The sequence below is a fragment of the Methanosarcina sp. 1.H.T.1A.1 genome, assembly GCF_000979295.1.
In the GTDB taxonomy this organism is placed as follows: domain Archaea; phylum Halobacteriota; class Methanosarcinia; order Methanosarcinales; family Methanosarcinaceae; genus Methanosarcina.
In genome coordinates this window covers 1-42,004 of record NZ_JJQY01000094.1, presented here as the reverse complement: position 1 = coordinate 42,004, position 42,004 = coordinate 1, and the positions used below count along the sequence as shown (strand labels likewise).

Below are 42,004 nucleotides of genomic sequence, written 5' to 3'. Positions count from 1 at the left end.
AGAAGCTGGAACTTTGGAGACGGAGCTACTTCAACCGATACGAATCCAACGCATTCTTATTCCCTGGCAGGAAACTATACCGTTAACCTTACAGTAAGCAACCTGAAAGGTACAAATTCAAAAACTGCTGTTATAACTGTGCTGGAAAACGAAATTGATGTACCTCCTGTCGCAGACTTTATCGCCAATCCTACCAGCGGCTCTGCTCCCCTTTCAGTCTCCTTTACTGACCGTTCACAGAACGCAACATCTAGAAGCTGGAACTTTGGAGACGGAGCTACTTCAACCGATACGAATCCAACGCATTCTTATTCCCTGGCAGGAAACTATACCGTTAACCTTACAGTAAGTAACCTGAAAGGTACAAATTCAAAAACTGCTGTTATAACTGTGTCGGAAGAAGAGGAAGAACAAAATGATGGACTTCCTGTCGCAAACTTCGAAACCAATGTCACCAGTGGCTATGCTCCCCTTTCAGTCCTCTTTACTGACCGTTCGCAAGACGCAACATCGAGGAGCTGGGACTTTGGAGACGGAGTTACTTCAACTGAGCTAAATCCAACGCATACTTATTCCCTGGTAGGGACTTACCCCGCCAAACTGACAGTAAGCAATGCAAACGGCACGACTTCAAAAACTATTCTGATAGCTGTAGAGAGAAAGAGCAGCGGAGGAAGCAGCAGTGGTGGCGGTGGCGGCGGCTCTCCTGAATTTTCCAGAAACATTGAAGCAAAGGAACTTTCTCAGGTCTTCATTACAAACGGAAAAGCTGTAAAGTTTGATTTCACGAAGGCAGCAACCTGTGTTGTTTATGTGAGCTTTGATTCAAAGAAGACCGCAGGTAAAATCACAACCATTGCCGAGATGCTGAAAGGAAAGTCCTCACTGGTTTCCGAACTGCCTTCGGGTGAGGTCTATAAGTCCTTTAACTTATGGGTCGGAAACGGTGGGTTTGCAACCTCAAATAACATCGAAAACCCTGTCGTCTGCTTCAAGGTTGAAAAGGCCTGGTTACAGGATAAAAAGATAGACCGGTCTTCCATTGTCCTGAACAGGTACAGCGATAAAAAATGGGTACAGCTGCCAGTCAGCTTGTTAAAAGAAGATGACAAATACCTGTACTTCACAGCCGAAACCCCGGGCTTCTCTTCCTTTGCAATAACAGGGAAGGCAAATACATCTCCGGAAGAAACTGTAACTGAAATACAGCCTGGAGATGAGTCTGACAACTCTGAAGAGAACACGGAGGATACAGGATCGGAAGCTGATCAGGCACCCGAACAAAAAGAACCTGGCATGCCAGGATTTGAGATGGTTTACGGTGTGGCAGGTCTGCTTGCAGTATTCCTGTATAAAAGGAAATAAAACAGCTAATGAAAGTAAATAAATAGTAAATTTAAGTGCAGAAATAAGAACAGGTGGAGGTTTGATACCTTCATCCTGCTTTTCTTTTTTCTTTTTTGTTCTTTTCTCCTACTTTTTTTACACGCTTTTTTACACACTTATTTACACACTTTTTTACACACTTTTTTCTACACGTTTTCTTATTAAGTAAAACACCTGCCTGTAATAAACAGCAAATAAGGTTAATTTTAAAGGTTAAACTGTTAGCTTGTTATTATAAAAGCTAATCTGAAACCTCGCAAAAGAGAAAAATATTGAGTTTATTTCAACAGACTGTATTGATCTGCTATTCTTCGTTTATTTCCATGGTTATCTTCGTGTACTTCCATGGTTATTATTCTGATATTATTTTCTAATACATTTATATTATTTCATGTATATTTTAAATAGAGATTATAAATAGGGAATATAAAAAAATATGTGATGTGGGGGATTTAAATACACAGATTTATCGCTCTATTTTTAGCCTTACTTGTCTTTACGTTAGGCTCTGGTATCGGAACCGCAACTGAGATTATTGTCCAGCCAGGAGAATCAATACAGAATGCGGTTAATAATACTGTTTCAGGTGATGAGATCGTCGTAAGTCCCGGAAACTATACTGAAAATCTTCGAATAACGACGAGTGACCTGGTAATAAGGTCAGCTTCAGGGAATCCCGGAGATACGATAGTTACGGCGAAAAATCAAGCTGAGGATGTATTTTATGTCGAAGCAAATAACATCACAATTACAGGGTTAAGCATTAATGGTGCCGGAACTGACCGTGCGGGGGTTTACCTGATAAGGTCCGGTAACTGTACCATCGAAAATAACGAGTTTTTAAATGACGCTCTCGGAATATACCTTAAGAATTCAAATTACAACCTTATCCTCAACAACACAGCAGTAGAAGGCAAGAGAGCAATTAATATCGAGAGATCAAACTATAACAGGGCTTCAGACAACACAGTTTCTAATCAGAGGTTCGGAATATATCTGCTTGTCTCCGAAGGGAACATGCTCTCGGATAATAAGGTAAGTATGAGCGCTGACCACGGGATTGTCCTGGAAAGCTGCAGTGACACCAGCCTTGAAAACAACACCGCAAGCTCAAATGAAGATTATGGAATCCACCTTGTAGGTTCAAGCAACAACAACCTGACAGGCAATACGGTAGATTCAAACATGGTCTCTGGCATATATCTGAAGGATTCCAGTGGTAACAGCCTGACAAAAAATATAGCATTGAACAGCAGCAGCGGCATTTTCCTGTTAAGTTCAGACGAAAGCATGCTCTCGGGTAATGTGGTTTCAAATAACGGAAGAGGTATCCAGATCACATCCGCAGGAAACAATAATGTCTCTGAAAATTCAATTTCGGATAACATTATCTCTGGAATCTCTTTATTATCCTCTACTAACTGTAATCTAAGTGAAAACATACTATCGAACAACGCAATTGGTATAAACCTTGCGTTTTCCGGCAACAGTACTGTCCTTAATAACAGTATGCAAAACGGTGGAAGAGGACTTAGCCTGCAGGATTCCAATTATAATATGCTCTTAAACAATACAGCTTTGTACAACAGGTACGGAGCTTACCTGCTGCGCTCAGGATGGAACGTACTCTCTAACAACAATGCAAGCGAAGGCAATGACCATGGTATTGTCCTGGAAAACTCAAGCAACTATAATGACCTTATCAGCAACACAGCAAGGTCTAACCGTGCTTATGGGATATACCTCAAAGGTTCAAGTAACAATAACTTAAACGGCAACGAAGCTTCCGGCAATAATAGGGGAGTTTTCCTTACAACATCGAATGGGAACACTCTTTCGAAAAATACTGTTCTGGATAACGGCGATTACGCAATCCTGCTGTCGTATTCCTCAGAAAACAATATCTCAGAAAACGAAGCTTCCAAAAGTAACCGGGGCATCCATCTGAGCACTTCCGGCGATAATAAAATTTCAGGTAATACTATTGTTTCAAACGATGTTTCAGGCATCTATATGGCCTCCACAAGCAACAACAATACCGTATTCAATAACTACCTGAACAACAACTTTAACGCAGATATTAAACCGAGAAGCGTTGGGAACGTCTGGAACACAACAAAAACCGCAGGCATAAATATTGCAGGCGGACCCTACATCGGAGGAAACCTCTGGGCAAAACCCGATGGGACAGGCTTTTCCCAGACTGCAACTGATGCGGATGGCGATGGCATTGCTGATGGAGTGTACAAGATCTCAACCAGCGGCTATACGGATTACCTCCCGCTTGTAGCTGTCTCTGAACCGGACCAGCCCATAACTCCAGTAAATTTAACAGATGATCAAACGGATACATCCATAGATGAAAATGATACATCCGTAGATGACTCTGAAACATCCATAGATGAAAATGATACATCCGTGGATGGCTCTGAAACATCCATAGATGAAAATGATATATCCGTAGATGAAAATGATTCATCCGTGGATGACTCTGAAACATCCATAGATGATAATGATTCATCCGTGGATGACTCTGAAACATCCATAGATGATAATGATTCATCCGTGGATGACTCTGAAACATCTGTAGATGACTCTGAAACATCCGTGGATGACTCTGAAACATCCATAGATGAATATGAGGCATCTATAGATGAATCGGAGACGTCTACAAACTAAACAAAAGCAATTACTTCCAAAAATGAAACTAATTATGAAAATGAAACCACAATCAACAAAACGGAGTTGATAATGCCTGGTTTCATAGGGACCATAACGAAATAGCTAAATCAACACTAAAAAAGGCTGGGTGGAGGTATGACTCCTTCATCCCGATTTTTTCATTTTCATTTTCATTTTCTTTTTCTTTTATACTTTTTCCCTTACTTTTTCCCTTACTTTTTCATAAGATCTTAATTTTCTGAGTTTTAAAGTCCTTTCTTCAAGTAAGGGAATCGTTAGTTCATCCGGCAGATACCAGAAGTCGTATATTTTTTATTAATATAAAAAAATTTAATTATATATTCGTATTATTCAAGTTTACTTATTAATAATATTACTATAAATCTTCGCCACTAAAATTAATTAGTAAACAGTAGATAACACCTCTTTTGAGGACTGAATAATCATCTTACAGGTTGAATACAGTTGATTTTTTAGTAGCTGGAAAACGTGCAACTTTTAAGGAGTGGAAGTAGATTTAATTTTATCGATATTTGTTTACACGTGCCATAACTCTGAAGATAAGAGGCTGGCTATTTGTATCTATCACATAATAAATTTGAATAAATAAGACTATTAATTTTAATGTCCCCCGATTTTTAAAGTACTATTATAACTTTTTACTAATATTAGTTCAATTCAATATCTTTATATGGTTAAACGTTTAATTCCGGATTTATTATATGAAGTATCAATATAATATTTAATTATATGTGGGGGAAATAAAATGCACAGGTTAGCCACCTTACTGGTGGGTATGCTGATATTCGTGTCAGTCTCGGGTATCGTGACAGCGGTTGAGATTATTGTCGAGCCCAAGGGCTCGATACAGGCTGCAGTAAGCAGCGCAAGCTCGGGCGATGAAATAATTGTAAAACCCGGAACCTATACTGAGAATATCAGAATCACTACACAAAATCTGGTAATCAGGTCAGAATCAGGTAACCCTGAAGATACCGTGGTTACGGCTAAGGATCTTAGAACAAACGTATTCAGCCTGGACCAGGCAAATAACACGCAAATTAGCGGATTTAAGATAAAAGGGACTGGAGATAAATATGCAGGGGTTTCTCTGGTCAGATGCAGCAAATGTACAATCACTAATAATGAGATTACGGAAAATTATGATGGGATATATTTGAGGTCCTCGGATAACAATAAATTATCTGGCAACAAGGTAAACTCGAACCGCGGATATGGAATGAGTCTCAGCCGCTCCCAGAAGAATGATCTTTCAAACAACGCAGCAAATTTGAACAATTTTGGTATTGTTCTGCAGGAATCGAGCAATTACAACAACCTGCTCAACAACAGGCTGGATTCGAACAGGAACTACGGCATATATCTGGCGAATTCCAACAATTGCGAGCTCGCCGACAACACAGCAATCAACAACGATAGAGGCATTTACTTTAGAAATTCAAACACGAACAAAATTTTGGATAATAAGGTCTCGGAAAATAATGTCTACGGGATTTTGATCTCATTCTCGAACTATAATACTATCTCCGGAAACACGGCTAATAAAACCTCCAGAGGCATTCATCTTGACTCCTCTGACGGAAACACTGTCTCAGGTAATACTGTTGCCTCAAATAGCTATTCCGGCTTATTCATGTGTGCTGGAAGCAACGATAACCGTGTTTTCAACAACTATCTCAATAATACCTATAATGCAGACATCTATAATAGAAGAAATACCTGGAACACAACAAGAACCACAGGTACAAACATTGCAGGGGGATCCTATATTGGAGGTAATTTCTGGGCAACTCCTGCAGGAAAGGGTTTTTCCCAGACAGCGCAGGATGTGAACGGAGACGGCATTGCAGATACTGAATATGCCGGAAGGAACTTTACCGACTATCTGCCCCTTGTATCCACATCCACACCGCAGCAGTCTATACTCCCTGTTGCAGATTTTAGCAGCAATGTAACCTCAGGGAATGCCCCGTTAAATGTCTTATTTACTGACAAAAGCACAGGAACTCCCACTGCATGGAACTGGAATTTCGGAGACGGAACGAATTCAGCAGTCCCGAGTCCTGTGCATACATACTCCTCAGCAGGAACTTACACTGTAAAGCTTACAGTAAGTAATCCAAACGGGACGGCTTCAAAAACCGGCGCAATAAATGTTCTTCAAAACTCTGAGCCTGTACCTGAACCTTCTGAGCCAGTGCTTCCTGTTGCAGATTTCAGTACAAGCACTATTCCGGGCCCTGCCCCTCTCGCAGTCCAGTTTACAGACCTTTCACAAAACGCAGATTCGTGGAGCTGGGACTTTGACAATAATGGACAACCTGACTCTGCCATTCAAAGTCCGGTTTATGTGTATGAAGTTCCAGGAGACTATACCGTTAACCTGAGTGTAAGCAATCAGAATGGAACAAGTTCAAAAACTGCTACAATAACCGTACTGGAAGCAGAGAACCTCAATAACGGACTTCCTGTTGCAGACTTCAGCATGAACGTTTCTGAAGGCTATGCTCCACTTTCCGTCCTGTATACCGATGTTTCACAAAAAGCGACCGGAATAGGCTGGGATTTTGACAATGATGGCCTGGCTGACGTGAGCTCCGGAACCGTAGTCTATGTGTACCCAGCTCCGGGAGTTTATACAGTTACCCTTACTGCAGCTAACGAAAACGGTACAGCCTCAAAAACTGCTACAATAACTGTACTAAAAGAGAGTAGTTCCGGAGGAAGCAGCCACAGCAGCGGTGGAAGTGTTGGTGGATCCCCTGAACCTGCAAAAAACGTTGAAACCAAAGAGCTCTCACAGGTCTTCATCATAAACGGCAAGGCTGTAAAGTTTGATCTCACAAAGAACACAACCTGCGTTGCATATGTGAGCTTTGACGCAAAGAAGACCCTGGGCAAAACCACGACCATTGTTGAGGAATTAAAAAATAAGTCTGCACTTGTTTCCGAACTGCCTTCGGATGAAGTATATAAATCCTTTAACGTATGGGTCGGAAACGGTGGAATTGCAACTTCAAAGAACATCGAAAGCCCTGAAGTCTGCTTCAAGGTTGAAAAGGCCTGGATACAGGATAAAAAGATAGACCGGCCTTCCATTGCTCTGAACAGATACAGTAACAAAACATGGGAACAGCTGCCAGTCAACCTGTTAGGGGAAGATGAAAAATGCCTGTATTTCACAGCTGATGTTCCGGGCTTCTCTTCCTTTGCAATAACAGGAAAGATAGAACCCATGCCAGGAGAAGGTGCAACCGAAATAGAACCTGGGCAAGAAACCGGTTCCATTGAAGAGGAAGGTATGGAAAGTACAGGATCTGAAGTTAAAAAAGGGCCTGAACAGGAAGAAAATGTGAAGGCTCCGGGATTTGAAATGGCTATCGGAATAGCTTGCCTGCTTTCAGTATTCCTGTATAAAAGGACGTAAACAGCTAAACGAGAGCAAAAGTAAAACTGAAAAACTTATATCTTGAAAAACAACCGGTGAAGGAATGAACCTTCACCTTATTTTTTTATCTCTGATCAATCGGATATTCGCCCGGAACTATGAGCTTATAACTGTAGGGATATCAGACTTACTGAATATATTTTTTATACTTGGTTAAATATTTATAACCGATTATATTTATATTGCTTGTGCGAATTTCCGCCTAACTGTAAAAGTATCATCCATAAATATCTCTGGATGGAGGAGTTAGAATAAACAGACTAATCGTTTTGCTTGCAGCTTTTCTTTTATTTGCATCAATCACGGGTATCGGAACTGCGGCTGAGACCTTCGTCCAGTCAGAAGATTCGATACAGGAAGCAGTGAACAGTGCACGTCCCGGTGATGTAATTATTGTAAAACCTGGAACCTATGCCGAAAATATTGTTGTAACAAAGAATAATCTGGTAATCAGGTCAGAATCCGGGAATCCCGAGGATACGGTAATTGAGCCTTACGACCCGGATACGGATGTGCTCATAATAGAGGCAGATAACATAACAGTTAATGGGTTCATGATTACCGGAGCAGGAGACAACTGTTCAGGCATCTACCTGAATGATTCCAATAATTGCCTTCTCGAGAACAACAAACTTTTCAATAACTCCGAGGGAATACACCTTGAATCCTCTGCGAAGAACAGGGTTTTTAATAACGTAATCCTCAAAGTCAGCAGAGGAATTATCATTGAGCAGTCCGAATATAATTCAGTCGAAAGTAATAAAGCTTCTAAATGCAGATACGGAATTTATCTCCTGAACTCTAAAGGAAACCATATCTCTAAAAATACGATCCTGGAAAACAGAGAATACGGCATCGTGCTTTCGGCTTCGAACGACAACACCCTTTCCGGAAATACTGTTTCTAATAATGGCAGGGGCGTTCATATTGGAACCTCCGACGGCAACATGCTCTCAGATAATTCTATTTCTTCAAGTGAATTCTACGGGCTTTTTGTCTGCCCGAGAAGCGATAAAAACCTTGTTTTCAACAATTATTTCAATAATACTCTCAACGCAGAGGCTAACAACGGAACAGCAAATGCTTACAATAAGCCAAAGACCGCAGGCACAAATATTGCAGGCGGACCCTACATAGGAGGAAACTTCTGGGCAATGCCTAACGGGACAGGTTTTTCAGAAACAGCATCTGACCTCGACGGAAACGGTATTGCTGATGAGAGGTACAGGCTTGAAAACAGCCATTACGTTGATTACCTGCCTCTTGTGGCTTTCAAACCACCAGAACCGGTTTTTCCCGTAGCAAACCTCAGCACCAATATCTCGGAGGGACATGCTCCGCTTTCAGTCCAGTTTACCGACAGTTCACAAAACGCAACCTCAAGGACCTGGGACTTTGACAATGACGGAATCATTGACTCTTCAGATGAGACCCCGATTCATACATACTCAGTCCCCGGTACCTGTACAGTTAATTTGACTGTATCCAATGAGAACGGTAAGGATTCAAAACTTATTACAATAACTGTAAAGGGCGAGAATGTAAAAGATATACAGCCGGAATCCGAAACTGGCACGCCCGGAGAAGACTATGTGGATACTAGAGGGTCACAGGCTGAGCAGAGTTCCGGGCAGGAAGGAATCCGTAGCATACCTGGCTTTGAAATAATTTATGGAGTCTTCGGTCTGCTTGTCATATTCCTGTATAGAGGGACTGGAAAGTGACCCATCAGCCAGAGAGAATAAATTTAATACGGAGGAACCTTCACACGAAGGAATATTAACAAATAGAAGTATTTTTCATACGGAGGGACCTTTATAAAGCCCTGGGAAGCCTTTGAAATATATGCAGAAGAATACGATGCCTGGTACGAGAATCATAAACCTGCATATGAATCCGAGCTTCTTGCCCTCAAATCCTTCCTCCCCGAAAACCTGGAAAACCTGGAGGTTCTGGAAATCGGGGTAGGTACGGGCAGGTTTGCCTGGCCTATGGGGATCGGATACGGGCTCGATTCTTCCAGGCCAATGGCAGCTTTTGCAAAAAAAAGAGGCATTGAAGTGGTCCAGGGGGTCGCCGAGTCCCTGCCCTTCAAAGGACAGGCTTTTGATCTTGTGCTGATTGTTACAGCACTTGCTTTTTTCAAAGATCCGGTACAGGGGCTCAGGGAAGCTGCACGGGTCCTGAAGCCCGGTGGGCAGCTTGTAACAGGAATCCTTGATAGGGACAGTTTGCTGGGCCAGTATTATAACTTGAAAAAAAAGGAAAGCAAATTTTCTTCCGAAGCCCGGTTTCTTTCGGCGGCGGAGGTGAAGGAGTGGCTGAAGGATCTGGGGTATGAAAACATAGAAACCTGCCAAGCGCTCTTTAATAACCCAGAGGAGATTAAGGAGATCGAAGCGGTAAAGCAGGGGACTGGAGAAGGGCTTTTAGCTGTGATTTCAGCCTGGAAACCGTTTCATCATAAATTTGGGTTAAGGTCCGGATACAGGTGAATTACCCCTTTATGCCCCGGTTTTTCTGGATTATCTCAGGTTTTATATCTTGCCAGCCCAATATTAATAAGGGATTTCGGGCAGATAATAGAGGATGGGAGGCCTGCCAGGGAAGAGGTTGTGTTCTTTTTCCAGTGTAGATACATGCTTTATGAAACCGGTCCGGGGGAAAAGATATTAGATCAGGCACAAGAGCAGGCAGGAAAAAGAAGTTTTCAGGTGAAGGGACGGAAGCTCTTTACAGGGAGCACGCAGGAAAACCTGTGATTGAACTCGAACTCAAAAGCTTTCTTCAGCTCTTTGATTCTTTTGACCCTGCCCCGTTTCACGAAAAAGAGCTTAATCTGGATGCAGAAGAATACCTCTATAATGCTGTAGACGAATTTCCCCTGAGAAAGCCCCTTGAAATCATGATATACCTTCCTTCTTCCGAGGTCGGTGCAGAAATAGAAACCGACCTTAAAGAAGCTATAAAAAATCATTTTTCTTACAAAAAACTCCTTACCGAAATCGAACTGAAAAGGTTGCTTTATCAGGGGCGAAGAAACCTTGTAATAGCCCTTACATTCCTTTTTCTCTGCCTGCTCGTGATCCGGCTGCTTTCGGCTTTTGAAGAAAACCTGATGAACACTCTTTTCTCTGAGGGGCTCCTTATCATCGGTTGGGTTGCAATGTGGGAGCCGGTACATACTTTCCTCTACGGCTGGTGGCCGATTGTCCACAGGCGTAACATTTACGAAAAAATTGTACACATGGATGTCTACATTGGGAAAAGGTCTCCAGCAGGGGAGAGATCTCAAGGGTATCGTTTTACGCCAAAAAAAGCTCCCTGAATGACTTAATATCTGAAATTCGGAAAGTAAAGCCTTATATATTACATAATGATAATTTAAATGATGTTTCAGTGAATTTAAAAATGTTTTATAGGTAGATCAAAAAGTTATATCAAAAAAGCAGATCAAAAAAACAGATCAAATAAGGTAGATCAAAAATGGTCAGAAGGGTGGATTTTTCCCCTTATGGGACGGAAGCCCTTTACAGAGAGCGCGAAGGAAAGCTCTTAATTGAACTTGAACTGAGCAGCATGCTGCAACTCTTTAATTCATTTGATCCTGCTCCGTTTCATGAAAAAGAGCTTGACGAAGAAGCAGAAGTGTATATTTATAATATAGTTGGGGAATTTCCTTTAAAAAAGCCTCTTGAAATTTTGATCTATGTTCCCCCTTCCGAATTTACTCGCGAAACGGAGCGTACTCTTAAAGAAGCGATCAGGAACCATTTCCTTTATAAGAAAGTTCTGACGGAAATAGACCTGAGAAGACTTCTTCAGCGGGGGAGAAGAAACATGGCAATTGCCCTTACCTTCCTTTTTCTCTGCCTGCTTATGATCAGGTTTCTTTCAACCTTTGAAGGTGGGCTGCTAAAGACCATGCTTTCTGAAGGCCTGACTATCATTGGCTGGGTTGCTATGTGGGAGCCTATTTATGTTTTTCTTTATGGGTGGTGGCCCATAGTGCAAAAAAGAAACATTTACAGGAAGATCCTTGACATGGATGTAAGTGTCGTATCAGGCTCTCCACATAAGGTAGGGTGAGAAGTTGTCTTTTTACTAAACAGAGTTAAAGGAGGGCTTCATTCGAATATCCGGGCGTCCACGACCACATGCAGGACTCCGGGCGAATACTTTTTGATTCTACGGCTTCCCAGAATCTCGACTTTTTTTCCGAGCTTTTCGGCAGCTTTTCTGATCCTTTCCTCGGGTCTCGTTTCTGCGAGTTTTTCCGGCACGGTTTCGTGGTAGTGCAAAATCCCCCCGCTTTTTTTGAGCGACCGGATAGCCGGTTCCAGATAGTGGTGTGTTGTCCCCACATAACCCATTAGCACCCTGTCAGCTATCCCTTCAGGAGTGGCCTGTGAACAGTCTCCCAGGACCGGGGTAATAATATCCTCCACATGGTTCAGCCTGATATTTTCCTTAAGGTAGGTAAAGGATTCAGGGTTTATTTCTATCTAGATGATTTTTTTCGGCCTGGCGTGGACAGCCATGGGAATCGAAAAATATCCTATTCCTGCGAACATATCCACGACAACTTCCCCGCTTCCTATTTTTCTCATCCTTTTTCTCTCTTCCAGGTTCCCTTTGGAATACATCACTTTAGTTACATCCTGCTTGAAAAGGCAGCCGTGTTCTTTGTTGACTGTTTCTGTGGAGGTCCCGAGTAGGAGTTCCCTTTTTGGCTGGCGGAATTGCCCTCCGATCCCGAAGTCTCTGACAACGCTTCTGCACTTAGGATACATGGAAAGCAGGGCTTCTGCAACCTTCATTTTTTTACTTTCAAGAGTTTTGGGGATGCAGACGATGATGATGTCTCCCAGGATATGCCAGCTCGAAGGGACCTGTTCCAGCTCTGATTCTGATAGGGAACCTTTCAGGTATTCTTTAAGTGATTTCGGTTTTTCCATGAATTCGGGGTTTTCCTGCTCGATTACCGGAAAATCTCCCACTTTCTCGCCTGCAGTTTCGGTGAGCGGGATCTCAAGAAAAATGCCTTCCTCGGTTTGGATTTTTCGAATTTTTCGGGTGCTGTCCAGGAAATTTTCTGCTTTTGCCCTTTCCTTCATTTCTTCCCCTTTTTCAGGAGGAACCCGGATTGTTCTGTACATTGGAATTGAAGGATATCCGGCATGGGATTAATGTTTTTTGTTCGTGAAACAGTCTTGAGCCTATTTTTTCATAAGAATTCATATATAATTGTAAGACTATATATTTGGGTGGCATCCAAATACTTCTGTCGGGGATATGTTAAGGAGTGTGTAAGGGGCGATGACAACTTCCGTGATCAGTGTATACTATTGATCTCAGGCTGAAATTCAAGATTTTTCTTTCTTTTTCTCATTCAATTCATTTGAGGGGATGGTCAAGTAATCATATGTGAATATGGTGAACTGATAGAAGGAGACACATTTAAAGATTATATGTGCACTTCTGCAAATCCTTCAACAAGAACCATCAGACACAGGAATTTGCGGATAAGAATTTGCCTCCTGAAAATGCAGCAAAGTTTTTGCCTGGGGTGGATCGGCTCAAGTCGCAGGATGACGGAGCTTCAAAATCATAATGGAAGGGGGCCTGCTATAGGGATATCAAATCCCTGAAATTCAATCAGCACAGGCCGGCCGATAGTTGCCTGTCAATAGATGTGATTTTACTGCTCATTGGATTTTCAATGAAAAAACGTCAGAACCAATTGAAGAAATTATTAATGATAGAGGGGGAATAAATACGCCAGAAGCAAACTCGCTAAGAGACCTGATGCGCATACGGGCACACAACAGGGAATTCCTTGATTCCATTAACGACAATCTTGGAACAGCACTTGGATTCAAGAGGAGAAAAGGCCAGTTACTGAGCAGACAGCCTGCAATTCTAGTGTTTGTTCCGTTGAAAGTCAACCCGAAATGGATTCCGGAGTCCCAGTTGATACCGGAGAAACTTGAAGGGCCGGATGGGTTGTGGTGTATGCTTGACGTGGTGCAGGGAGGAAAAGCCGAATACGGAAAAGAAGTGCCTGAAGCTGCAGATGAACTCGTAGAAAAGCTTCGGGGATGGGACGACCAGGTCTGGTGCGGCTCTCAGGTATCTCACTGGGTAAATGAGGCAATAGGAAAATACAGTCTGGGAACTCTCGGAGCTTTTGCACGAAAAAGGTCGGACGGGACTCTCGGATTCCTGACCAATCAGCACGTGGGCATCGAACCGGGCAAGAAGCTCTTCCATCCGGTACCCTGGGGGACGCATTTAGGCACTACTGAAAAAGTTATCGAATACGTTGAAGACCAGGAATGGTACGGGCCTTGGGTTGACGAACCGAATGCCTTTGTACGGGCAGACTGTGCCTTTGTCCGGCTGGCTTCTAATTTTAACCAGGCAGACATTAATCCTCAGATGATGGGGGTGGGTCAGCTAGGTCCGGTGAAAAATATTTCTCTTGATGATATGTCGATTATTGGCCAGAGGGTTTTACGTGTGGGCCGTACTACAGGTTTGCGCCGTGGAACGATTGTGGCCTTTGGATATGAGTTTTATGACGAAAGGGATGCGTGTGTTTATACGGATTTGCTGATTGTTGGAGATGACGGAGTACCCTTTTCCACACACGGGGATAGCGGAAGCCTGATTGTAATGGATACGCCTCAATTGAACCCTGTGGGACTTTTATGGGGAGGATGGCAGGAGAAACTGCGTACCGGGTATGCCCAGGAAAATTGGACCTATGGGATTGCCTTATCAAGAGTGATGGATGCCCTGGAAATCGATCTGGTCTCAACTCTTTAAAACAAATGATAGAATTATTAAAAAGTCTCGATCTGGAATGTGAATTTTTCTGGGACCTCCATATGAAAATTCCACATATCTTGAGTCCCAGGTTCCAGTTCATATTCAGGAGGCAACACATTGAAACTACGCATAGCAACCTTCAACCTCGAAAACCTTGACGATAAGCCCGGCCAGAAACCGACACTGGAAGAACGCATCGCCGTGATTCGTCCGCAACTGTTCCGGCTTAATGCCGACATCCTCTGCCTGCAGGAGGTCAACGGACAAGAAGAGACAGGACACCCTCGCCGGCTGCTGGCTCTGGATGTCCTCCTCCGCGAGACCCCTTATGCGGGTTTTCACAGGGTTTCCACCATGACCGGGGACGGGTCACAGGTCTGCAATGAGCGCAATCTTGTAATCCTGAGCCGCTACGAGATTCAGGAGCACCACCAGTACAGGCACTATTATGCTCCTGCCCCGCATTACAGGATAGTAACAGCGGAGAGGGCCGAAGGAGAAGAGCAAAAAACCATCACGGTTACCTGGGAGAGGCCGATCCTTCATTCCCGGATCAGTATTGAGGACAGGGTACTGGACGTTATCAACCTCCATTTGAAATCCCGGCTGCCCTCGGACATTGAAGGCCAGAAATTGGACCAGTATACCTGGAAGACCGCCTCCGGCTGGGCAGAGGGTTTTTTCATCTCTTCCATGAAAAGAGTCGGGCAGGCCCTTGAAACCCGGATGCTGATTGATAAGCTGTTCGATGCAGATGAAAATGCCTGGATCGTGGTCTGCGGGGACTTCAATGCGGACTTTGATGAGGTGCCTGTGGAAGCAATCCGGGGGGAGGTTGAAAATACGGGCAACGGCGGGCTGGCAAGGCGCGTAATGCTTCCCTGTGAAATGAGCATACCCGAATCCGCCCGTTTTTCGCTTTACCACCGGGGTAGAGGGAGGATGCTTGACCATCTGCTGGTGTCCAGAAGTATGCTGGCACACTATAAGGGTTCTGAAGTGCATAACGAGCTGCTGCATGACGAATCGGTAGCCTTTGCGACAGAAGCGAAGTTTCCGGAATCTGATCATGCGCCGGTGGTTGCTGAATTCGAACTGCCAGATAACGGTTAATTAATCTCTAGAAAACTGCGAAATACTTTCTCTGTTTTTCAGGCTCCTCTCTTCTTTATTGGGGTGACCTTTGTTGAGAATCCTGAATGCCTGAATCATTACGTAGATTTTTTTCTTCTGGATTGTTTTTTCGGCTTCCAGAAGTTTTTCGTGGTATTTAGGAGATAAACTACTCTTTCAAGTTTTACACCTTTCTTCACAATCGTCTAATATAATATCAATCATATATAATACTCAATTATAAATTTGATACTATGTAATAAGATAAATGGGGGACAATCAATGGAAGAGATTACATTAAAAAGAGGTGGAAAGGACGTAAAGTTTAAAAAGTTGCCAGAAAAATTTGCAGTACGCTTGAGAGAAGGAGAAGCTTCGGATGAAGCCGCACTTGAAGCTTGTTGCGGCCGCCCGAAGTCTGAAGTGAAGCATCTAAAGTCTCTTGTCGTGGAAAAAATGGATGTTTTTACCGTAAAAGAACCCGGCAAACTGGAAGAGACAATGGATGAACTTCGAAAGGCTCCGAAATGCGATGTTATAACCCACATGTATTCCATAGACGAGACTCCAGAAGGATATGTGATACCGACAGGGATGCTTACAATCCAGTTTAAGCCCGGGGTCAGTACAGAAAAAAGAGAAGAGATACTGAATGAGTTTGGCCTGAAAGTTCTGGAAGAACTCGGGTACATGGAAAGCGGTTATAGTGTCCGTCTTACGGAAGCTTCGAAGGAAAATCCCCTGAAAATTGCGGCCGAGTTGCAGCAAAGAGATGAAATAGAAATTGCCGAACCTGATCTGGCTTTTAAGCTTTCTTTAAAATATGTCCCAGGTGATCCTCTTTATCCAAAACAGTGGCATCTGAAAAATAGGGGCGATGAACCCCGGCTGGTCGCCGACGCTGACGTGAAAGCTGAAGAAGCCTGGGACTATACCCGCGGATCCAGGGAAATAAGGATCTGCATAATGGACGACGGTTTTGAACTGGACCACCCAGATTTCAAGGGTGAGGGAAAAGTAGTTGACCCCTGGGATTTCGGGCAGGGAGATGCCGATCCCAGGCCTGTTTTTGAAGAGGATAACCATGGCACTGCATGTGCAGGGGTGGCAATTGCAGAAGAAAATGGAATAGGTGTTGTGGGTCTGGCTCCAGGTTGTGCTTTTATGCCGATCAGGACGTCAATGTGGCTTAATGACCAGTCGCTGGTGGATCTTTTCCAGTATGCGATCGACCACAATGCAGATGTGATCAGCTGCAGCTGGGCAGCTCAATCTTGGTATTTCCCACTCTCATCCAAGGTACATGCAATCATCCATGAAGCTGCAACTAATGGCCGGAGAAACGGAAAAGGTTGTGTCATCCTCTTTGCAGCCGGAAATGAGGAGCGTCCGCTTGATGGGGTTAAAGACGGGAAAATTTCCTACCAGGGCTTTGCCCTGCACCCGGATGTAATTGCAGTGGCAGCTTCTAACAGCCGGGATCAGCGTTCCCTTTACAGCAACTATGGCCCGGAAATATCCATCTGTGCTCCTTCAAATGACTCTACTTTTAGCCGTGGGAAGGGCATTTTGACCACAGACCGGTTTGGAAGTAAAGGCTACTCTCCGTTTGAGGAGTATACCTATTCCTTTGGAGGAACTTCCAGTGCCACTCCGCTGGCAGCCGGGCTTGCCGCTCTCATGCTTTCTCTTAATCATGAACTCACATCGGCTGAAGTGAAGCAAATCATGATGGATACTGCGGATAGAATTGATGCTGAAAACGGTGGATATGTTAACGATCACTCTCCCCTGTACGGACACGGTCGCATCAATGCTCACAGGGCGCTTGCGCATATAAAAGAAAGTGTCGTGCCTCTTGCAGGTGCTCTACATGGAACACCGCATTCAAAAGCCAATACCTGACTTGGGGGAAGTGGAAATAAATCGTGTTTCCAGTTTCCGCTCCTATCAAGGATATTGAAGTAAACCTTGACATTAAATATAACTGGAGAGGAGATCTGAAAGTTATACTCGAAAGTCCTCGAGGAGATAAAATAATTCTGGCAGGCAAGATCCGAGGGGGCAAGAAGGATATCATAGAGAGTTTCAGTTTCCATGAAAACCCGGAGCTTTTCAGCTCCTCGTCGGAAGGTCCTGTGAAGGAGAATGGAGCTTAAAGGTAAGCGATACGGCTAAAAGGGACAACGGCACTATCAAAAAAAGGGGGCTTGCAATCAGTTACAGGTAAAAGCAATGTCCTTGAAAAAACTCGTACAAAAATTCGCACGTTTGTTGCAAGTTACTTTTTAGTTGCTTTATTTCAGTCGAATACCCCGCTAGCTTGCAGGCTGTCCGACAATTACTGTTAGTAATGAAATAATATCGTCTGCTGGTAAATTGGAACTTTTTTATGAGAGATTTGTTTTCTATTCCTGATTACTCAAGTCTAAAAGTGAAAAGTTCCATTAATTCCATTTCTGTTTCTAATGATCTCATTTTTATTTGAGTAAATCCATATTTTCTTTAAGTTAACTGCTGTACATACCAAATTAAATTCATTTCTGACTGATTTAATTCCCCTATTGTTCAAGACCTATTACTCCTAAATCTTTGGCTGCCTTAACTGTGTTTTTGAACATTGCAGTAATCAATTTTTCATTTTCTTTTCTGAAATCACTGATTGTTCTAAAATCAGGTTGTAGGTTTTCAGCTAAATACATGTAAACTATATTTTCTCGAACATTGCGAGCTACCGCTCGCGATGATCGAACTCTATCAAGCATAGATTGAATCAAAATCTTATACATTATGCAAGGATGATAAGCAGGGTGTCCAGAACCGTCATACCTGGTTTCAAATTCACTAAAATCCATTTCATCCACAAAAGACTCAACCAAATAGCAGATATGATCTGAAGGAATAAGATCTCGGATATCTGGAGGTAAAGTCCAAACTTGATTCTTTAAAGATTTAATAAAAACCATAAATCAAAAAATTAGTAGAATATTATATAATAATTGATATATTCAAAGCAGAAACCTCAATTACCTAAGGTAATTGTCGGACAGCCTGCTTGCAGCGGGGTGCGCCAGCGCAACTTTGATTTTTACACTCGTCTTAATTTTTCTACCAGCTCATGTAAAATACCTGGAAGACTGGATCGTGGTCTGTGGGGATTTAAATGCTGACTTCGATGAAGTGCCTGTGGAAGCCATCCGGAGAAGGTCGAAAATAAGGGTAACGAGGGCTGGCAAAGCATGTCATGCTGTCCTGTAAACTGACTATCACATCTGCTCGTTTTTCGATTCACCAGAGGGCAAAAAGAGGATGCTTGATCACCTGCTTGTTTCTAGAAGTATGCCGGCGCACTATAAGAGTTCCGAGGTGCATAACGAGCTGCTGCATGACGAATCTGTCGCCTTTGCAACAGAGACCAAGTATCCGGAATCCGACAATGCGCCGGTGATTGCGGAATTTAAACTGCCTGATGTCGGTTAATTAATCTCCTTGGAAGATTCTGCGTATCTTGTGGAAATTCTTTGCCTGAGAGTTTGGAACCAGATTGAGAGGCCTAAGTTTATCCACGATTTTTTAAGCCGGATTAAATTCTTCTAAGTCTAAGCGTCTGTTTTTGAAAAACCCTGTATCCTGATTAATCTGGTTCACTCCTTTTTCACTTCAATTTTTTCTTTAATTTTCTTTCTTTTCTCGAAGCTTTTTGTTTGTCAGGTTATTGTGTTGTTTTTTGTTGCCTGTAGTGGAACTTTTAAATGCTGTTTCCAACCTAGCAGGAAACGAAATATACGATAAACCCCTAGAATTCTAGGGGGAGTATATGAGGCGCAGGCGGAGGATGAAATCCTTAAAGAAGACTCTAAAAAGTTGGCAGTTTCTGGTTTTTGCATCCGTATCTCTTGTTCCGCACCTCCTTTACACGGCAGGTGCTGATTTTGCAGGCATGTATTCCGTTTACCCATCTTTTCCTGCGGGGATGGGCTTTTTTGCGCTTGCGCAGCTTTATCTTGTTTTTTCCTTCTTCGGGTGGACTTCTCCTCTTGCCTACCTCTCAGCTATCTTCTTTTCCCTGCTCTGGACCAGAGTTTTGCAGTGGGTTGAGAGTATTGACAAATTTGCAGTGGTAATTTTCTATATCTTAGTCTTTTTATCGGTGTGCTGGGGGCTTCTTATGGAGTTCATGCCTCCTGAATGAAATTGTTTTCAGCTGGGACTATCGCTTGTCCGGAAGTGGGCACTCATTAATTTAATTCATAAACTCCTTATACAAACAGTCTTAAATAATTTAAGAAAATATATTTTACTAATGAACAAAAATGACATTCTTAAAAAAGCATGTTTTGAGGAGATAAACAGAGTCAAGGTCCTGCATCTAAAAGGCAAGCCATATGAAATGGGCTATCAGCATGGTTATTTGCTTGCAGATAAAATAGACTTGATGGTCAACAGGACCCTTTTAGCCACGGCCGCTTATGTTGCTGCACAGACCGGGTCGGACCTGGAGAAAGCCGAGGAAATCTTATGGTTGGGGCAAAAGGCGGCTGAACCTTTTTTACCGCCGGAATTCAAAGAAGAAATGAAAGGAATTGCTGATGGGGCTAAAGATGCCGGAGTAAATGTAACCCTTGATCAGATCCTGCTCTGGAATACCAATTATGACCAGTGGTGTATTTACTGCCATCCTGATTACTGGCAGGGTGAAAATCAGGGGGATAACCAGCTTGCTAATAAAATTGAGGATAAGAGAAGTTCCCCGCAAAACGCAATAAAACCGGCTGGCGGGGGCTGCAGCAGTTTCTGTGCCTGGGGGGAATGGGCTGGAGGCGATGGAAAACTGATCTTCGGAAAAAATGAAGACAATTTCAATATGCCGGAACAATTGCCAAACCGGATACTGGTCGTAGCCAGTCCGGATGACGGGATTGGACACGCTTTTTTAACCTATCCGGGTATGATTGGATTGGACGGGGGTATAAATGCGGACGGCCTCGCAATGATGACCCAGTTAAACTCCATGCAGTATGAGAGCATGAAAGGCTGCGGGATCGCCATATTTACTCGTTTGCTGCTGACTCATGCGCGGACGGTGGAAGACGCAATCAGGATTTTCCAGGAGCATCCTCGCTGTGCCGGGATTGCCTACCATGTAGCTGATGCAAAGGCTAAAAAGGCAGTCGTGGTAGAAACCTCTTCCCGGAATGTATGCTGCCGTTATCCGATTCAGGATGTTAAAGCCCTGTGGCAGACGAACCATTCCAACTGCTATCCGGGCTGGATGGGCTATTCCGGTTATAACATGGTAGCCGATCAGGTCCTGGTAAACCAGCTTAAGGACATCTCAACTATCGAAAACTGGCAGAACAGTCTGAAAGAGCCTTATAACTTCTATGTCCAGGCGCCCAGCCGTTTTGAACGCTATCAGCAGTTGATTCACAAATATTATGGCAGTATTACGGTTGAAAATGCAATTAAAATCTTAAGCGACTGCTATGATCCTTATACCCGCCTGACCCGTGACAAATTCTTCCCGTCCTGGACAAATAATATCCTCTGTACTATTTGTGCATTGTATCCTGATTTTTCATATAAAGCAAAAGAACCGGTGGGGCCATTTAAAGCACATATAGCTAATATGTGGAGCCTGGTTGCATATCCGGAAACCGGAGACTTCTGGCTTGCAATAAATGACTTCCCTGCACAGTACGGGGGTTATGAACACTTTAATTTGAAGGAATTATTAATGCGTACTTCTGTCCAAACTTCTGTCTAAACAGAAGTTTAAGACTGAAGCATACTTCATTTACTTCCTTTTATAGAATTATTGTTTCAGAAATATTCAAAGATTCACTTTTTCTATTTTTTTCTTCTTTTTTTCGTGGGAAGGGCTTCTCTCCCGTGTAGAGCGTAACAAGACAGGTTGTTCGCTAAGCTCAGGATAAGTTGTTCACTAATTACTTCAGGATGAAAAGAAAATATACTGAGAAGGAAAATAAGATATGTGGCAAATATTGTGGGACTCAATGAGAAGCAAACCAAAGCTGTCGAGAGATTAAAGGAAATAGACCCTGAATCGGAAATTTTCTGGGATTCCGGGATGAAAATTCCGAAATTCATCAAGGGCACTCTTTCAAGACCCTCAGTTAAAAGCCTCGAAGAAATAGCAAGAAAATTTCTGGAAGACTACAGGCAGCTTCTGGACATGCAGCCCGAGCTTGACGAGAGCCTAAAACTTTTCACTGCCGAGACCGATTTTTCCGGATTTCACCATGTTATTTTCCTCCAGCACATAAAAGGCATCCCGGTTTTCGAAGGGTCTGTCCAGGTCCACATAAACCCCGCAGGGGAGGTCATCGCATACAAGGACTTTCGCGTGACAGAGGCACCTGTTGCCCTTGAGCCAAAAATCAAAAGAGAAGAAGCTATTGCAATTGTTCTCCGGGATATTGGCTCAGAACAAGCTGTAGTGGTTCCCCGTTCAAAGCTGATGCTTTTTCGGAACGGTGAAATTCAGCTTCCCATGAAAAAACTCCACCTGAAAAAGCTTCATCTGGTGTGGCAGATTGAGTCCATATTTGCCGAAGGGTTCGCAGGGAAGTTCCATTTCATTGATGCCCATACCGGCGAGCAGCTTTACAAATTTTCCCAGATACGGTCCGCCATTTTTCGAAAGACCTACACTGCGAAAAACGAGGCATTCCTGCCCGGAGAACTGCTGCCCGAAGATCAGATGGCTGTGGATGAAGTAGCCCGGGCAGCTCATGAAAATATGGGCATAGTGTACGATTACTACAAAAACAATTTCGGAAGGGACAGCTACGATAACAGGGGTTCTCCTCTCGTTTCTACGGTTCACTTTCAGCGGAACTACAACAATTCTTTCTGGAGCGACTACCACAAACAGCTTGTTTTCGGGGACGGGGATGGTTTTCGCTGGAGACCCATGGCGTTTGCACTCGACATCGTAGCTCATGAACTTACCCATGCCGTTGCTGCCCAGACAGCCCGATTCGTGTACAGTGAAGAAGCCGGAGCTCTTGATGAGTCCTTTGCAGATGTTTTTGCAGTTTTTATCTCAAACGGAGAAAAGATAACGAACTGGGAAATCGGGGAAGGAGTTTACACCCCTTTCCATGCAGGAGATGCCTTGAGGGACCTTTCCGATCCTCCAAGGTTCGGGCAGCCTGACCACATTGACAATTACATGCGGCTTGCTCCCGGAGAGATCCCTGACCTTCACAGGAATCAGGCCGGGTATATTCATTACAACAGTGGAATCCCTAACAAGGCTGCTTACCTGACCATTGAGGGTGGGACCCACTATGGGATAAAAGTCAAAGGAATTTCCAGGGCTAAAGCCGAAAAGATCTATTACCTCGCCCTTACCGCATACCTGTGCAGTGCGACCCTTAGCAGGTGGACGTTCCGGGAAGCCAGGTATGCCCTCTTGAACGCCTGCCGCCAGCTGTATGGCGAAAAAGGATCCGAGTACGCTGCAATCAAAAATGCCTGGGCTGCAGTTGGTCTTGGAAAGCCTGCAGAAGACATGATGGACCGTTTTCTTGTTGAAAAGGAAGTTTTTTCCGGGGTCCCTATCCCGGATTTGAGCCCTGAAGGAGTCCTGAGTTCCATTTATGTTCCGGAAGACGGGCTTATAAAAGACATCCGTGTCAGTGTAAATATCGAACACTCCTATCTCAGGGATCTCAGGATTACACTGTTTACACCTGTGGGAAAACACATTGTCTTGCATGATCGGCTTGCCAGGAAGGACAGGAGCCTTCTCAGAACATATAACTCGGGCTCAGTTCCTGGCCTCAGGGATTGCATAGGAGAACGTGTCTGGGGGAAATGGACTCTTATGGTTGCAGATCTTTCAAAGGAAAATAGAGGTTTTTTCCACAGCTGGGGAATTAAATTTCTGGTGCAGAAGGTAGAAAAGGAAGAACTTAAAAGGGAGATTTTTCCCTTCCTCAAAGTTCCAGATAATGACCCGGAAGGTATCGAAAGTCTCATTGAGATAGAAAGAAGGGGAAAAATAGTAAACCTCGGTGTGTCTCTGGAAATTACCCATCCTTCGATAGTAGAGCTGAAAGCCGTACTTGTCATGCCTTCCGGGGAGGAACTGGTACTGCATAACAGAGCCGGAAACGGCAGAAAATATCTCAAAAAAACGTTCAGTACCGAATCTGACGAGTTCCTGCTGCCTGCTGTGAATAAAGAGATGAAAGGAGTCTGGACCCTGAAGGTCGCAGACCTAAAAGAAGGAAATGAAGGCAGCCTCGACGGCTGGGGGCTGTGCATTATATACGAGAGTGACCCGGAGTTCCTTTAAAGGTTATCCCGATGGATATCGGGATTTACTCTTATTCAAGAACTTTACTCTTATTCAAAAACTTTACTCTTATTCAAAAACTTTAGTGTTTTTCTCTGACCATCCGGGTTGGTTTATGGCAAGCAATTTGAGGGTAGTGTTTCCGGTGTTGTATGTAGTTTGAATCGCGCCTGCCGGGATGTATATGAGCTGGTCCTTACACAATTCAACCGGGATTCCGTCAATATAGAGGATACCTTCCCCTTCAAGGATATAGTGAACTTCCGGATTTTTCATCAGGTGGGGAGCTATATGTTCTCCCGGCTCGATAACCGAATGAGCTATGCTGTAGTTCAGGTCAAGGTTTCTATTAATATTTCCGGGGTTCAGCAGTTCCACGACACGGATATTTCCAGGCTCTTCTAGATACGTGCATTCGCTAAGGTTCCTGCAAAGGATATAGTCATCCGCATAGAAGCTTGAACCAACTATGTAAGATCTTCCTTCAAAGGTAGCCTTTTTAACGAAGGTGAACCTGCGGGAAGGCTCGGAACTTCCTGGCTTCTGCCAGCTGTGATCTATCCAGCCTTCACCATTTTCGCTCAGGGCTGTCTCTATGAAGAGCTCACCTATGGGCTTGCCGTCTGCGTCCAGAAGCCTTCCCATGTCCTCTCCTTCACTCCCCCTGTCCGGAGGACAGACTAACTGAGTCCCATTTATTGTCCATACAAAAATATAGAAGTCATGATTGTACCAGGGTGAATCTTCTTCTCTGAATGCAGGAAAGAGCTTTTCTCCCTGTCCCTCAATAAGTCTGACTGTAGCCCTTACTTTATTTTCGATGTTTCTCCTTTCAGCTGCCATTTTACTCTCCCCTTTTGCAAGAATAAGAGAGTCTGGCGGCGCAGGTCCCAGGACAGCCTGTTCTCCTGTTGTGTTTTCTCTTGTAGCCAGAGCTTTTCCGTTTACTCCTGAGGGAGAGTCGCCTACGGCTTTATCTTCGAGTTCTTCCGCAATTACTGCCGGTTCGTCCTGAGTCCCACAGGTAAGGATGCCCAAAAAAAGTGCAACTGCAAGCATTCCACATATAATCCGTATTAAATCCATACGACTTCCTTATTTATTTCACTTATTATTCAACGCTCTTGAAACTGCCTTCAGGATATGCTTAAATATATACTTATAATAATTATCAGAAGTATTATTTTATTTTTTTCACTCAGTTTATGCAGGAAGCTGTTTAAAGAAGCTTTTATTTACTGAAACTCCGGATAATTTCATAGTAAATCAGATGATTCCATGGCTTTATGACTTCTGAATCAATTACTTCTTTATGGCTTTATGACTTCTGAATCAATTACTTCTTTACGGCTCTATGACTTCTGAATCAATTACTTCTTTATGGCTTTATGACTTCTGAATCAATGACTTCTTTACGGCTTTATGACTTCTGAATCAATGACTTCTTTACGGCTCTATGACTTCTGAATCAATGACTTCTTTACGGCTCTATGACCTTATGTTCAATCCTGAATAACTTTATATCGATATGATCTGAAAAATCCAGCTGAAAAGGTAAAAAAGAGTAGAGATGGAATAAAATAGGTAAAAATAAAGAGGTAAAAATGCCGGAACATTATAACCTTATTTCCTGGAACGTGAACGGTCTCCGGGCTGCAATGAAAAAGGGCTTTCTGGATTTGCTGATGGATCAGAAATTCGACGTAATCTGCATCCAGGAAACAAAAGCCTCCCTGGAAAAGCTCCCCCGAGAAGTAAAAAACATTCCCGGTTACTATAATTATTTTGTTTCCGCGGAACGAAGCGGTTACAGTGGGGTCGGGACGTTTTCAAAGGAAAAACCCCTGAACATCGAAACCGGAATGGGAATTGAGGAGTTTGATAGGGAAGGCCGTTTTCTCAGAGTTGATTATGATAATTTCACCCTGATGAACATCTATTTCCCAAATGGCAAAGCCTCCCAGGAACGCCTGGAATACAAAATGGCCTTTTACGACGCCTTTTTTGATTACGCAAATGCCCTTAAAGCCGAAGGCAAAAAGCTTGTCATCTGCGGGGACGTCAATACAGCCCACAGAGAAATCGACCTTGCCCGCCCCAGAGAAAACGAGACTATTTCTGGCTTCCTCCCCGAAGAAAGAGCCTGGATGGATAAATTCCTTGAAGCCGGATATCTTGATACCTTCCGCATGTTCAACAGCGAAGGTAGAAACTATTCCTGGTGGTCAATGAGGACCCGGGCCCGTGAAAGAAACGTTGGCTGGCGCCTGGATTATTTTTTCGTCAGCGAAAACCTCAGGGAAAATGTAAAGGCTGCCCCGATTTACCCTGAAATCACAGGTTCGGATCACTGTCCTGTGGGGCTTGAACTCGAATTCCAGGTTTGAATTCTTTCAGTCGAACACTTTATTCACTCTTCTATTTTCAAATCTTTTTTCTATTTTCAAATCTTTTTTTAATTCTTTTTAGTGTGGCAAAGCAGGCTGAAACTGTGCGGCCAGGTTACTTGCCCAGGCACGGATCACCGTCCAATCCCGGATGTCTATTGCTGGCATATTGTGTAAGGGGCTTGCCGGCAGCCTGACAATTATGTTGTCAGGGAAGCGTAGCTTCTTCTCATCAAACTTGCCGCCAAATATTTCTATAGCGATAGGTCTAAGCCATGGGAACTTCGCAAGCTCTTCATCGAGCTGGGCACGTACTTCCTTCCACTCCTCTTCTTCATCATGAAATGGGCCTAATGCAAAAATGGCCACTGGTAGCTTCGTGAGGGTTTCACGATGCCGCGAAAGAAAACTTTTTGCTTCCTTGTGCCAGTGGAGCATGTAGATTGGCGCGCCCAGCACAACCGCAGTGTATTCATTAAGGGTCTTTACTTCTTTCATGGGCTCAAGATCTACCGCAAGACCACTTTCGCGTAATGTAGCCGCAATTGCCTCGGCCACTTCCTGCGTTGAACCATACTTAGAAGCATAAGCCACAAGAACTTTGGTTTGCATCTGGATCAATCCCCCCATTACTTTGTATTGTTGCTCCTATTACTTGTTATCTTCGGAAACAGTTGTGGATAACATCATCATGCCGATTATCATACCCTTATCCCTGGCGGGGCCTGGAGGACAGCAACGCTTGAAATCGGGCCAATAGTACTTAGCTGGGGAGCTTATCTGGGGGAATTAATAACCTTCATTATTATCGCATTTGTGGTCTTTATCATAGCAAAAAAGTTGTTTAAATCGGAAAAAGTGACCAAAAAGTATCTGGAAAACAGTCATTTTTCTCTTTTACGGGTAATAAGGCAGAAAGCTCTGTTCTTCAAGGCTGACCCCGACTATGGAACCCGGGTGGCTAAGGGCCTCGGACTTGACATAAAAGAAGTTGAACGCCTTGCTAATATGACCAAAGAAGAGCGTGCAAAGGCGACTGAAAAATAAAATCGGTTTTACGATGAGCTCACCCGGAAAACACGGAAAACAAGGAAAGACTGTAATTTTGTAGCTCCTTTTTCCTTTTTTTCCTTTTTTCCTTTTTTCCTTTTTCCCGTTTTTCCGGGCTTTTAAATCACAGTACCGCTAAAAAACAAGTTTCCGATCGTTGTTTTTTTATACCTTTAACTACATAATTATTATTGGTCCATAGGGTCAGTCCCTGATGTATGAAGAAGACGTACAAAGAAGACACGTAACTTAAATAAGTAGTAACTTGACTAAGGTAACTTAAGTGAGTAATGACTTAAATAAGTAATAAATTAACTGAGTACAGAACTAAATTACATAAAATTGGACCAGACCTTATGGATCACTTTAAAAGATTCTAAAAGGCTTTTCTAGTACATTAATTCCTTATTAACTCTTTCTCATTTTAAATCCTAATTCTTCATATCCCAATTCTTCATATTCCAATTCTTCCATATCCCAATTCTTCCATATCCCTATTTCATGCCTGTTTTAGTCCCGATGCTGCCGATTATTTCCAGCTTTAAAAATCCCGCACTCTCACCTGCCATTGGTATCTTAAAAAACGCTCTGAATTTTCGTGCCTATCCGGAAATGGCTTCTTGTAGATGGGAAATGATGAAAGGATAAGATGTTCATTTATGCCGAGTGCCTATTACCTGAGAGGTCAGGAAGTTTACTGTTTTTGCCGGGAACTTCTGGAAGAGACGCTTAATTCTAATACTCTGAGTTCCAAGATCCCTTCATGTCCAGGCGGCTTATAGATTTAACAGTTCGGGAATTGATGAACGCCACCTCTTTTTTTGAAAAGGGGAAGTATGAAAAGACCCTTGAGAAGCTTAATATGGCTGAAAAGCTGGCGGAAAAGGCAAAAAGTCCGGATCTTTTGTGCTGTGTCCTGCTACATAAAGGAGAGGTTATGGATGCCACGGATAAGCCATATGAAGCGCTGGCGCTTTATGAAAAAGCTCTGGAGATTTCGTCACGCCTTTTTTTAAATGAGTCTCAGGATTCTTCCTCTCAGAAATCTCTTTATAATTCCATTGGTCTCATTGGAAATACTCTTAAAGAAATAGATAGTGTTTCGGAAGCAGAGGAGTCTTATGAACGCACGAATAAATATTTTGATGGGATATTTGATGTATATGAAAAGCTGATTGCGGAGCAGCCTGAAAATCCTGAGTATTTGTTGAATTATTTAAAAACACTGGTGAGTTTCAGGGGCTATTTTTTAATTGTTGGTCAATCTGAAAAGCGAATCCCGCTTGTCAACAGTACCCTGAAAACTTTCAAGAAAATATTAAATATCCAGCCCGAAAATCCGGAAATTTTAGAGCGGTTGGATTCATTTGTGAAGAAGCTTGGAGAAGAGTTTCTGGAAGATGAGCTTTTTGAAGATGCGAAAAAGATCTACGAACAGCTACAGGGAATTTACAGAAACCTTCTTGAAAAAGATCCTGATAACGAGCTTGCACTTCATTATCTTATTTTCTCCTATGGGTATTTTGGAGAACTCTATTCAAGACAGGGGTACCTTGAAAAAATGGATGAAACTTACCAGCAGGCCATTTCAATAGTAGAAGACAACTTACGTAAAAATCCTGAAGACACTGCATTTCTTGTAAACAGGGGTAAAATTTACGAAGAACTTGGACTCCATTATTCCGGGGCAGAAGATCCCGAAAAAGCAAATTATTACTATGAAAAGGTGCTCAAAAACTTTGAAAATATGAATGGGAAATTCCCGGATAACCTGGATTATCAATTTGAACTTGCAAAAACTTTTGAAAATCTTGGGAAGCTTTTTGCAAAAATAAATCGTGTGGAGAACGCAAAAAAATGCTATATGCATAAAATTGAAATCTATGAGCCCCTCTTCGAAAAAGACCCGAAGGACGAGGACCTCAAACTGGATATTATCGACACCTTAATGCAGGTCGGGAGTCTCTATGCCGAGGCAGAGGATCTGGAAACGGCAAAACAATACTATGAGAAGGCAATTGAAGGATACGAAATGCTGCTTTCCGGAAACCCGGGGGAAACCGAGTTTGAGATGGGTATTGCCGACGTTCTCAATACTCTTGGGGACCTGTATGCGAAAGTGGGGCCTGAAGATATAGTACCTGAAGATATGGTGCCTGAAGATGCAGAACTCGAAACGGCGCGGGAGTACTACGAAAAAGCCCTCAACCTAAATGAAAAAGCATCTGGACTGTATCCTGATGATGAAACCTGTCGAGAAGCCCTCGTCGGGACATTGCGTAATCTTGGAGATTCATTTGCAGCCCAGGAAAGGTACGGAGATGCCATTCCATTTTACCGGCGCATTGTTAATATCAAGGAGCAGGTAGTCAGGGATAAGCCCGGGACCTGGCTGGATATAAAGGGCCTTACAAATTTCCTGTATCAGCTGGGGTCCTTTTATGGGGAGGTAGGAGAAACGGAACTGGAGAGAGAACAATATTCAAAAGCCACGGAACTTTACTCCAGAGTATTGCACGATGAAAACCTCCAGTTTCCCGTACGAAAAATATTGGCTGTTGATGTCCAGTTCCGTGGGGTAGACTTAATCAGTTCCAAAAAATATGATGCTGCAGAAGAGTCTCTGGACCTTGCCCTCGAATTCTTTGAAAGCCTGTATGAAAAAGACCCGGAAGATCCGGAAAACTATCATTTCATCTGCGAAGCTCTCTACCAGAGTGGAAATCTGCAACAAGCCCTGGAAAATTTTGAGGCCGCGGCTAAAATCTTTGATTCTCTGCTTCCTATTGTGGAAAAACTTCTCGAATCAGACCCCGAAAATCCTGATACCCGGGAAAAAGCAGGAATCAATTATGCCGATGCCGGGAAAGTGTATTCTCTTATCGGGGAATATGATAAGTCAAAACAGGCTTTTGGAAAAGCCCTGGCTATAAATGTAGCTCTCCTTGAGGAAGAGCCGGACAACCCTCTATATATGATAAACCAGGCGGAAACATTTGAAAAGTATGCAAAATTGCTCTCGAAACTGGGCAGGAATGAGGAAGCAGAGGATTACACCGCAAAATCAAAAGAAATATACAGGAAACTGGCTGAAGAGGATGCCGACGAAGAGGACACTGAAGAAGAGGACACTGACGAATAAAAAATGAAATTCCAAATATCATTTTTTATTTTTTGGTTGTCCGGGCCCGCTTCGTGAACGTTCCCGGAACTGGTCGTATTTATCATCGCTAAAAAGGTGTGAAAAGAAGAGAAAGTGATCAAAAAGTAACTGGAACCAATTTGACAGCTTATATCTCAAAAACCATGTAGTCCTGTTAACAATGTATAAAACCTTCATTTTTCCGAGTAGGCTGAAATTGATTGCTTAGTTATAAAATAATGAAGGGGGTTTGGGACCAGCTCTTGAATTATCCCACACTCTCACCGGTCGCAGGCGACCGGCCTTTCGAAAAAGAGCCTTAAAAAAGAGCCTTGAAAAAGAGCCTTGAAAAAGAGCCTTGAAAAAGAGCCTTGAAAAAGAGCCTTGAAGTCTGAATAACGAGTTTTTAAACCTTGAAGCTCTCAATCTTTCTGTGAAATCGTATTTTTATGAGACCAGTTCCCCTGTGAAGACTTTCTGTATGAGGGCGTTTATTTTTTACTTTTATCGGGTGGGAGTCTCATGTGAGGATTTCGTTTTAAGTAAACATGGATTGAAAAGTCAGTTAGTTATATTCCAGTTCCATTTTTCCCATTTATGATTTCTGATCCTCTGGATCTCTTTTACGAAAAAAGCAATTTTGTCGCCCACATCAACATTAACAAAATTCAGTGTTCTAATAAATCCATCACCGGGCATTCCGTGTTTATTTATAACAAGTGCAGTCAGGAAAGGTTCGCCTTTCAGTTTGTTGTATACAACTATAAGGTTTAATACATCTGTAAGTTGCTGCAAATTTTTTGGGTTATGCTCAAGCCCACATATTTCTTCCATTTCTTTGTATCTTATTGTATTTTTCGAGCTGTTTGCGATGGTAATAAGGTAATTGTAGACATTTTCTGCATTCAGTTCTATCAAATTTTATCACCTGTGAGATTCAGTTTTCTCAAAACTTCATTTTTATGAGCCCAGTTCCCTTGTGAAGGCTTTCTGCATGAAGGTGTTGAATAAGGTGTTGATTTCAAGGGAGGATTGTTTTTGAGATTTCTATATTTGCATCCTTACCGGTTTTTTCTGTTGTTCTTAGTTTGTGGTTGCTTTGTGGCTCTTTCTCTTGTTCTTCTTCTCTTTTGTATTTTTTGGGAAGGCCGCTCTCCTGCGTCGAGCGTGGCAAAAACGACACTGTGTGGCGAATGACGTTGCACAGGTAAGAGAAACCGTAATTTAGTTTTCTTGAGTGAAGCGAAAAAAGTTATTTACCCATAATTAGTCCGCTTGAGCGAGCGAAGCTCACTGCTAAAACCCATAGATTAGCCCTCTTGAGCGCAGCGAAAAGGACTGTAGGCTCCCGAGTCGCAATTCGGGAAGTGAAATTCGGGTGTGCGGCTAGTAAATAAAAATATCAGACGATGTTCAATGAATCCAGGCCCACTTTGATGAAAGTCAATCCAAAAACAATCTGTGCAATTCCCAGAACACGGATGATAGAAAAGTAATATTTACTGTTAATAAAAGATTTTGATTTCTCTACAATTAAGGCAACGATCACTTTTGAGCCTACAAGCAGGCTGTAGAAACCAGCTATGAATAAGATTGTAGCCCAGATATGGGTGTTTAAACTCTTCAAAATTAATGGCCCGCCTATGGAGATCCAGAATATATATGGGTGCGGGTTCCCGAAGTTGACAATAACTCCTTTTTTAAGGGCATCTTTCTTTTCTAAATTTAATTCAACGCTGTCCTTTTTGATTTTCAGCGATTCGATTCCTGAATGAATCAGATATGATGCCCCAAGAAGAGCAATGATTCCGATAATTGAATTATAACCTGTCAAATGTGAGAGAACAAACAGTACGGATAAAATTATTGGCAGGTCTGTAATCAAAGGGGATATTGCAACCTTTATTCCTTCCCACTTGCCGTGTTGCAGAGTTTCAGAAATAGTTATAGCCAGGAGAGGACCCGGAGACGTCCCTGCAGCAAGGCCGAGAAACGCTCCCAGGGCTAAAAACTCAACAACATCTGACATTCCCGTCACGCCTCAAGCTTCGAAAACAGCAATGCTCCGATCGCACAGACAAGTATGGACAATGCACCTATCACTGCCAGGTCGTTATATATGCCAAAAGTGCTCATCCCGGCAATGGCACCCCTCAGACCGTCAACGCCGTAGGTAAGGGGGTCGATCCTGCTTATAAAGTAAATTGCAGGGGGCAGGTTTTCCAGAGGGAAGAGGGCGCCGGACAGGAAGAAGATGGGCATGATCAGGAAGTTCATGATCAACTGGAAACCATGCATATCTTTCATTTTTGAGGCTATGGCAAGGCCGAGGCCTGTAAAGAAGATGGCTATCAGGGACATGAAAATTAACCCCAGCCCAAGGCTGGCGAAGCTGGGAATCCTGAACCCCAGCACATAGGTCAGGCTCAGCACGATCAAGCCCTGGATCATGGCTATGGTTGCGCCCCCAAGGGTTTTCCCGACCATGATTTCGGTCCTTGAAATCGGCGCTACAAGGGTCTCTTTAAGAAAACCGAACTGCCTGTCCCAGATGACCTCCAGGCCTGAAAAGATAGCCGTAAAGAGAATTGCCATGGAAACTATTCCCGGGGCAAGGAAATCCATGTAGTTTGCCCCTCCACTGGCTCTGGTATACATGGGGCCGAACCCGAACCCGAAAGTGATCATGAAGAGGAGCGGCTGTCCGAGAGACCCCAGCAGCCTGGCTTTCGAGCGCCAGTAATGTTTGAGCTGTCTGAGCCAGAGGATGTAGATTACCTCGATCAATGCCTGTTCCTCCTTCCCATGCCTCGAATCATTCTCATTTTATTTGCAGTTTCATTATTCTCATCACGGATATCCCTGCCTGTCAGCTTCAGAAAAGCTTCTTCTAAGGATTCGGTTTCTGTCCGTTTCCTAATTTCTTCAACTGTGCCGGATTCTATTATTTTTCCGTGGTCAATGATTGCGATCTGGTCCGCAATCGCCTCGGCTTCTTCCATATAGTGTGTGGTCAGGAAAATCGTCATTTTTCTTTCTTCGTTCAGGTTTTTGATATGGGTCCAGATGGAGTTTCGGGTCTGGGGGTCAAGCCCCACGGTGGGTTCATCAAGGAAAAGAATTTTCGGGTAATGGACAAGCGCTCGGGCAATCTCAAGCCTGCGCTTCATCCCACCTGAAAACTTTTTAACGTAATCTTCCCGCCTGTCCCAGAGCCCGACAATCTCCAGGGCTTTCTGGATTCGTTCTGCTCTTTCTTTTTTAAGCACTTTGTAGACGACTGCGTGGTAGACCATATTTTCGTAAGCAGTAAGCTCTTCGTCAAGGCTGTGGTCCTGAAAGACTATCCCGAAAGATGCCCGGGCCCTGTCCTGTTCTTTAAGCACATTGAACCCATTGATGCTTATTTCCCCTGACGTGGGCTTCAGGACTGTTGTGAGCATTTTGATGGTCGTTGACTTGCCTGCACCGTTTGGACCCAGAAAAGCAAAGATCGAACCTGTTTCAACATCAAAACTGATGTCTTTTACAGCCGTAAAATCATCGAATTTCTTTGTAAGAGATTTGACTGAGAGTATGTTTTGCATGACAGGACCTGATATGTTTTTTATGGAAAGATTGAGTTAATGAGTTTTCTTTCAAAAAAATCCTGAACTGCACAGGTTCAGGAGGAATTCCGCGAAATATCTCAGGAAGAAGGTGCGTTTTTAAAATACTGTCTGATTGAGAAAATAGATGGCATTTTTGTAGCCTTCTACGGAAAGCAGGAATATTCTATCTGGAAATTTCTGCAAATAAGATGTGAAAGTCAACACAAAATGTTTTGTGTGAGTGTTTTACTTAATTATTTGTTTGATTTTATATGGTTTGATTTCTAACCAGAATGAATTGATTGTATTTAAATTATTTGGATCTTCACGAAAGAGAGTTAATAAATGAAAAAACAAAATAGGCTTTAGTCAATGAGAATATTTATCCGTCTTTATAGCTTTATTCAGGTGTATTTTATCTACATGTAATTCACCTATAAGTTCAAAGTTCATTTAATGTGTACTTAAGTAGCAAATCAACTTAATTATTTAGTCTGGACTTAATTCTCATTTAACCTGATTTCACTTAATTGTCATTTAATTGTGGAATAATACTATAATAATCTAAAGATTATAGTAATTTAAAGACTATAATAATTTATCATCTTAATATAATCTATCATCTTAATATCAGGATAGGCGAAATAACATATGAAAAGAAAATGGGAACGGGACTTAGGACTTCAGGGACGAATGCTTTTCACGATGTTTCTTCTGGCAGCAGTTTATCTCTTTTTCCTGGCATTTCTTTCTTACTATGGAACGTCTCAGATTTTCATGGTTTTATTTATCGGGCTTTTCATGGGCATCCAGTACTTCTACTCGGACAAAATGGTGCTCTGGACAACAGGAGCAAACATCGTCTCTGAAAGCGAAGAACCGAAGCTGCATGACATGGTCACCAGGCTGTGTGCAATAGCCGATCTCCCCAAACCGCAGGTAGCAATTGTCCAGACGCGGGTTCCAAATGCTTTTGCCACAGGCAGGAGCCCGAGTAAAGCTGTTGTTGCAGTCACGACAGGGATTATGGACAAGCTCTCTCCAGCCGAACTTGAGGCAGTGCTTGCCCATGAACTGAGCCATGTAAAGAACAGGGACATGGCTGTCCTGACGATTGCCAGTTTCATCTCAACAGTGGCTTTCTACATTGTCCGCTACAGCCTTTACTTCGGAAATATGGGAGGAGATAGGCGGCGGGAAGGTGGAGGTATTATACTTGTCTGGTTAGTTTCAATTGCAGTATGGGTCGTCAGCTTCCTGCTGATCCGCGCCCTTTCCCGCTACAGAGAATTTTCTGCAGACAGGGGGTCGGCAATCATTACCGGCCAGCCTGCAAATCTTGCCTCTGCCCTTATGAAGATAAGCGGGCTAATGGAAAGAGTGCCGAGCGAGGACCTCCGAAAAGTAGAGGGAATGAATGCCTTCTTCATTATCCCCGCAATTTCAGGTTCTTCGTTTATGGATATCTTTTCCACTCATCCGTCTGTGGAAAAAAGGTTAGCCCAGCTTGAAAAGATGCAGAAGGAAATGAGTTAAATAAGGCAGAGCTGAAGAAGAGTTTTTCAAGAGGAGATAGGTTAAAATGGGTTTGCGGGATTTTATGGATGCAGTCATGGGACGGAGCAGGCTTCCGAAAGCAAAAAGTGACAAGCTCTTTGCAATCTCCACAGCCAGCATTACTCTGGAGAGCAATATGGGCCTTAAACCTTCAGGGGCAGCGGGGATTTGTTTTAAACCGATAGGAGCTACAGCTTATGAATCCGCCCGCCAGGAGATCGAAGAGCTTCTGGAGTACAGCTCAAAGGAGACTGAAACGGAGTTCAGGCTGGAAAAAGATGAGTTCAACTTCCTCTGGGCTATTTTCAAGGACCCTGATTTCGAAGACCTTGTTGCAAGTATCCACCTTGTAAGCCAGACCCTTGAAGACCGCGGTTTTGGCGAGCAGATCCTCTGTGCCATTTACAGGTTTGACAGCGAGCCTGAAGCCGGGACAGCCGGACACGAAGGAAAAGCCGGGCGAAAGACTGGCGGTGGAAAAGCAGTTTACTGGATCTACAATTTTAAACAGGGAACTTACTATCCTTTCATTCCGCTTTCCAGCAGGCAGAGGGACAGTCCCTTTGAATTCAGGCTCAGAACCGCAATGGAAAGGGAAATGCCTGTAGAAAAAAATGTGGAAAAATGGTACCCTCTATGGGGAATTCCTTTTTAAAAACTGCCAGATTTTTATAATTTGCAGACTTGTATAATTTGCAGATTTTTATAATTTGAGTTCAAATTTTCTTTATTTTTGAAGGTCCTATATTGGACTTTTTTCAAATAAAGATTTATATACAAACAATCATTGTTTAAATAGAAAAGGACAGTCAGGTTTCCGATGCTTCTCTTTGGACACCTGGGCATTACGCTCGGGATATTTTTTGGGCTGGGGATTTTTATACCCCGATTAAGGACTATCATAGATCCACGATATCTGGCAATCGGAGCTATTCTGCCCGATTTAATAGACAAGCCGATAGGTGAAGTAATCTTTGCTTCAACTTTTGCAAGCGGACGCATTATATGCCATACCCTTTTGTTCTCTCTTCTTCTCTTTCTGATAGGTTTATATATGTACGAAAAAAGAAGAGATATCAGGGGCCTTTCTCTTACTTCGGGCACTTTTTTTCACCTTTTTGAAGATCAGATGGTGTTAAATCCTCTAACTTTCTTCTGGCCCCTCTTTGGATGGAGTTTTCCCAGAAATTCCATGGATTACATTGGACTTGAACATTTAATGGAAATGTTGGAAAAATCCTTTCATCTTGAATTCTTGCAAAGTCACTCAATTGAAATCCTGGGAGTGGTAATAGGGTTCGTTTTGGCTTTTTATTTGTTGAAAATAATTGTCGTAAGAGAAGAACTGTGATGAACTCGTAAGAGCAGAAGATGAACTCGTAAAAGAAGAACTCTGCTGATACAATAGATCCTCAACCTAAAAAATGTTGGGATCTCAGATAATTGCTTTTCTGAATCTACTCCGGATTCCGTACTCAGGCACAGAAGAATGTCAAATGCCTCAAATGTGTGCATGTGAGGAAAGCAGCTTATAATGTCAAAATGGTTTTTATAATAAAATATCCGCATATTATGAAGCCTGTTATGTATAATCCGGCTGTTAGAGTATCTGGTTTGTCATTGTTTTTTTTCATCTATTTTCTCCTCTGTTCTTTCTCTATGTGATTTATTCTCCTCTTCAGGATGTTACATTGCACCACTTCTGAACCTATTATACAGATTTTGTACAAAGTCATATCTATACTTTTGAAACGGGCTTTTTGTTTAAGAGCAGCAGGATAACGACTAGCAAAACAACAACAATACCATTGATGATGATTATTTTTCTATTGATGATGATTATTTCTCGCAGAACACTTTCGTTAAATGTCTTTTTCCATACCGAAACATATTCGCTGGAAATGTAATTTTCGGCAGGATATTCTTGAAATAGCTTATCCAATATCGGTTTTTCTGAGCCATCCGCTGTAAAGATAAAGATTTCATTTGCATATTCCGGATAAGAATAATCATTCGTTTTCTTATTGTCGATATTTCTGGTTACAAATTCATCAAAAGTGTCCGCATCATACTGATAGAGTCCATAGTTTCTTTTTGCGTCAAAGGAGATGTAACAAATATCATTGTAATAAATATCATTTATGTCTACGGTGGTATAGGTTTCATTTTCATAGTTAACCCTGCTATCATAGCTGTTTATGATACCTACGATGGTATAGGTTTCATTGTCATAGTTAACCCTGCTGCCGATTGCCCGGGTCAGCGTTTCATTGGTATATGCAAAGTGCTTTTCCAGCAATTTCTTTGAAATTGTAATTTCATGGGCGTTGTCCAGAGGAAGTCTGCCTTCTTCCAGATATTCTGTACCGTAGGGGATATCAGTCTGATGAAGATAGTCCTGTGCTATAGATTCAGGCACTGCAATGAGATTCAATTTACCCGGTAATCTATCTTCGTTTGCAGTCTTATAAAGGGTATCAAAATAACTGTTATCGTAAAGAATTACATTTTCAACCCCATCCATTGAAACAATATCAGGTATGTCTTTGTAGGTTATCATCCGGTCATAGTTCTCGGAATCGATATCCAATCCGGCACCTCTTGCATAAACTGCATTAAGGTCCCCATATGTGTAGTCTGCCTGATAGATAGCAATGATATTGCCTGGAGGTATGGTGTCCGTACAATAACCATCGGTAATCTGAGAATATGTGAACGAGAGTAAGCCTATGATAACAACGAATGTTAGTAAGACTAACAGATAGGTGATTCTTTTATTTGCAGGGATTATTTTTAGCCACCTCCATGCTGTAAATAGGGAGATGCATCTACTATTTAATAAAATTTACTTTATATCCCGTAGTCTTCTTTTTTGATTACTGTTCCATTACTATATACTTATTTCCTGTGATTCGGTCACGAGTTTTCTAGCAGGATGAATCATAGTATGGGTTATGGAGATAAACAGACCACCTGGGGGCCTACCCTGCTCTTAAAGGTCAGGGGGTTAGCCCGTTACCTGACAGGGAAAACCAAAGAACTTGATTTTATTAACCCTGAATTTGGGGGGTCAGAGGGTCGATTCCCATGAAATTAGGCAAAAGATTCTTGATATTTCTTATTCTGACTGGAAGAAAACAGGGTTTTCTAAAGGTACTTTGCATTGGTACTTTGCATTATATGAAGCAGAATGCCAGGTCGGATAAGCCGTTTACTCTCAATGCTCATGTTCTGGATAGAGTAAATAAGTGGAAAGGATGAGGAGTATATTGCATTGATACTTTCATTGATACCTGTGGAATGAGACAATATTTGAGGGGTAGATCATCCCCCTCTCCCTCTGTTCCTGTCACCATCAGGCTATAATTGGCTCGTACCTATGGTGCTCCCAGGTTGGCTTTATCTGTGATCTCTGTGTAAACTCAACGACCTGAACCCCATAATAAAGGAAAATAATTTAAATATACAAAAGTGTACATGCCGACAGGAAACCTAAACCTATTTCATGAAGAAAAACTAAAAGCACATTTGGTGTAAGTGTGTCTCAAATAGATGTTTCAGATGGAGATCTTATTGTTTTTATAGGGTATCATTGTAGGAATTAGTTTAAGTCTTTTAACAAATGTATGGGTCACAGGTAAAGGAAATCAAGGCATAGCTCAGTGGTAATTTATTGACAAATTATGAAAGATAGGAGTGAGTAAAATGAGTGAATACGAATTAACCGACATTGAAAATAAAACCCTGAATAATTGGATAATGTTAAATATAGTCCCACAAAAAACACCAAATAAAAATTACACTAGTTATGCACTTAAAATTCTCTTTGAACAAGCACCAGATGGTTTCTTTATCACAAATAAGCAGTTTAAAGAAGCGATGGTCAGATGTAATTTCTCACCTGTAAATAAAAATAAATTAAATTGGGAATTCCGAATTTCCCTAAAATCTCCAAGGTCGAAATCATCTAAATGAGGTTCATGCGTCTTCGGTTAAGTGAAGAATCGTGATAATTGCCTCTATCTTTGCAACAGTTACCAATAATTTGCTTTGATATGAAGTTGGAACATGGTATCGATTTTAGTTTAGGTGTTCGAAATTTGAGACTATTTTTTCTCTAAAATCGAGAGTCTTCAGGCAAGAGATTTCCTTAACCGATAACCAATGAATTGGATTTAGGAATATTTTGAATCTCCATGGTGAGACTCCTATAATAATATTTTTTCAGACAAACATCTTAAAACAGAAAATTGACTTTTTGAGTAGGGCAACTCCTTAAAAAAGTAATCATTAAAACAACTTTTGAAAATAACGGTTGTGGAAATTCCTTACAATAGCGTTGCGTTTTTTGAGTTTCTGGATCATTTAATTGTTCATCAGTAGCAGATCATTTATTTGTGTTCTTCTGTAAAATGAAGAACGTATAACCATATTCATCTGGGTATTCTCTGAAGATCTTTATCTCTTTTCTGTTAAAACTAAGTATCGTTTCTGCATCGGTGTTTCCTTTATAGTTATCACTGATGTCCTCAACTCTTTTTTCCAGATGGGAGTAAAAATCGTACCAGGTAGAAGCTGGCAGTTTAAAGCGGTCAATGAGATCATATCCTACTGCCATGATAACTTTTTCAGTGTCAGGTATGCTCTTGATATCAGGATAACAGCCCTGCCAGAATTGAAGCACTTCCGAAGAAGGTTCATCCGTGAACCATGTGCTTTCTGTCAGTGCTATATAACCCTCATCTTTCAGAAACTGTTTCCAGTAGCTAAGTCCTTTTTCAAAACCAATGACAAAGATAGAGCCCTCTGACCAGATGACGTCGAATTCTCCTGCTTCAAAAGGCAGGTCATCCATGGAAGCACAAACCGTGGTAATCCTGTCATCAAGTCCTTCTTTAACTGCATTTTCCATCAGTTTATCCAGAAAAGGCTGGTAAATGTCAGTTGCAGTGATGTGACAGTCGTTGCAGATCTTCGCAAGATGTATTGTCTGCATACCCACACCGCAACCAATGTCAAGGATCTTAGTGCCTGCAGGAAGGGAAGAAAGCAAATTAAAGGCTTTTTCAGTACACTTGTTATTACCCGGACCCTGTCTGGGCAATCCATCGAATATCTCAAAAATTGGTGATTCTACCATAAAACCCTCACAGAGATAATTTCTTAAATCTTTTGTGGTATCACGATAATGATTGTGTTTTCATCAATGTGTTTCTTAAGATTCTTCAAGCTCTCTAAGTTGATTCTGATTTGTTCTTCTAATTTCATCTCTCACACTTCCTTTATTATGGGGTTTTGGAAATGATGAATTATCAGCAATTTAGGTTTTGTACTTTATTATTAAAGATACTTGAAAACTTAAGCGTACAAAAAAATCATCTTTTTCGATTTTGTAAAACTTCTCTCTCAACCGGCTTAGTCAAGTTAAATTAAAATAAAGTTTTATTTTTTGTTGGCGAGCAGATCTCAACAATATGCTAAGCATGACAAAATGTACTTACACATTTAGTATTATAATATTAGAACACGTGGAATAAAGAAAAATTTAATCGAAAATTAAAATAATAGAGGTGTATCGATGGATGGGGTTAAAAGAGTGTGCAAAAAAGTTGCAAAAATAGCTTTTTGTGTTGTTATGGGCGCCGGTTTAATCGGTTTTGTTAAAGGCTTATGTGTAGGCTATTTAATTTGTCGTCACAAAAATAAATGTGTTGACACGACATAAAAAGTACTGATAAAGATGTATGGATTAAGGGTAATAGGGTTTCCTCTTAATCGATGAGCTGGATCGCAGGTAGGGACTTGAGAATAGGGGCTCAAAACTTTACCATCTACTTTTGAACTAATTTTCTGAATATCGGTGTGAGATGTGCAATTTGATCTTCTTGATTTATATTCCCTTTTTTCCTTCCTTAAATAAGAAAATATAAAGAATGGGTAAAATGCCTACCGTATTCAAAATGAGTATAGCGATAAACCAGTATCTCTGAGATTCTCGTGCTGCCTTCCATAGAGCTATGCCCTTCCAAAAAAGCTCCCACAGCGCCAGAATTAAAATCAGGGCTAAAAATTGTGGATTTGTTTGAAGCAATGAGATAGAAGTGTCTACCATTTTCCTCTCTGGAATACATGTTTTTTAAAATTAAATAACTTCACACACCAGTATTGTTTACACCGCTGTTTTTCCAGCCTGGCGTAGTTGCATTGGACCATGAATCTATGGCAGTCATAGCAGCTTCGGGAATCCTTTACATGAGTTCGATTTATTTCTACCTTTAGGCATTGCAGACAGAGGAAGCATCAACAATCGCACCATTCTTCAAGGCTGCATTTGTCTTTCTTGTGCCTCTCGGATTTCATGCCTACTTCCTGATAGCAGGATTAGTTTCAGGTGCCATCCTGAACCCACCCTTTTTGCTGGTGGTAAGTATAGTTATGAGCATAATAGCACTTGGGCTTCATCGA

At 42.2% G+C, this 42,004-nt stretch carries 32 protein-coding genes and 5 pseudogenes; 26 read left to right on the top strand and 11 right to left on the bottom strand.

The genetic code is table 11. The features are described 5' to 3' along the window. The 7 genes from EO95_RS09845 to EO95_RS18030 all read left to right on the top strand — a co-directional run. Positions 1 to 1,365, top strand: a 1,365-nt coding sequence (locus EO95_RS09845; protein ID WP_048134328.1) for a PGF-pre-PGF domain-containing protein, incomplete at its 5' end; no start/stop codon positions are given. 477 nt (positions 1,366 to 1,842) lie between these two features. Continuing rightward, positions 1,843 to 4,065 (top strand): NosD domain-containing protein, encoded by a 2,223-nt coding sequence (locus tag EO95_RS09840; RefSeq protein ID WP_327037152.1) that lies wholly within the window; start codon positions 1,843 to 1,845, stop codon positions 4,063 to 4,065. Between the two features lie 769 nt (positions 4,066 to 4,834). Beyond that, positions 4,835 to 7,516 (top strand): PGF-pre-PGF domain-containing protein, encoded by a 2,682-nt coding sequence (locus EO95_RS09835; RefSeq protein WP_052733561.1) that lies wholly within the window; start codon positions 4,835 to 4,837, stop codon positions 7,514 to 7,516. 290 nt (positions 7,517 to 7,806) lie between these two features. Next, on the top strand, positions 7,807 to 9,261 hold the full coding sequence (locus EO95_RS09830; RefSeq protein ID WP_235282957.1) for a NosD domain-containing protein: 1,455 nt from the start codon (positions 7,807 to 7,809) through the stop codon (positions 9,259 to 9,261). A gap of 93 nt (positions 9,262 to 9,354) precedes the next feature. Next, positions 9,355 to 10,032: a methyltransferase domain-containing protein gene (locus EO95_RS09825; protein ID WP_048134326.1), complete on the top strand. Its 678-nt coding sequence runs from the start codon at positions 9,355 to 9,357 to the stop codon at positions 10,030 to 10,032. A 263-nt stretch (positions 10,033 to 10,295) separates the two neighbouring features. Beyond that, entirely contained in the window at positions 10,296 to 10,865 is a 570-nt protein-coding gene (locus tag EO95_RS09820; RefSeq protein ID WP_235282956.1) for a hypothetical protein, read from the top strand. Positions 10,866 to 11,023: 158 nt separating this feature from the next. Next, positions 11,024 to 11,626: a hypothetical protein gene (locus EO95_RS18030; protein WP_200895029.1), complete on the top strand. Its 603-nt coding sequence runs from the start codon at positions 11,024 to 11,026 to the stop codon at positions 11,624 to 11,626. 38 nt (positions 11,627 to 11,664) lie between these two features. Here the strand turns inward: EO95_RS18030 and EO95_RS09810 are convergent. Next, a pseudogene (locus tag EO95_RS09810) lies at positions 11,665 to 12,696 on the bottom strand (class I SAM-dependent methyltransferase). A gap of 649 nt (positions 12,697 to 13,345) precedes the next feature. Here EO95_RS09810 and EO95_RS09805 point away from each other — a divergent pair. From EO95_RS09805 to EO95_RS18760, 5 genes and pseudogenes are all read left to right on the top strand, one after another. Continuing rightward, positions 13,346 to 14,368: a hypothetical protein gene (locus EO95_RS09805; protein WP_048134324.1), complete on the top strand. Its 1,023-nt coding sequence runs from the start codon at positions 13,346 to 13,348 to the stop codon at positions 14,366 to 14,368. Positions 14,369 to 14,488: 120 nt separating this feature from the next. Further along, complete coding sequence (locus EO95_RS09800; protein ID WP_048134322.1) at positions 14,489 to 15,484, top strand: endonuclease/exonuclease/phosphatase family protein; 996 nt, start codon at positions 14,489 to 14,491, stop codon at positions 15,482 to 15,484. A 282-nt stretch (positions 15,485 to 15,766) separates the two neighbouring features. After that, positions 15,767 to 17,389, top strand: coding sequence for a S8 family serine peptidase (locus EO95_RS09795; protein WP_052733560.1), 1,623 nt, complete (start codon positions 15,767 to 15,769; stop codon positions 17,387 to 17,389). A 23-nt stretch (positions 17,390 to 17,412) separates the two neighbouring features. Further along, positions 17,413 to 17,643 carry a proprotein convertase P-domain-containing protein gene (locus EO95_RS09790; RefSeq protein WP_048134320.1) on the top strand — a complete coding sequence of 77 codons (231 nt, stop codon included), beginning with the start codon at positions 17,413 to 17,415 and terminating at the stop codon, positions 17,641 to 17,643. 5 nt (positions 17,644 to 17,648) lie between these two features. After that, positions 17,649 to 17,714: pseudogene (locus EO95_RS18760) on the top strand (hypothetical protein); the annotation flags it as partial. Between the two features lie 334 nt (positions 17,715 to 18,048). Here EO95_RS18760 and EO95_RS09785 read toward each other — a convergent pair. Further along, positions 18,049 to 18,450: pseudogene (locus EO95_RS09785) on the bottom strand (transposase); the annotation flags it as partial. Between the two features lie 73 nt (positions 18,451 to 18,523). Between EO95_RS09785 and EO95_RS09780 the strand changes: the two are divergent. The 4 genes from EO95_RS09780 to EO95_RS16770 all read left to right on the top strand — a co-directional run bounded on the left by EO95_RS09780 (position 18,524) and on the right by EO95_RS16770 (position 23,813). Next, positions 18,524 to 18,742 (top strand): hypothetical protein, encoded by a 219-nt coding sequence (locus tag EO95_RS09780; protein WP_048134316.1) that lies wholly within the window; start codon positions 18,524 to 18,526, stop codon positions 18,740 to 18,742. A 559-nt stretch (positions 18,743 to 19,301) separates the two neighbouring features. Continuing rightward, entirely contained in the window at positions 19,302 to 19,676 is a 375-nt protein-coding gene (locus EO95_RS09775; RefSeq protein WP_048134314.1) for a hypothetical protein, read from the top strand. A gap of 111 nt (positions 19,677 to 19,787) precedes the next feature. Beyond that, positions 19,788 to 21,251: a C45 family autoproteolytic acyltransferase/hydolase gene (locus EO95_RS09770; RefSeq protein WP_048134312.1), complete on the top strand. Its 1,464-nt coding sequence runs from the start codon at positions 19,788 to 19,790 to the stop codon at positions 21,249 to 21,251. A 228-nt stretch (positions 21,252 to 21,479) separates the two neighbouring features. Next, positions 21,480 to 23,813 (top strand): M4 family metallopeptidase, encoded by a 2,334-nt coding sequence (locus EO95_RS16770; RefSeq protein ID WP_052733559.1) that lies wholly within the window; start codon positions 21,480 to 21,482, stop codon positions 23,811 to 23,813. A 69-nt stretch (positions 23,814 to 23,882) separates the two neighbouring features. On the opposite strand, the gene EO95_RS09760 is transcribed toward EO95_RS16770, so the two are convergent. Beyond that, on the bottom strand, positions 23,883 to 24,899 hold the full coding sequence (locus tag EO95_RS09760; RefSeq protein WP_048134310.1) for a cache domain-containing protein: 1,017 nt from the start codon (positions 24,897 to 24,899) through the stop codon (positions 23,883 to 23,885). Positions 24,900 to 25,417: 518 nt separating this feature from the next. On the opposite strand from EO95_RS09760, the gene EO95_RS09755 reads away from it, so the two are divergent. Continuing rightward, positions 25,418 to 26,200, top strand: a complete 783-nt coding sequence (locus EO95_RS09755; RefSeq protein ID WP_048134308.1) for an exodeoxyribonuclease III — start codon at positions 25,418 to 25,420, stop codon at positions 26,198 to 26,200. A gap of 78 nt (positions 26,201 to 26,278) precedes the next feature. Here EO95_RS09755 and EO95_RS09750 read toward each other — a convergent pair whose 3' ends face one another. Beyond that, positions 26,279 to 26,812, bottom strand: a complete 534-nt coding sequence (locus EO95_RS09750; protein WP_048134330.1) for a flavodoxin domain-containing protein — start codon at positions 26,810 to 26,812, stop codon at positions 26,279 to 26,281. A 99-nt stretch (positions 26,813 to 26,911) separates the two neighbouring features. Here EO95_RS09750 and EO95_RS18580 point away from each other — a divergent pair. The 3 genes and pseudogenes from EO95_RS18580 to EO95_RS09740 all read left to right on the top strand — a co-directional run. Then, positions 26,912 to 27,055, top strand: a pseudogene (locus tag EO95_RS18580) (large conductance mechanosensitive channel protein MscL); the annotation flags it as partial. 3 nt (positions 27,056 to 27,058) lie between these two features. Continuing rightward, positions 27,059 to 27,247, top strand: a complete 189-nt coding sequence (locus EO95_RS18255; RefSeq protein WP_235282955.1) for a hypothetical protein — start codon at positions 27,059 to 27,061, stop codon at positions 27,245 to 27,247. Positions 27,248 to 28,052: 805 nt separating this feature from the next. After that, the gene (locus EO95_RS09740; RefSeq protein WP_048134304.1) at positions 28,053 to 30,392 is read left to right on the top strand and encodes a hypothetical protein; all 2,340 of its coding nucleotides are present in this window, start codon (positions 28,053 to 28,055) and stop codon (positions 30,390 to 30,392) included. Positions 30,393 to 30,953: 561 nt separating this feature from the next. On the opposite strand, the gene EO95_RS09735 is transcribed toward EO95_RS09740, so the two are convergent. The 4 genes from EO95_RS09735 to EO95_RS09720 all read right to left on the bottom strand — a co-directional run bounded on the left by EO95_RS09735 (position 30,954) and on the right by EO95_RS09720 (position 33,979). Further along, positions 30,954 to 31,310: a hypothetical protein gene (locus EO95_RS09735; protein WP_048134302.1), complete on the bottom strand. Its 357-nt coding sequence runs from the start codon at positions 31,308 to 31,310 to the stop codon at positions 30,954 to 30,956. Between the two features lie 484 nt (positions 31,311 to 31,794). Then, on the bottom strand, positions 31,795 to 32,421 hold the full coding sequence (locus EO95_RS09730; RefSeq protein ID WP_048134300.1) for a LysE family transporter: 627 nt from the start codon (positions 32,419 to 32,421) through the stop codon (positions 31,795 to 31,797). A gap of 5 nt (positions 32,422 to 32,426) precedes the next feature. Next, positions 32,427 to 33,179 (bottom strand): ABC transporter permease, encoded by a 753-nt coding sequence (locus EO95_RS09725; RefSeq protein ID WP_048134297.1) that lies wholly within the window; start codon positions 33,177 to 33,179, stop codon positions 32,427 to 32,429. Further along, complete coding sequence (locus EO95_RS09720; RefSeq protein WP_048134295.1) at positions 33,176 to 33,979, bottom strand: ABC transporter ATP-binding protein; 804 nt, start codon at positions 33,977 to 33,979, stop codon at positions 33,176 to 33,178. The genes EO95_RS09725 and EO95_RS09720 overlap by 4 nt, the downstream gene beginning before the upstream one ends. A gap of 654 nt (positions 33,980 to 34,633) precedes the next feature. On the opposite strand from EO95_RS09720, the gene htpX reads away from it, so the two are divergent. The 3 genes from htpX to EO95_RS09705 all read left to right on the top strand — a co-directional run bounded on the left by htpX (position 34,634) and on the right by EO95_RS09705 (position 36,890). After that, complete coding sequence (htpX, locus tag EO95_RS09715; RefSeq protein WP_048134293.1) at positions 34,634 to 35,518, top strand: zinc metalloprotease HtpX; 885 nt, start codon at positions 34,634 to 34,636, stop codon at positions 35,516 to 35,518. 46 nt (positions 35,519 to 35,564) lie between these two features. Further along, positions 35,565 to 36,194 (top strand): hypothetical protein, encoded by a 630-nt coding sequence (locus tag EO95_RS09710; protein WP_048134291.1) that lies wholly within the window; start codon positions 35,565 to 35,567, stop codon positions 36,192 to 36,194. A 165-nt stretch (positions 36,195 to 36,359) separates the two neighbouring features. Beyond that, positions 36,360 to 36,890: a metal-dependent hydrolase gene (locus EO95_RS09705; RefSeq protein ID WP_048134289.1), complete on the top strand. Its 531-nt coding sequence runs from the start codon at positions 36,360 to 36,362 to the stop codon at positions 36,888 to 36,890. A 387-nt stretch (positions 36,891 to 37,277) separates the two neighbouring features. On the opposite strand, the gene EO95_RS09700 is transcribed toward EO95_RS09705, so the two are convergent. Continuing rightward, entirely contained in the window at positions 37,278 to 38,300 is a 1,023-nt protein-coding gene (locus EO95_RS09700; RefSeq protein ID WP_327037151.1) for an ABC transporter permease, read from the bottom strand. A gap of 186 nt (positions 38,301 to 38,486) precedes the next feature. Here EO95_RS09700 and EO95_RS17610 point away from each other — a divergent pair, with 186 nt between their 5' ends. Both EO95_RS17610 and EO95_RS09695 read left to right on the top strand, forming a co-directional pair. Beyond that, complete coding sequence (locus EO95_RS17610; RefSeq protein WP_156164032.1) at positions 38,487 to 38,630, top strand: hypothetical protein; 144 nt, start codon at positions 38,487 to 38,489, stop codon at positions 38,628 to 38,630. A gap of 614 nt (positions 38,631 to 39,244) precedes the next feature. After that, positions 39,245 to 39,514 carry a hypothetical protein gene (locus tag EO95_RS09695; RefSeq protein ID WP_048134285.1) on the top strand — a complete coding sequence of 90 codons (270 nt, stop codon included), beginning with the start codon at positions 39,245 to 39,247 and terminating at the stop codon, positions 39,512 to 39,514. A gap of 412 nt (positions 39,515 to 39,926) precedes the next feature. Here the strand turns inward: EO95_RS09695 and EO95_RS09690 are convergent, their stop codons facing one another. Together EO95_RS09690 and EO95_RS18755 are read right to left on the bottom strand one after the other, a co-directional pair. Then, the gene (locus EO95_RS09690; RefSeq protein WP_048134283.1) at positions 39,927 to 40,679 is read right to left on the bottom strand and encodes a cyclopropane-fatty-acyl-phospholipid synthase family protein; all 753 of its coding nucleotides are present in this window, start codon (positions 40,677 to 40,679) and stop codon (positions 39,927 to 39,929) included. 750 nt (positions 40,680 to 41,429) lie between these two features. Beyond that, positions 41,430 to 41,651, bottom strand: a complete 222-nt coding sequence (locus EO95_RS18755) for a DUF5652 family protein (protein WP_048134281.1) — start codon at positions 41,649 to 41,651, stop codon at positions 41,430 to 41,432. A gap of 170 nt (positions 41,652 to 41,821) precedes the next feature. Between EO95_RS18755 and EO95_RS18250 the strand changes: the two are divergent. Further along, a pseudogene (locus EO95_RS18250) lies at positions 41,822 to 42,004 on the top strand (hypothetical protein); the annotation flags it as partial.

Bases quoted from the DNA above. Each gene is read 5' to 3' on its own strand.
- EO95_RS09795 (WP_052733560.1), top strand. From the start codon at position 15,767: ATGGAAGAGATTACATTAAAAAGAGGTGGAAAGGACGTAAAGTTTAAA.
- EO95_RS09770 (WP_048134312.1), top strand. From the start codon at position 19,788: ATGAACAAAAATGACATTCTTAAAAAAGCATGTTTTGAGGAGATAAAC.
- EO95_RS09720 (WP_048134295.1), bottom strand. From the start codon at position 33,979: ATGCAAAACATACTCTCAGTCAAATCTCTTACAAAGAAATTCGATGAT.
- EO95_RS09695 (WP_048134285.1), top strand. From the start codon at position 39,245: ATGAGTGAATACGAATTAACCGACATTGAAAATAAAACCCTGAATAAT.
- EO95_RS17610 (WP_156164032.1), top strand. From the start codon at position 38,487: ATGGGTTATGGAGATAAACAGACCACCTGGGGGCCTACCCTGCTCTTA.
- EO95_RS09750 (WP_048134330.1), bottom strand. From the start codon at position 26,812: ATGCAAACCAAAGTTCTTGTGGCTTATGCTTCTAAGTATGGTTCAACG.
- EO95_RS09740 (WP_048134304.1), top strand. From the start codon at position 28,053: ATGAACGCCACCTCTTTTTTTGAAAAGGGGAAGTATGAAAAGACCCTT.
- EO95_RS18755 (WP_048134281.1), bottom strand. From the start codon at position 41,651: ATGGTAGACACTTCTATCTCATTGCTTCAAACAAATCCACAATTTTTA.
- EO95_RS09690 (WP_048134283.1), bottom strand. From the start codon at position 40,679: ATGGTAGAATCACCAATTTTTGAGATATTCGATGGATTGCCCAGACAG.
- EO95_RS09805 (WP_048134324.1), top strand. From the start codon at position 13,346: ATGCGCATACGGGCACACAACAGGGAATTCCTTGATTCCATTAACGAC.
- EO95_RS09835 (WP_052733561.1), top strand. From the start codon at position 4,835: ATGCACAGGTTAGCCACCTTACTGGTGGGTATGCTGATATTCGTGTCA.
- EO95_RS09775 (WP_048134314.1), top strand. From the start codon at position 19,302: ATGAGGCGCAGGCGGAGGATGAAATCCTTAAAGAAGACTCTAAAAAGT.
- htpX (WP_048134293.1), top strand. From the start codon at position 34,634: ATGAAAAGAAAATGGGAACGGGACTTAGGACTTCAGGGACGAATGCTT.
- EO95_RS09755 (WP_048134308.1), top strand. From the start codon at position 25,418: ATGCCGGAACATTATAACCTTATTTCCTGGAACGTGAACGGTCTCCGG.
- EO95_RS09730 (WP_048134300.1), bottom strand. From the start codon at position 32,421: ATGTCAGATGTTGTTGAGTTTTTAGCCCTGGGAGCGTTTCTCGGCCTT.
- EO95_RS09760 (WP_048134310.1), bottom strand. From the start codon at position 24,899: ATGGATTTAATACGGATTATATGTGGAATGCTTGCAGTTGCACTTTTT.
- EO95_RS18030 (WP_200895029.1), top strand. From the start codon at position 11,024: ATGGTCAGAAGGGTGGATTTTTCCCCTTATGGGACGGAAGCCCTTTAC.
- EO95_RS09710 (WP_048134291.1), top strand. From the start codon at position 35,565: ATGGGTTTGCGGGATTTTATGGATGCAGTCATGGGACGGAGCAGGCTT.
- EO95_RS09705 (WP_048134289.1), top strand. From the start codon at position 36,360: ATGCTTCTCTTTGGACACCTGGGCATTACGCTCGGGATATTTTTTGGG.